44 protein-coding genes and 2 tRNA genes (2 of these 46 running past the window's edge) are annotated in these 57,671 nt (G+C 71.0%); 14 read left to right on the top strand and 32 right to left on the bottom strand.

What is annotated here, in order from left to right; translation table 11 throughout:
• The 8 genes from mrdA to KUM03_RS26090 form a co-directional block, all read right to left on the bottom strand.
• A protein-coding gene (gene mrdA / locus KUM03_RS26125; RefSeq protein ID WP_217251840.1) for a penicillin-binding protein 2 crosses the window boundary here: on the bottom strand, window positions 1–1,868 show its 5' portion. 442 nt of this gene lie to the left of the window's left edge; only the first 1,868 of its 2,310 coding nucleotides appear in the window; its start codon is at window positions 1,866–1,868; its stop codon lies off the left edge, out of view.
• Between the two features lie 52 nt (window positions 1,869–1,920).
• A complete protein-coding gene (gene mreD / locus KUM03_RS26120) occupies window positions 1,921–2,592 on the bottom strand; it encodes a rod shape-determining protein MreD (protein ID WP_217251838.1) in 672 nt (223 codons plus the stop codon).
• A gap of 13 nt (window positions 2,593–2,605) precedes the next feature.
• Window positions 2,606–3,631, bottom strand: a complete 1,026-nt coding sequence (mreC, locus tag KUM03_RS26115) for a rod shape-determining protein MreC (protein ID WP_217251836.1) — start codon at window positions 3,629–3,631, stop codon at window positions 2,606–2,608.
• 166 nt (window positions 3,632–3,797) lie between these two features.
• Complete coding sequence (locus KUM03_RS26110) at window positions 3,798–4,817, bottom strand: rod shape-determining protein (RefSeq protein WP_007449816.1); 1,020 nt, start codon at window positions 4,815–4,817, stop codon at window positions 3,798–3,800.
• A gap of 328 nt (window positions 4,818–5,145) precedes the next feature.
• A complete protein-coding gene (gene ndk, locus KUM03_RS26105; protein WP_217251834.1) occupies window positions 5,146–5,559 on the bottom strand; it encodes a nucleoside-diphosphate kinase in 414 nt (137 codons plus the stop codon).
• Window positions 5,560–5,678: 119 nt separating this feature from the next.
• On the bottom strand, window positions 5,679–6,014 hold the full coding sequence (locus KUM03_RS26100; protein WP_217251831.1) for a DUF4233 domain-containing protein: 336 nt from the start codon (window positions 6,012–6,014) through the stop codon (window positions 5,679–5,681).
• Between the two features lie 9 nt (window positions 6,015–6,023).
• The gene (locus KUM03_RS26095; protein ID WP_217251829.1) at window positions 6,024–7,547 is read right to left on the bottom strand and encodes a folylpolyglutamate synthase/dihydrofolate synthase family protein; all 1,524 of its coding nucleotides are present in this window, start codon (window positions 7,545–7,547) and stop codon (window positions 6,024–6,026) included.
• 176 nt (window positions 7,548–7,723) lie between these two features.
• Window positions 7,724–10,348: a valine--tRNA ligase gene (locus tag KUM03_RS26090; RefSeq protein ID WP_217251826.1), complete on the bottom strand. Its 2,625-nt coding sequence runs from the start codon at window positions 10,346–10,348 to the stop codon at window positions 7,724–7,726.
• Window positions 10,349–10,485: 137 nt separating this feature from the next.
• On the opposite strand from KUM03_RS26090, the gene KUM03_RS26085 reads away from it, so the two are divergent.
• Entirely contained in the window at window positions 10,486–11,454 is a 969-nt protein-coding gene (locus KUM03_RS26085) for a hypothetical protein (protein ID WP_217251824.1), read from the top strand.
• 64 nt (window positions 11,455–11,518) lie between these two features.
• Here the strand turns inward: KUM03_RS26085 and clpX are convergent, their stop codons facing one another.
• From clpX to KUM03_RS26060, 5 genes are all read right to left on the bottom strand, one after another.
• Window positions 11,519–12,805, bottom strand: coding sequence for an ATP-dependent Clp protease ATP-binding subunit ClpX (gene clpX / locus KUM03_RS26080; protein ID WP_073723047.1), 1,287 nt, complete (start codon window positions 12,803–12,805; stop codon window positions 11,519–11,521).
• Window positions 12,806–12,997: 192 nt separating this feature from the next.
• A complete protein-coding gene (locus KUM03_RS26075) occupies window positions 12,998–13,678 on the bottom strand; it encodes an ATP-dependent Clp protease proteolytic subunit (protein ID WP_308406418.1) in 681 nt (226 codons plus the stop codon).
• Window positions 13,679–13,761: 83 nt separating this feature from the next.
• Window positions 13,762–14,367: an ATP-dependent Clp protease proteolytic subunit gene (locus tag KUM03_RS26070; RefSeq protein WP_051005918.1), complete on the bottom strand. Its 606-nt coding sequence runs from the start codon at window positions 14,365–14,367 to the stop codon at window positions 13,762–13,764.
• A gap of 329 nt (window positions 14,368–14,696) precedes the next feature.
• Window positions 14,697–16,103 carry a trigger factor gene (gene tig, locus KUM03_RS26065; RefSeq protein ID WP_217251821.1) on the bottom strand — a complete coding sequence of 469 codons (1,407 nt, stop codon included), beginning with the start codon at window positions 16,101–16,103 and terminating at the stop codon, window positions 14,697–14,699.
• 168 nt (window positions 16,104–16,271) lie between these two features.
• Window positions 16,272–16,348, bottom strand: a tRNA-Pro gene (locus KUM03_RS26060).
• 173 nt (window positions 16,349–16,521) lie between these two features.
• On the opposite strand from KUM03_RS26060, the gene KUM03_RS26055 reads away from it, so the two are divergent.
• Window positions 16,522–16,595: transfer RNA gene (locus KUM03_RS26055), tRNA-Gly, on the top strand.
• Window positions 16,596–16,704: 109 nt separating this feature from the next.
• On the opposite strand, the gene KUM03_RS26050 is transcribed toward KUM03_RS26055, so the two are convergent.
• A complete protein-coding gene (locus tag KUM03_RS26050; RefSeq protein WP_217251819.1) occupies window positions 16,705–16,899 on the bottom strand; it encodes a hypothetical protein in 195 nt (64 codons plus the stop codon).
• Between the two features lie 665 nt (window positions 16,900–17,564).
• Between KUM03_RS26050 and KUM03_RS26045 the strand changes: the two genes are divergently transcribed.
• Window positions 17,565–18,740 (top strand): acyltransferase family protein, encoded by a 1,176-nt coding sequence (locus KUM03_RS26045; RefSeq protein WP_217251816.1) that lies wholly within the window; start codon window positions 17,565–17,567, stop codon window positions 18,738–18,740.
• 34 nt (window positions 18,741–18,774) lie between these two features.
• On the opposite strand, the gene KUM03_RS26040 is transcribed toward KUM03_RS26045, so the two are convergent.
• Together KUM03_RS26040 and KUM03_RS26035 are read right to left on the bottom strand one after the other, a co-directional pair.
• Window positions 18,775–19,203 (bottom strand): HD domain-containing protein, encoded by a 429-nt coding sequence (locus tag KUM03_RS26040; RefSeq protein ID WP_217252996.1) that lies wholly within the window; start codon window positions 19,201–19,203, stop codon window positions 18,775–18,777.
• A 90-nt stretch (window positions 19,204–19,293) separates the two neighbouring features.
• On the bottom strand, window positions 19,294–20,556 hold the full coding sequence (locus tag KUM03_RS26035; RefSeq protein WP_217251814.1) for a PP2C family protein-serine/threonine phosphatase: 1,263 nt from the start codon (window positions 20,554–20,556) through the stop codon (window positions 19,294–19,296).
• A gap of 161 nt (window positions 20,557–20,717) precedes the next feature.
• On the opposite strand from KUM03_RS26035, the gene KUM03_RS26030 reads away from it, so the two are divergent.
• Window positions 20,718–21,971, top strand: a complete 1,254-nt coding sequence (locus tag KUM03_RS26030; RefSeq protein WP_217251812.1) for a GNAT family N-acetyltransferase — start codon at window positions 20,718–20,720, stop codon at window positions 21,969–21,971.
• A gap of 30 nt (window positions 21,972–22,001) precedes the next feature.
• On the opposite strand, the gene KUM03_RS26025 is transcribed toward KUM03_RS26030, so the two are convergent.
• Window positions 22,002–22,820 carry an Fpg/Nei family DNA glycosylase gene (locus tag KUM03_RS26025; RefSeq protein ID WP_217251810.1) on the bottom strand — a complete coding sequence of 273 codons (819 nt, stop codon included), beginning with the start codon at window positions 22,818–22,820 and terminating at the stop codon, window positions 22,002–22,004.
• Between the two features lie 446 nt (window positions 22,821–23,266).
• Window positions 23,267–23,752: a ribose-5-phosphate isomerase gene (locus tag KUM03_RS26020; RefSeq protein WP_217251808.1), complete on the bottom strand. Its 486-nt coding sequence runs from the start codon at window positions 23,750–23,752 to the stop codon at window positions 23,267–23,269.
• A gap of 207 nt (window positions 23,753–23,959) precedes the next feature.
• Between KUM03_RS26020 and KUM03_RS26015 the strand changes: the two genes are divergently transcribed.
• Window positions 23,960–25,417 (top strand): amino acid permease, encoded by a 1,458-nt coding sequence (locus KUM03_RS26015; protein ID WP_217251806.1) that lies wholly within the window; start codon window positions 23,960–23,962, stop codon window positions 25,415–25,417.
• Between the two features lie 82 nt (window positions 25,418–25,499).
• Here the strand turns inward: KUM03_RS26015 and KUM03_RS26010 are convergent, their stop codons facing one another.
• Window positions 25,500–26,081, bottom strand: coding sequence for a biotin transporter BioY (locus KUM03_RS26010; protein ID WP_217251804.1), 582 nt, complete (start codon window positions 26,079–26,081; stop codon window positions 25,500–25,502).
• A gap of 342 nt (window positions 26,082–26,423) precedes the next feature.
• On the opposite strand from KUM03_RS26010, the gene KUM03_RS26005 reads away from it, so the two are divergent.
• Window positions 26,424–27,809 carry an amino acid permease gene (locus KUM03_RS26005; RefSeq protein ID WP_217251801.1) on the top strand — a complete coding sequence of 462 codons (1,386 nt, stop codon included), beginning with the start codon at window positions 26,424–26,426 and terminating at the stop codon, window positions 27,807–27,809.
• Window positions 27,810–27,992: 183 nt separating this feature from the next.
• On the opposite strand, the gene KUM03_RS26000 is transcribed toward KUM03_RS26005, so the two are convergent.
• The 4 genes from KUM03_RS26000 to KUM03_RS25985 all read right to left on the bottom strand — a co-directional run bounded on the left by KUM03_RS26000 (window position 27,993) and on the right by KUM03_RS25985 (window position 34,823).
• Window positions 27,993–30,200 (bottom strand): trypsin-like serine protease, encoded by a 2,208-nt coding sequence (locus tag KUM03_RS26000; RefSeq protein ID WP_217251799.1) that lies wholly within the window; start codon window positions 30,198–30,200, stop codon window positions 27,993–27,995.
• A gap of 34 nt (window positions 30,201–30,234) precedes the next feature.
• Window positions 30,235–30,738, bottom strand: a complete 504-nt coding sequence (locus KUM03_RS25995; RefSeq protein ID WP_217251796.1) for a hypothetical protein — start codon at window positions 30,736–30,738, stop codon at window positions 30,235–30,237.
• 270 nt (window positions 30,739–31,008) lie between these two features.
• Entirely contained in the window at window positions 31,009–31,395 is a 387-nt protein-coding gene (locus tag KUM03_RS25990) for a hypothetical protein (protein WP_217252994.1), read from the bottom strand.
• On the bottom strand, window positions 31,395–34,823 hold the full coding sequence (locus KUM03_RS25985) for an ALF repeat-containing protein (protein WP_308406417.1): 3,429 nt from the start codon (window positions 34,821–34,823) through the stop codon (window positions 31,395–31,397). Before KUM03_RS25985 ends, KUM03_RS25990 begins: the two co-directional genes overlap by 1 nt.
• Before the next feature lie 389 nt (window positions 34,824–35,212).
• Here KUM03_RS25985 and KUM03_RS25980 point away from each other — a divergent pair, with 389 nt between their 5' ends.
• Window positions 35,213–35,854, top strand: coding sequence for a superoxide dismutase (locus KUM03_RS25980; protein WP_217251793.1), 642 nt, complete (start codon window positions 35,213–35,215; stop codon window positions 35,852–35,854).
• Window positions 35,855–35,976: 122 nt separating this feature from the next.
• On the opposite strand, the gene KUM03_RS25975 is transcribed toward KUM03_RS25980, so the two are convergent.
• Both KUM03_RS25975 and KUM03_RS25970 read right to left on the bottom strand, forming a co-directional pair.
• On the bottom strand, window positions 35,977–36,762 hold the full coding sequence (locus tag KUM03_RS25975) for an SAM-dependent methyltransferase (protein ID WP_217251790.1): 786 nt from the start codon (window positions 36,760–36,762) through the stop codon (window positions 35,977–35,979).
• A 112-nt stretch (window positions 36,763–36,874) separates the two neighbouring features.
• Window positions 36,875–37,513: a DsbA family protein gene (locus KUM03_RS25970; protein WP_217251788.1), complete on the bottom strand. Its 639-nt coding sequence runs from the start codon at window positions 37,511–37,513 to the stop codon at window positions 36,875–36,877.
• Between the two features lie 145 nt (window positions 37,514–37,658).
• On the opposite strand from KUM03_RS25970, the gene pepN (KUM03_RS25965) reads away from it, so the two are divergent.
• Together pepN (KUM03_RS25965) and KUM03_RS25960 are read left to right on the top strand one after the other, a co-directional pair.
• Entirely contained in the window at window positions 37,659–40,241 is a 2,583-nt protein-coding gene (pepN, locus tag KUM03_RS25965) for an aminopeptidase N (protein WP_217251786.1), read from the top strand.
• Between the two features lie 206 nt (window positions 40,242–40,447).
• Window positions 40,448–41,512 carry a hypothetical protein gene (locus KUM03_RS25960; RefSeq protein ID WP_217251783.1) on the top strand — a complete coding sequence of 355 codons (1,065 nt, stop codon included), beginning with the start codon at window positions 40,448–40,450 and terminating at the stop codon, window positions 41,510–41,512.
• An 80-nt stretch (window positions 41,513–41,592) separates the two neighbouring features.
• Here KUM03_RS25960 and KUM03_RS25955 read toward each other — a convergent pair whose 3' ends face one another.
• The gene (locus tag KUM03_RS25955) at window positions 41,593–42,744 is read right to left on the bottom strand and encodes a serine hydrolase (RefSeq protein ID WP_217251781.1); all 1,152 of its coding nucleotides are present in this window, start codon (window positions 42,742–42,744) and stop codon (window positions 41,593–41,595) included.
• A 111-nt stretch (window positions 42,745–42,855) separates the two neighbouring features.
• A complete protein-coding gene (locus tag KUM03_RS25950) occupies window positions 42,856–43,341 on the bottom strand; it encodes an NUDIX hydrolase (RefSeq protein WP_308406416.1) in 486 nt (161 codons plus the stop codon).
• A 249-nt stretch (window positions 43,342–43,590) separates the two neighbouring features.
• Here KUM03_RS25950 and KUM03_RS25945 point away from each other — a divergent pair, with 249 nt between their 5' ends.
• Window positions 43,591–46,887 carry a S8 family serine peptidase gene (locus KUM03_RS25945; protein WP_217251779.1) on the top strand — a complete coding sequence of 1,099 codons (3,297 nt, stop codon included), beginning with the start codon at window positions 43,591–43,593 and terminating at the stop codon, window positions 46,885–46,887.
• A gap of 69 nt (window positions 46,888–46,956) precedes the next feature.
• Here KUM03_RS25945 and KUM03_RS25940 read toward each other — a convergent pair whose 3' ends face one another.
• Window positions 46,957–47,724: a hypothetical protein gene (locus KUM03_RS25940; protein WP_217251776.1), complete on the bottom strand. Its 768-nt coding sequence runs from the start codon at window positions 47,722–47,724 to the stop codon at window positions 46,957–46,959.
• 1 nt (window position 47,725) lies between these two features.
• Window positions 47,726–48,262 carry an RNA polymerase sigma factor gene (locus KUM03_RS25935; protein WP_217251774.1) on the bottom strand — a complete coding sequence of 179 codons (537 nt, stop codon included), beginning with the start codon at window positions 48,260–48,262 and terminating at the stop codon, window positions 47,726–47,728.
• 349 nt (window positions 48,263–48,611) lie between these two features.
• Here KUM03_RS25935 and KUM03_RS25930 point away from each other — a divergent pair, with 349 nt between their 5' ends.
• A complete protein-coding gene (locus KUM03_RS25930) occupies window positions 48,612–49,628 on the top strand; it encodes an aspartate-semialdehyde dehydrogenase (RefSeq protein WP_217251771.1) in 1,017 nt (338 codons plus the stop codon).
• Window positions 49,629–49,653: 25 nt separating this feature from the next.
• Here the strand turns inward: KUM03_RS25930 and KUM03_RS25925 are convergent, their stop codons facing one another.
• Entirely contained in the window at window positions 49,654–50,130 is a 477-nt protein-coding gene (locus KUM03_RS25925) for a DUF1203 domain-containing protein (protein ID WP_217251768.1), read from the bottom strand.
• A 112-nt stretch (window positions 50,131–50,242) separates the two neighbouring features.
• Here KUM03_RS25925 and pepN (KUM03_RS25920) point away from each other — a divergent pair, with 112 nt between their 5' ends.
• From pepN (KUM03_RS25920) to KUM03_RS25910, 3 genes are all read left to right on the top strand, one after another.
• Window positions 50,243–52,813: an aminopeptidase N gene (pepN, locus tag KUM03_RS25920; protein WP_217251765.1), complete on the top strand. Its 2,571-nt coding sequence runs from the start codon at window positions 50,243–50,245 to the stop codon at window positions 52,811–52,813.
• A 325-nt stretch (window positions 52,814–53,138) separates the two neighbouring features.
• Window positions 53,139–54,671, top strand: coding sequence for an FG-GAP-like repeat-containing protein (locus KUM03_RS25915; RefSeq protein ID WP_254399879.1), 1,533 nt, complete (start codon window positions 53,139–53,141; stop codon window positions 54,669–54,671).
• A 171-nt stretch (window positions 54,672–54,842) separates the two neighbouring features.
• Entirely contained in the window at window positions 54,843–56,183 is a 1,341-nt protein-coding gene (locus KUM03_RS25910; protein ID WP_217251763.1) for a hypothetical protein, read from the top strand.
• A gap of 45 nt (window positions 56,184–56,228) precedes the next feature.
• Here the strand turns inward: KUM03_RS25910 and KUM03_RS25905 are convergent, their stop codons facing one another.
• Together KUM03_RS25905 and KUM03_RS25900 are read right to left on the bottom strand one after the other, a co-directional pair.
• Window positions 56,229–57,146, bottom strand: coding sequence for a LysR family transcriptional regulator (locus KUM03_RS25905; protein WP_217251760.1), 918 nt, complete (start codon window positions 57,144–57,146; stop codon window positions 56,229–56,231).
• A 29-nt stretch (window positions 57,147–57,175) separates the two neighbouring features.
• Window positions 57,176–57,671: the 3' portion of a DMT family transporter gene (locus KUM03_RS25900; RefSeq protein ID WP_217251757.1), read on the bottom strand. 428 nt of this gene lie beyond the right edge of the window; 496 of the gene's 924 nt are visible here — the last part of the coding sequence; its start codon lies off the right edge, out of view; its stop codon occupies window positions 57,176–57,178.

Genomic DNA, 57,671 nt, shown 5'->3' with positions numbered 1-57,671 from the left:
GTCTGCTTGCCGTGGACCTCGGCGGTACCGGTCTTGGCGTGCATCGGGATCTTGTCCTGGGGCCAGCCGACCTGGGCGAACCGCCAGGCGGCGGTGCCGCGCGTGGCGACGCCCGCGAGGGCCTCGTCCATCTGGGCGAGCGTGGTCTTGCTTATGGGCAGCTTGCCGTGCGACTCGGGTTCGATCTCGCGGACCTCCTGGCCGTCGGGGCTGATGATCGCCTTGCCGATGGAGGGGTCGTAGAGGGTGCCGCCGTTGGAGATGGCCGCGTAGATGGTGGCCATCTGGATGGGGGTGACGAGGGTGTCGCCCTGGCCGATGGAGTAGTTGATGGCGTCACCGGCGCGCATCTTGTTGCCCTCGAGGCAGCCCTCGTACGCGAGCCGTTCGACGTAGGAGCCGTCCTTCTTGCCGGACTTGCACCAGGCGTCCTTGTTGGCCTCCCAGTAGTCCTGCTTCCACTGGCGGTCGGGGACGCGGCCGCTGACCTCGTTGGGGAGGTCGATGCCGGTCTTCTTGCCGAGGCCGAACTCGTGGGCGGCCTTGTAGAAGTAGTCGTTGGGGTTCTTGGGGTTGTTGCCGCCGTCCCTCTTCCACTCCTGGTGGGCGAGGCGGTAGTAGACGGTGTCGCAGGAGAGTTCCAGGGCGCGGCCGAGGTCGATCGAGCCGTAGCTGGCGGACTCGTAGTTCTTGAAGACCTGGCCGCCGACGGAGTAGGAGCTGGAGCAGTTGTAGCTGCCGTTGAAGTCGTAGCCGGCCTTGACGGCGGCGGCGGTCGAGATCACCTTGAAGATGGAGCCGGGCGCCGCCTGGCCCTGGGTGGCCCGGTTGAGGAGCGGGTAGTTGGATTCCTTGCCGGTGAGCCTCTTGTAGTCCTTGGCGGAGATGCCGCCGACCCAGGCGTTGGGGTCGTACGTCGGGTTGGAGGCCATGGCGACGATGCGGCCGGTCTTGGCCTCCATCACGACGACGGCGCCGGCGTCGGCCTTGTAGTTCTCGCCGGTGTTGTCGTCGTAGACCTTGCGGGCTTCCTTCATCGCCTCGTTCAGCTCGTACTCGGCGACCCGCTGGACGCGGGCGTCGAGGCTGGTGACGAGGTTGGAGCCGGGCACGCCGGGGTCGGACTCGGCCTCTCCGATGACGCGGCCGAGGTTGTCGACCTCGTAGCGGGTGACGCCGGCCTTGCCGCGCAGCGCCTTGTCGTACTGGCGCTCCAGGCCGGAGCGGCCGACCTGGTCGGAGCGCAGGAACGGCGAGTCGGTGTCCTCGGCCTTCTTGATCTCCTCGTCGGTGACCGGGGAGAGGTAGCCGAGGACCTGGCCGGTGTTGGCCTTGCCGGGGGCGGCATAGCGGCGTACGGCCATGGGTTCGGCGGTGATGCCGGGGAAGTCCTCGGCGCGCTCGCGGATCTGGAGGGCCTGCTTGGGGGTGGCCTCGTCGGTGACGGGGATCGGCTGGTAGGGCGAGCCGTTCCAGCAGGGCTGGGGGGTCTCGGCGTCGCAGAGCCGGACCTTGTCCATGACTTCCCGCGGCTCCATGCCGAGGACGCCGGCGAGCTTGGTGAGGACGGCCTTGCCGTCGTCCTTCATCTTCAGCAGGTCGGTGCGGGAGGCGGAGACGACCAGGCGTGCCTCGTTGTCGGCGAGGGCGACGCCGCGGGCGTCCAGGATCGAGCCGCGGGGTGCGGGTTGGACGACCTGCTGGACGTGGTTGCCGGACGCCTCCGCGGCGTACTCGTCGCCCTGGCGGATCTGGAGGTACCAGAGCCGGCCGCCGAGGGTGGCGAGGAGGGAGAGGACGAGGACCTGGATGACGACGAGCCGGGTCTGGACGCGTGTGCTGCGGCCGGTCTCGGGGATGTTGGTCACCGCGGCTGCCTCCCCCTGGTGAAGTGCGTGCTCCTTGTGTGCTGCCGCGTGGTCACAGCCGCTTGACCCCCTTGATGCGTCCGGCCCGGGCCACCCGTGCCCGCGCCGCCTTCACCCGCAGTCCGTTGCGCTGGCCGCCGATGCGCAGGCCGGTGCCGCCGGAGAGCCAGCCGGTGGAGATGTCGGGTTTCTGGCCGGCGGCGTTGGTGTCGGCGAGCGGGTCGTTCTCCGCGCGTCTGGCCAGCGCCATGATGCCGGGGACGACGAAGGGCGCGAGCAGCAGGTCGTAGAGGGCGGCCGTGAACAGCAGGCCGGGCAGGCCGACATGTCGGGCGGCGGTGTCGCCGACGAGGGCGCCGACGCCGGCGTAGAGCAGGGTGGTGCCGAGGGCGGCGACGACCACGACGGCCATGGGGCCGGTGGCCGACCTGAGCCTGCCGTTCTCCGGTTTGGCGAGTCCGGCGAGGTAGCCGATGACGCAGAGCACCAGGGCGTAGCGGCCGGCGGCGTGGTCGGCGGGCGGGGCGAGGTCGGCGAGGAGTCCGGCGCCGAAGCCGACGAGGGCGCCGCCGACGTGGCCGTAGACCAGGGCGAGGCCGAGGACGGTGAGCAGCAGCAGGTCGGGGACGGCGCCGGGCAGGTGGAGGCGGGCGAGGACGCTCACCTGGATGACCAGGGCGACGACGACGAGGGAGGCGGAGAGCAGGATCCGGTTGACGCGCATGGGGTGAAAGCTCCTACTGCTCGTTCTGCTCGGACTGCTGGTTCTGCCCGGTCCCGCCGTCCTCGGCCTGACCGTCCTGGGCCTGACCGTCCTGGGTCTGGCCGCCGTCCTGGGTCTGGCCGTCGGGGTCGGCTCCGGGGGTCACGGTCACCGTGACGGTCGGCGTGGGCTTGGGCTGCTCCTTCTCCGGGAGCACCGTGTCGCGCGGGTCCTTCTGCGGGCCCTGGACGACGACGCCGACGATGTCGAGCTTGGTGAAGCTGACGAACGGCGTGACCTCGAGCGTGCGGGTCAGGTCGCCGCCGGAGGGGTCGACGCGGGAGACGGTGCCGACGGGCACGCCGGGGACGAACGGCTTGTCGGCCTGGGAGCCGAAGGTGACCAGGCGGTCGCCCTTCTTGACCTGGGCCTTGCCGTTGAGCAGCTCGACGCGCAGGGGGCGGCCGCCCTGGCCGGAGGCGAAGCCGAGTTCGTCGCTGCCCTCCATCCGGGTGCCCACGGTGAAGTCGGGGTCGTTGGCGAGCAGCACCGTGGCGGTGTTCGGGCCGACGGTGGTGACGCGGCCGACGAGGCCGTCGCCGTTGAGGACCGTCATGTCGCGCTCGATGCCATCGTTGGCGCCGGCGTCGATGGTGATGGTCCAGGAGAAGCCCTGCGCGGCTCCTATGGCGATGACCTGGGCGCCCTTGATGCCGTACTGGCCGGCGCCGGCCAGCCCGAGCATCTTGTCGAACTGCTTCAGGCGGCTGCGGCCGCGCTCGTCGCTGCCGAGCTTCGCCTTCAGGGCCGCGTTCTCCGTCTCCAGTGCGGCGAGCCGGTCGTGGCGGTCGCCGGAGTCGCGGACGGCGGAGATCGCGTTGCCGATCGGGTCGACCGCGGACGACACCCCGTTCTCGATCGGACCGAAGACGCCGGCCGCGGCCTGCCGGGCACCGTCGACCGGTGAGTCCTCCCCGCCGCGGATGTCCACCGTGATCAGCGCGAACGCGATGGCGATCAGCAGCACCAGAAGCAGCCGGCTCTCTTTCGTGTCCCTCACGTGCGGCGGCCGTGCCTTCCTCGTCGAATTCGACAATTACGTGGCGGTGTTCAGGAATTCAGGGGATTCGGTACCCGCGGTGCGAAACGCGCGGTACCAAGCCTCTATATCAACGATCCGCCGCACGAGAGGAGATCGTCTCGTACGGCGGAACCGAAGTGTTACGTCATCTGCGGGGCGAGGCGTCCAGCACCTGCTGGAGCGCCTCGAACTCCTCGACGCACTTGCCGGAGCCGAGCGCCACGCTGTCCAGCGGGTCCTCGGCGATGTGGATCGGCATCCCGGTCTCCCGGCGCAGCCGCTCGTCGAGCCCGCGCAGCAGCGCGCCGCCGCCGGTCAGGACGATGCCCCGGTCCATGATGTCGCCGGACAGCTCCGGCGGACACTTGTCGAGGGTCGTCTTGACGGCGTCGACGATCGCGTTGACCGGCTCCTCGATCGCCTTGCGCACTTCGGCGGCGGAGATGACGACGGTCTTGGGCAGGCCGGAGACGAGGTCCCGGCCGCGGATTTCGGTGTGCTCGTCGGAGTCGAGGTCGTACGCCGAACCGATCGTGATCTTGATCTGCTCGGCCGTGCGCTCACCCAGGAGAAGGCTGTACTCCTTCTTCACGTGCTGGATGATCGCGTTGTCCAGCTCGTCACCCGCGACGCGGATGGACTGGGCGGTGACGATGCCGCCGAGCGAGATGACCGCGACCTCCGTGGTGCCGCCGCCGATGTCGACCACCATGTTGCCCGTGGCCTCGTGGACCGGCAGGCCGGAACCGATGGCCGCGGCCATGGGCTCCTCGATGATGTGCACCTGACGGGCGCCGGCCTGGGACGACGCCTCGATGACGGCGCGGCGCTCGACGCCGGTGATGCCCGAGGGCACACAGACGACGACCCGCGGACGAGCCAGATACCGCCGCTTGTGGATCTTCAGGATGAAGTAGCGGAGCATCCGCTCGGTGATCTCGAAGTCGGCGATGACGCCGTCCTTCAGCGGGCGCACGGCAACGATGTTGCCGGGCGTGCGCCCGATCATCTTCTTCGCTTCGGCGCCGACCGCGAGGATGCCACCGGTGTTGGTGTTGATCGCGACGACGGACGGCTCGTTGAGTACGATCCCGCGACCCCTGACGTACACCAGCGTGTTGGCGGTCCCGAGGTCGACAGCCATGTCACGGCCGATGAACGACATTGAGTTCCCCATCAGGATTCGACTGGCCTTCCCAGGAGCTTTTGAGGGCTTTTCAGGTAGGCGAAGTGGGTGCAGTGACGCGTGGAGGCTTCCATCGTAGACGCGCTTTCGCGAACACTGCGCGAGGGTCTTCGCCATTGTCAGCAGATGGCGCATCGCCTCGCTTGTGGAGACGGGCCAACGGAGGCATCCGTTCCCCCGAACAGGCGCGCATATGCCACAGGGCGGTCGCTTTTACGCGACCGCCCTGGTCCGCGGCGGGCCTGTCCGGCTGACGTCGCGTCAGAAAAAAGTTGTGCTCGGCGTGTCCGACGAGAGCCGGGAAGGCTCAGGCCCGGCCGGGGAAGAAGATCTTCAGCTCGCGCTCGGCGGACTCCTCGGAGTCGGAGGCGTGGATCAGGTTCTCCCGGACGATGACGCCGAAGTCCCCGCGGATGGAGCCGGGGGCGGCGGCGATCGGGTCGGTCGGGCCGGCCAGCGCGCGCACGCCCTCGATGACCCGCTCGCCCTCGACGACCATGGCGACGACCGGGCCGGACGCCATGAACTCGACCAGCGGCTCGTAGAAGGGCCGACCGACGTGCTCGGCGTAGTGCTGTTCGAGAATGGCACGGTCCAGGGACCGCTGCTCCAACGCGGTGATCTGCCAGCCGGCCTTGCGCTCGATACGGCTGATGATCTCGCCGACCAGTGAGCGGCGGACGGCGTCCGGCTTCAGGAGGACGAGCGTGCGCTGGGTCATGATGTGCGGCTCCTTGCAGGCCAGAAAATCGAATGGCCTGAGGCTACCGGGTCGGTCACCGCGACTGGCACCCGGACCGCTCCCGAAAGCGCCGCTGCCCCGGCACCGACAGCGCCCCGCTACGCCTCCTGCGCCGCGAACCTCGCCTTCGCCTCGTCGATCTTCCGCCCGTAGTGCACGGACGCCCACCACAGGGCGGCGAAGACCGCGCCCAGGAAGAACATGGTCGGCACCACGAAACCGGACGCGATCAGCGCGATCTGCAGGGCCCAGCCGAAGGCGACGCCGCCCGGCCGGGTCACCGCGCCGCACAGCGCCACGCACAGGAACATCGCGATGCCGCTGACCGTCCACACCGTCCCCATGGACAGGTCGGGGTCCTTCATGGCGACCAGTCCGGCGAAGCCGATGACGAAGAACTCGCCGATCAAGGTCGAAGCACAGAGCGTACGCACGTGGAATCCTCAGCCCTTCCCCAGCAGCAGCCGGGCCTCGCCGACGGTGATGACGGAACCGGTGACGAGCACACCGCCGCCCGCGAACTCGCCCTCCTCCTCGGCCAGCGTGATCGCGGCCTCCAGGGCGTCCGGCAGCCGCGGCTCGACCTGGACGCGGTCCTCGCCGAAGACCTCGACGGCGATCCCGGCCAGTTCGTCGGCGTCCATCGCGCGGTGGCTGGAGTTCTGGGTGACGACGACCTCGGCGAAGACCGGCTCGAACGCCTCCAGCAGCCCCCGCACGTTCTTGTCGCCGCTCGCGCCGACCACGCCGATGAGCCGGCTGAACTGGAACGCCTCCCCCACCGCCTCGGCGGTCACCCGGGCGCCGGCCGGATTGTGCGCGGCGTCCAGCACCACGGTCGGCGAACGCCGGACCACCTCCATCCGTCCCGGCGAGGCGACGGCGGCGAAGGCCTTGCGCACGGTGTCGATGTCCAGCGGCTCGGGGCGCTGCGAGCCGACGCCGAAGAACGCCTCGACGGCGGCGAGCGCGACGGCCGCGTTGTGCGCCTGGTGGGCGCCGTGCAGCGGCAGGTACACCTCGTCGTACTCGCCGCCCAGCCCGCGCAGCGTCACCAGCTGTCCGCCGACGGCGACCTGCCGGGCGACGACCCCGAACTCCAGCCCCTCGCGCGCGACGGTCGCGTTGACGTCCACGGCCTTCTTCAGCATGACCTGCGCGGCGTCCACCGGCTGCTGGGCCAGGATCACGGTGGCGTCCTGCTTGACGATCCCGGCCTTCTCGGTCGCGATCTCACCGGGCGTCTCGCCGAGCCGGTCGGTGTGGTCCAGGTCGATGGGGGTGACGACGGCGACGTCCCCGTCGATGACGTTGGTCGCGTCCCAGGAGCCGCCCATCCCGACCTCGACGACGGCCACGTCCACGGGCGCGTCGGCGAAGGCCGCGTACGCCATGCCGGTCAGCACCTCGAAGAACGACAGCCGGTACTCCTGCTGCGCGTCGACCATCTCGACGTACGGCTTGACGTCCTGGTACGTCTCGATGAACCGCTCGGCGGAGATCGCGGCGCCGTCCAGGCTGATCCGCTCGGTGATCGACTGCACGTGCGGCGAGGTGTACCGGCCGGTGCGCAGCTCGAAGGCGCCGAGCAGGGCCTCGATCATGCGGGCGGTGGAGGTCTTGCCGTTCGTCCCCGTGATGTGGATGGAGGGGTACGACCGCTGCGGCTCCCCCAGCACGTCCATCAGCGCGGCGATGCGGGTGACGGACGGCTCCAGCTTGGTCTCGCCCCAGCGGGTGGCGAGCTCCGCCTCGACCTCGCGCAGGGCGGCGTCCACCTCGGGATCCGCGGGGCGCGTCGGCACGTCGGCCTCCGGCGGACCGCCCTGGGTGCGCAGGGTGCGGCTGCCGGCCTCGATGACGGCGAGGTCGGGGTCGCGGGTGGTCTCCGCCGCGATGATCTCGTCGAAGTCGCTGGCGGGGTCGGAGGGGTCGGGCTGGTCGTTCTGGCCGGGGATGTCGCTCACGGGGACCAGTCTACGGAGGTCGGCCGACGGGGCGCCCAGGGAGTGGGGTGGCTGATGTTCCGGGGCGAGTGCACGCGCGTTGTGGCTGGTCGCGCAGTTCCCCGCGCCCCTGAAGGGACGTGAAGGCTCCCGGCGCCTGCAAAGGCACCGGGAGCCTTCATTCACGTACCGGCGGGCTACGCCTCCGGCAGCTTCTCCAGCTGGGTCTGGATGCGGGCGATGTCCTCGTCCGCCTTGGCGAGGCGGCCGCGGATCTTGTCCACGACGTGGTCCGGCGCCTTCGCGAGGAACGCCTCGTTGCCGAGCTTGGCGTTCGCCTGGGCCTTCTCCTTCTCGGCGGCGGCAAGGTCCTTCGCCAGCCGCTTGCGCTCCGCGGCGAAGTCGATGACACCGGAGAGGTCGAGGGCGACCTCCACGCCCGCCACCGGCAGCGTCGCCGTCGCCGTGAAGGCGTCGCCCTCCGGCTGGAGCCGCAGCAGCTGCCGGACGGCCGCCTCGTGCGCCGCGAGCGCGCTGCCCGCCAGGGTCAGCCGGGCCGGCACCCGCTGGCCGGGCTGGAGCCCCTGGTCGGCGCGGAAGCGGCGGACCTCGGTGATGACGGACTGGAGCGTCTCGATCTCCCGCTCGGCGTCGGCGTCCCGGAAGCCGGAGTCCGACGGCCACTCGGCGATGACGACCGACTCACCACCCGTGAGCGTCGTCCACAGCGTCTCGGTGACGAAGGGGACGACCGGGTGGAGGAGGCGCAGCGTGACGTCCAGGACCTCACCGAGGACCCGCTTGGAGACCTCGGCGGCCTCGCCGCCCGCCTGGAAGGTGGTCTTGGACAGCTCGACGTACCAGTCGAAGACCTCGTCCCAGGCGAAGTGGAACAGGGCGTCGGACAGCTTCGCGAACTGGTAGTCCTCGTAGTACGCGTCGACCTCGGCGACGACCGAGTTGAGCCGGGACAGGATCCAGCGGTCGGTCGAGGACATCTTCGACGCGTCCGGCAGCGGGCCCTCGACCGTCGCGCCGTTCATCAGCGCGAAGCGAGTGGCGTTCCAGATCTTGTTGGCGAAGTTCCGGGAGCCCTGGACCCAGTCCTCGCCGATCGGGACGTCGACGCCCGGGTTGGCGCCGCGCGCGAGCGTGAACCGGAGCGCGTCGGAGCCGTACTTGTCCATCCAGTCCAGCGGGTTGACCACGTTCCCGAAGGACTTGGACATCTTCTTGCCGTTCTGGTCACGGACCATGCCGTGCAGGGCGATGGTGTGGAACGGCGGGGTGCCGTCCATCGCGTAGAGGCCGAACATCATCATCCGGGCGACCCAGAAGAAGAGGATGTCGTAGCCGGTGACCAGGACGGAGTTCGGGTAGAACTTCGCGAGCGAGTCGGTCTGCTCGGGCCAGCCCAGCGTGGAGAACGGCCACAGGCCGGACGAGAACCAGGTGTCCAGGACGTCGGAGTCCTGGTACCAGCCCTCACCGGTCGGCGGTTCCTCGTCGGGCCCGACGCAGACGACCTCACCCTCCGGGCCGTACCAGACCGGGATGCGGTGACCCCACCACAGCTGGCGCGAGATGCACCAGTCGTGGAGGTTGTCGACCCAGTCGAAGTACCGCTTCTCCATATCCTGCGGGTGGATCTTGACCTTGCCGTCGCGGACGGCGTCACCGGCCGCCTTGGCGAGCGGGCCGACCTTGACCCACCACTGCATGGACAGGCGCGGCTCGATGGTGGTCTTGCAGCGCGAGCAGTGGCCGACGGAGTGGACGTAGGGCCGCTTCTCGGCGACGATCCGGCCCTCGGCGCGCAGCGCGGCGACGATGGCGGAACGGGCCTCCAGGCGGTCCAGGCCCTGGAAGGGACCGTGGGCGGTGATGATCGCGTGCTCGTCCATCACGGCGATGGCGGGCAGGTCGTGGCGCTGGCCGATCTCGAAGTCGTTCGGGTCGTGGGCGGGCGTCACCTTGACGGCGCCGGTGCCGAACTCCGGGTCGACGTGCTCGTCGGCGACGACGGGGATGGAGCGGTCGGTCAGCGGCAGCTTGATGAGCTTGCCGACGAGGTGCTTGTACCGCTCGTCCTCCGGGTGGACGGCGACGGCGGTGTCACCGAGCATCGTCTCGGCACGCGTGGTGGCGACGACGATCGTCTCGTCCCCGTCCCCGTACTTCATGGAGACCAGCTCGCCGTCGTCGTCCTGGTACTCGACCTCGATGTCCGAGATGGCCGTCAGGCAGCGGGGGCACCAGTTGATGATGCGCTCGGCGCGGTAGATCAGCTCGTCGTCGTAGAGCCGCTTGAAGATGGTCTGGACGGCCTGGGAGAGGCCCTCGTCCATGGTGAAGCGCTCACGCGACCAGGCGACACCGTCACCGAGGCGGCGCATCTGGCCGCTGATCTGGCCGCCGGACTCGCCCTTCCACTGCCAGACGCGCTCGACGAACGCCTCCCGGCCGAGGTCGTGCCGGGACTTGCCCTCCTTGGCCAGTTCCCGCTCGACGACGTTCTGCGTGGCGATGCCGGCGTGGTCCATGCCGGGCTGCCACAGCGTCTCGAAGCCCTGCATGCGCTTGCGGCGGGTCAGGGCGTCGATGAGCGTGTGCTCGAAGGCGTGCCCGAGGTGCAGGCTGCCCGTGACGTTCGGCGGCGGGATGACGACGGTGTACGGCGGCTTGTCGCTGTCCGCGTCGGCCTCGAAGTAACCCCGTTCTACCCAGCGCTCGTACAGCTTCCCCTCTACCTCGGCCGGCGTGTACTGGGTCGGCAGTTCGGTGGTGGGTGCGGGCTGCGGCTGCTGAGAGTTCTCGGTCACGGGGGTCAGTTTACGGGCGTCACGACCGTGTCCCGAAACGCGTTTCCTCTGTAACGGTGTGGCCCCCGGTGACCTGCGCACGCCATGCCTGCGTCAGGATGTCAGCACCACGTAAGCATCTGGAGGGGAACCCAGAAATGAGTCACAACCAGCCGGGCCCGTACGGCGGGCAGCCCCAGCAGCCCGGGCCGTACGGCCAGCCGGGACCGTACGGCCAGCAGCCGCCGCAGGCCCCCCAGCCCGGCTATGGCTACCCCCAGCAGACGCCTCCCCCGCAGCCGGGCTACGGCTACCCTCAGCAGCCCCAGCAGGGCGGCGTCCCGCCGCAGCAGCCGCCGTACGGCCAGCAGGCCCCGTACGGCCAGCAGCCGCCCTACGGCCAGCAGCAGCCGTACGGCATGCCCCAGCCCCCGGCGCCGGGCGGCGGCAAGAAGAAGACGGGCCTGATCATCGGCGCGGTCGCCGTCGTGGCGGCGATCGGCGTGGGGGCGTACTTCGTGTTCGGCGGGGGCGGTGGCGGCGGCGCGGACATCGCGGACGACGGGCCGCACAAGCTGACGACTCCGGCGACGGTGCTCGGGGAGTACGAGAAGAGCGAGGGCGACAGCGGCTCCATGGACGCTGCCGACCTGAAGGACGCCGAATCGTGGGGGGTCAAGGACCCCAAGGACGTGAGTGCCTCCTACACGGCGAAGAACGAGGAGAACCCGCTCGCCAGCAAGCAGCTCATGTTCGGCGGCGTGTACGGCACGATCGACGACCCGGAGAAGGCCGTCGACGCGTTTTTCGCCAACATGAAGAAGCAGAGCCAGGAGGGCGGCAGTGACGAGGACGTCACGCTGCAGGGCGACCCGAAGGAGTACAAGCCCGAGTCCCTCGACGGTGCCATCCTCAAGTGCCAGGAGGCCAAGGTCGACAACTCGGACGGCGGTCCCAACGAGCCGAAGTCGATGACCGTGACGTACTGCGTCTGGGGCGACCACAGCACGCTCGGCTTCGCCATGCCTATGAGCATCCTGGACATCGCGGCCGGCAAGAAGCCCGACCCGGCTGAGGCGGCCGACATCACCGCCAAGCTCCGCAAGGAAGTCCGCGTCAAGCTCTGACACGAGGCGCGGACTGCGGAAGGGGCCCGGTCGGTCGACCGGGCCCCTTCCGCATGACTGTCGGCTACGCCGTCTTCTGCTCCCCCGAACCCCGCCCCCGCGAATCCCGCGGAATGAGCGTCGGGTTGACGTTGGAGAGGACCACGTCCGCCGTGATGACGACGCGGGCGACGTCCTTGCGGGACGGGACCTCGTACATCACGCCCTGGAGGACCTCCTCCATGATGGCCCGCAGGCCACGCGCGCCGGTCTGGCGGAGGATGGCCTGGTCGGCGATGGCCTCCAAGGCCTCGCGCTCGAAGTCCAGCTCCACGCCGTCGAGTTCGAAGAGGCGCTCGTACTGCTTGACGAGGGCGTTGCGCGGCTCGACGAGGATCTGGAGGAGCGCCTCGCGGTCGAGGTTGTGGACCGAGGTGATGACCGGGAGGCGGCCGATGAACTCGGGGATCATCCCGAACTTGACCAGGTCCTCCGGCATGACCTGCTCGAACTGGTCCTTGGACTCGGTCTCCCGCTTGGAGCGGATCTGCGCGCCGAAGCCGATGCCCTTGGCGCCGGCCCGGCCCTCGATGATCTTCTCCAGGCCCGCGAAGGCGCCGCCCACGATGAACAGGACGTTCGTCGTGTCGATCTGGATGAACTCCTGGTGCGGGTGCTTGCGGCCGCCCTGGGGCGGGACCGAGGCGGTGGTGCCCTCCAGGATCTTCAGCAGGGCCTGCTGGACGCCCTCGCCGCTGACGTCACGCGTGATCGACGGGTTCTCGCTCTTGCGCGCGACCTTGTCGATCTCGTCGATGTAGATGATCCCGGTCTCGGCCTTCTTGACGTCGTAGTCGGCGGCCTGGATCAGCTTGAGCAGGATGTTCTCGACGTCCTCGCCGACGTAACCCGCCTCGGTGAGCGCCGTGGCGTCGGCGATCGCGAAGGGCACGTTGAGCATGCGGGCGAGGGTCTGGGCGAGGAGGGTCTTGCCGGAGCCCGTGGGGCCCAGCAGGAGGATGTTGGACTTCGCCAACTCGATGGCGTCGTCGCGGCCTTGGGCGCCGCCGTTCTCGCCGGCCTGGACCCGCTTGTAGTGGTTGTACACCGCGACGGACAGGGCCTTCTTGGCGGCTTCCTGGCCGACCACGTAGCCCTCGAGGAACTCGTAGATCTCGCGGGGCTTCGGGAGCTCCTCCCAGCGGACCTCGCTGGTCTCCGCCAGCTCTTCCTCGATGATCTCGTTGCAGAGGTCGATGCACTCGTCGCAGATGTACACACCGGGCCCTGCGATGAGCTTCTTGACCTGCTTCTGGCTCTTGCCGCAGAACGAGCACTTGAGCAGATCGCCGCCGTCACCGATGCGTGCCACGGTGTGCTTCCCCTTCGCCTGGGAGACGCCTGGCCGCCGACGTGACGTCAACGGCCGGCGGACTCCTGGTGCTGCCTTATGTCCGACGGTACCTTGCCGGGCCCCCCGTCCGGGCCCCCCTTGGCACGGTTCCCTTTGACGTGAACCGCGTCAAACCGTGCCAAGGAGCGGCAGACGATACAGCCTCCCGCCTCAGCGGAGGGAGGAGTTGTCCATCTTCCGGGTGGTGATGATCTGGTCGATCAGGCCGTAGCTCAGCGAGTCCTCGGCCGTGAGGATCTTGTCGCGCTCGATGTCCTCGCGGATCTTCTCGACCGGCGTGGTGGAGTGCTTGGCCAGCATCTCCTCCAGCTGCGAGCGCATCCGCAGGATCTCGTTGGCGGCGATCTCCAGGTCGGAGACCTGGCCGCGGCCGGTCTCGCTGTACGGCTGGTGGATCAGGACGCGGGCGTTCGGCAGCGCCATGCGCTTGCCCGGCGTACCGGCGGCCAGCAGGACGGCGGCGGCGGAGGCGGCCTGCCCCATGCAGACCGTCTGGATGTCCGGCTTCACGTACTGCATCGTGTCGTAGATCGCCGTGAGCGCCGTGAAGGAGCCGCCGGGGCTGTTGATGTAGACCGAGATGTCCCGGTCGGGGTCCATCGACTCCAGGCACAGCAGCTGCGCCATGACGTCGTTGGCGGAGGCGTCGTCGATCTGGACGCCGAGGAAGATCACGCGCTCCTCGAAGAGCTTCGCGTACGGGTCGTACTCGCGCACGCCCTGCGAGGTGCGCTCGACGAAGCGCGGGATCACGTAGCGGGACTCGGCGGTCGGGCCGGTGTACTCGGCGCGCGTGCGGTCGTACAGGCCGCTGCCGGGGAAGTCGTTCACTGTGTCTCCTGGGAAGGGGCTGAGGCGTCGGCTGGGGGCGGGCTGGGGCGCGCTCCTGGGGCCCGCTGGGGCCCGCGGAGGGCTCAGGCCCCGGTGCCGCCGCCGCCCGGCATACCGGCGGCCGTGGGGATGACGTCGTCGATGAGGCCGTACTCCTTGGCCTCGAAGGCGTCGAACCAGCGGTCGCGGTCCGAGTCGCGGGTGATCTGCTCGACCGTCTGGCCGGTGTGCTGCGAGGTGAGCTCGGCCATGCGCTTCTTGGTGTGCAGCAGCCGCTCGGCGTGGATCTTGATGTCCGAGGCCGAGCCGGCCAGGCCGGCCGAGGGCTGGTGGATCAGGATCTCGGCGTTCGGCAGCGCGAAGCGCTTGCCCGGGGTGCCCGCGCTGAGCAGGAACTGCCCCATGGAGGCCGCGAGACCCATGGCGATCGTCACCACGTCGTTCTTGATGAACTGCATGGTGTCGTAGATCGCCATGCCCGCCGTGATCGAACCGCCCGGGCTGTTGATGTACAGGAAGATGTCCTTGTCCGGGTCGGCGGCAAGGAGCAGCAGCTGTGCGGTGATCTTGTTGGCAATGTCGTCGTCGACCGGCTGGCCGAGGAAGATGATCCGCTCGCCGAGCAGCCGGTTGTAGACCTGGTCGCCGAGGCCACCACCGATGGAGGGCTCGCCGGCGGCGGAGGGCATCAGATTCGTCACGTAATCCACCTGCTCGTCTTACGACGGCGCCGGGCCGTCTCACGTTTCCCTGCGGGGCTGGAGCCGCTTTCGGGGACTCCCCTGCCCTCGTATTCATGGACCCTAACGCGCAGGGCCTGCGGCGCCATCCCGGTTCCGCGAGTGTTCGCCGGGGGCGTAGCGCCGTGGCAGAGCCGGTCACCGCCAGGTGCGGGCCCGTCGTGGTTGCTCGCGCAGTTCCCCGCGCCCCTGGCGGGGCTGTCCAGTCGTACACGAAAGGGCCCCGGCGTTGGTCGTCCGGGGCCCTTCCACGTCCGTCTGCGGAGGCGCGAGGGGGATCAGCCCTCGGTCTTCTCCTCGGCCTTGTCGTCAGCCTTGTCGGTGTCGGACTCGGTGGACTCGGCGGCGGCCTCGGGGGCCTCCTCCGCCTCCTCCTCGTCGTCCAGGTCGACGACCTCGCCGTTGGTGTCCTTGACCGTGGCCTTCTCGACCACGACGGCCAGGGCCTTGCCGCGGGCGACCTCGCCGACGAGGAGCGGGACCTGGCCCTGCTCGACGACGGCCTGGGCGAACTGGTCGGGGGACATGCCGGAGGAGGAGGCGCGGCGCATGAGGTGCTCGGTGAGCTCCTCCTGGCTGACGTTGAGCTTCTCCTGCTTGACCAGCTCGTCGAGGACGAACTGGGTCTTGATGCCCTTGACCGCGGCCTCGCGGGTCTCGGTGTCGAACTCCTCGGCGGTCTTGCCCTGGAGCTCGAGGTACTTCTCGAGGTCGAGGCCCATCTGGCCGAGCTGGTGGTGCTCGAGGTTGTGCTTACGGGTGTTGATCTCGTCCTCGAGGAGCTTCTCGGGGACCGGGACCTCGACCAGCTCGAGCAGCTTGTCCAGGACGCGCTCCTGGGCCTGCGTGGCCTGGTCGTACTGCTTCATGTTGGCGAGGCGCTTGCGGCTGTCGGCGCGCAGCTCCTCCAGGGTGTCGAACTCCGACGCGAGCTGCGCGAAGTCGTCGTCCAGCTCGGGCAGCTCGCGCGCGGCGACCTGGGTGACCTTGACGGTGACCTCGGCCTCCTTGCCGGCCGCCGAGCCGCCCTTGAGCTCGGAGGTGAAGGTGGCCTCGCCACCGGCCTCCAGGCCCTTCACGGCGTCGTCGATGCCCTCCAGCAGCTCACCGGAGCCGATGGTGTAGGAGACGCCGTCGGCGACGCCGTCCTCGAGGACCTCGCCGTCGACCTTGGCCTGCAGGTCGATGGTGATCACGTCGCCGTCCTCGGCGGCACGCTCGACCGGGGAGGTGGAGGCGAAGCGCTCGCGCAGCTGCTCGACCGACTTCTCCACGTCCTCGTCGGTGACCTCGACGGCGTCGACCTCGACCTCGATGCCGGAGTAGTCCGGGATCTCGACGGTCGGGCGGACGTCGACCTCGGCGGTGAAGTTCAGCGTCTCGCCGTCCTTCAGCTCGGTGATGTCGACCTCGGGCTGACCCAGCGGGTTCAGGTCGGCCTCGTTGACCGCGTCGGTGTAGAACTTCGGGAGCGCGTCGTTGACGGCCTCCTCCAGGACGGCGCCACGACCGAACCGCTGGTCGATGACCCGGGCGGGGATCTTGCCCTTGCGGAAGCCCTTCACCGTGACCTGCTGGTTGATCTTCTTGTACGCCGCGTCGAGGCTGTCCTTGAGCTCCTCGAAGGGCACCTCGACAGTGAGCCGAACCCGGGTCGGGTTCAGGGTCTCCACGGCGCTCTTCACGGTTCGGTCTCCTTGGTGGCTGACTTCTTGGGTTCTGCCGGGGCCAGCGGGGCGTCCGGCGGATTCGCCGCCCGGAGACTTCAGACTCTGAGACACACGGGCGTGCAGCTTGCATAGTAACGGCAGCGACTACACCGCCCAAAAGGCGATCACCCGGTGATCGGTCGGTGGTCGGGGTGGCGGGATTTGAACCCACGGCCTTCCGCTCCCAAAGCGGACGCGCTACCAAGCTGCGCCACACCCCGTCTGGTGCGACACGTAGGGTACATGCCGCCAGGCACCGGGCACGCGCGGTTTCCCGGGTGCCCGCGCACGTGCCCGTGGACTCCGGCGCGGACCGGAAGGGGTGTGCGGGACAGGGGTGCGACCCGCTACGATGCCTCCAGTGCCGCGGTCACCGACCTGCGGCGCGCGCTGTGCGGGCGTAGCTCAATGGTAGAGCCCTAGTCTTCCAAACTAGCTACGCGGGTTCGATTCCCGTCGCCCGCTCCAAGAGGCCTCCGGCCCGGTTCCTTCAGGGGATCGGGCCGGAGGCCTTTGTGCCGTCGGCCCGCCGTGGGCCGCCGGCCGCGGTGGCCGTCGGCCCGCCGGACGCTCCGGGTCAGAACTGGATCGAGTTGAGCGTGTCCGCTATCGAGTCCAGGAACCGCTGGATGTCGTCGGCCATGCCCGTCGAGGCCAGGAAGAAGCCGAAGAGGACCGCGACGATCGCCGGGCCCGCCTTGATGGAGCCTCCTCGCAGCAGCACCACCAGGATGATCGCCAACAGCAGCACCACTGACAGTGAAATGGCCACAACTGATCACACCCTCGATCGGTCCGCTCTCCCGGCCCGGAGGTGCGGCCGCGCACACCCCCGCCAGGACCATCGTGCCACCAACCGGGCTCCGTCATGCGGCAGGTGACGCATCGTCGGCCGGTTCCTGGGGTCCGGCAGTGCCCAGCACACGCGGACCCACCCCACGATCCCATCCCGCACATGAATTCGACAGGACACCCGTGCGGGGAATTCCGGCCGCTTCGTTTCGATGTCCACACAACGCGTTCGCAGATATTTCGAATTGCCTCGGGAAGCACACAGACAGGCACATCACAGGGAGATCACAGGCTCCCGCGGAGGTCCCGTCCGGCCCATTGAAGCGGACATTCCAGGGAAGTCACCCTCCGGTCTTATGCGCTGTTTAGTCATGACGTGTCATGACAAGTGGGGTGCTCTGGACGCCCCTTAGGTCCCCGGCGGCTTTCCGCGCTGTGGCGGAGGTCATGGCGCCGCCCGGGACAAGTTCCCCGAATTACGGGGTACTCGCCAGGCACTCGGGATCCGAATGCAGGAATGACGTCGAAGGTTTTACGGAATCCCACGGAGAACGCTAGGGTGCCTCAGATGTTCTACGCTGCCTCGTCCCCCACCAGAGCAGCGAGGTCCTGTGACAACTCGCCGATTTTCCGGCGGGGGGTTGCATGACGAGCTCGCTGCGACCGCACGGCGACCGGAAGACGCCGTCCCCACCGGATCAGCAGACACAACCGAGCCGACAGCGCGACGCGTTCTTCGACAACGCCAAGTACCTGGCGATCGTGCTGGTCGGCGTCGGCCACGCCTGGGGTCAGCTCCTGGACGGGAACCGGACGGTGGAGGCCCTCTACCGGGCCCTGTACACGTTCCACATGCCGGCGTTCATCATCATCTCCGGCTACTTCTCGCGAACTTTCGACCTGAGCCCCAAGCGCGTGAAGCGCCTGATCACCGGCGTCGCCGTCCCCTACCTCGTCTTCGAGATCGGCTACGCGCTGCACCGCCGCGTCAGCGAGGACCCGTCCAACGACATCAGCCTGCTGGACCCCACGTACCTCCTGTGGTTCCTGTGCGCGCTGTTCATCTGGCGGCTGACCACCCCGATCTGGCAGACGGTCCGCTGGCCGCTGCCGATCGCCCTGGTGATCGCGGCGCTGGCCTCCGTGACACCCAGCATCGGCAACGACCTGAACATGCAGCGGGTGCTGCAGTTCCTGCCGTGCTTCGTGCTGGGCCTGGTGCTGCGCCCCGAGCACTTCCAGCTGGTCCGGCGCCGCTCGGCGCGGATCATGGCCGTGCCGGTGGCCGCTGTGGCGGTGGCCGTCGCCTGGTGGTCGGTGCCGCGCATGGAGACCGGCTGGTTCTACCGCAACGCCGCCGTGCAGTCCACGGACGCCCCCTGGTGGTCCGGGCCCGTCCTGACGCTCGCGCTCTTCGGCTGCTCGGTCGTACTGACCGCCTGCTTCTTCGCCTGGGTGCCGGGCCGGCGCATGTGGTTCACGGCGCTCGGCGCGGGCACGATCTACGGCTACCTGCTGCACGGCTTCGTCGTGAAGGAGGGCACCTTCGCGGGCTGGTTCCACGATCCCGCGTGGGACACCCCGCTGGGCGAGATCGGGATCACCGTCCTGGGAGCCACCCTCATCACTCTGCTGTGCACCAAGCCCGTCCAGCGGGTCCTGCGGTGCGTGGTGGAACCGAAGATGGAGTGGGCCTTCAAGCGGGACGCCGGTGAGGCGGCCCGGGGCCGTGAGAAGCGGGAGCGGAAGGGGGAGGGACGCGAGACGGGTGCCGACGCGGCGCGCGCGTCCAGCGAGGCCGGCGAGAAGGTGTCCGTCTGACGTCCGTCCCCTGAGGTTCTGGGGCTCTGGAGTCCTAGCGTCCGTCCGGCAGACCGAGGAGTGCGCGCATCCGCGTGTACTTCTCGGTCAGTCGTGTGCGCGTGGCCGCGTCGAGGGCCGCGAGCCGTGCCGGGTCGGCGTTGTGTGCCAGGTCCGCCTCCTTGACCAGCGGTGCGCCGGGCGTGGCGAGGATGCGCGCCGCGTACGCCTCGGGCGGCTCCCCGGCCCGTTTGGTGAGGGCCAGGACGATGTCCTTGGTACGGCGGCTCAGCGCGGCCTCGCGCAGCCAGCCCTCGGACAGCGCGTCGTCCTCGACGGCGTCGTGCAGCCAGGCCGCCGCGATCTGCTCGTCGTCCCCGCCACGCAGCCGGACGCCCTCGGCGACGGCCCACAGGTGCTCGGCGTAGGGCCGTCCCGCCTTGTCGGTCTGCCCGGCGTGGGCGGCGCGGGCGACGGCCTCCACCTCGGCCACGGAGAGCCGGGCGGGGGGTGTGGGCGGCGTGGCGGGTGCGGGTGTGGGTGCGGGTGTGGTGTCGGACACCGGGCCAGTGTGTCAGTCCGCCGTCGCGGAGGGGCCGGTGGCCGTGATCCGGGCCGTGGCGGTCTGGGCGGTCGAGGACTGGGCCGTGGCGGTCTGGGCCGTGGCGGTCTGGGCCGTCGGGCCCTCCCGGCAGATCAGCAGCAGGGCCCGGTCGTCGTTGACGTCCTTGGCCACCGCTTCGATCAGGTGCCAGGCGGCGCCGTGGAAGCCGCCCGCGACGTAGCGGTCGGCTTCGCCGGTGAGGCGGTCGATGCCCTCGGCGATGTCCCGGTCCGAGGTCTCCACCAGTCCGTCCGTGAACAGCATCAACACGTCTCCGGGACGCAGCGATCCCTTCACGGAGTCGAACTGCGCACCGTCGTACACGCCCAGCAGCGGCCCCTCGGCCGACTTCTCCTCCCAGCGGCCGGTGCCGGCGCTGAGCTGGAGGCCCGGCGGATGTCCGGCCGAGTACAGCTCGTAGTCGCCGGAGTCGAGGTCCAGGACGAGGTGGATGGAGGTGGCGAAGCCCTCGTCCCAGTCCTGGCGGAGCAGATAGCCGTTGGCGGCGGGCAGGAAGGCGTGCGGCGGCAGGCTGCCGAGCAGTCCGCCGAAGGCGCCCGACAGCAGCAGGGCGCGCGAGCCCGCGTCCATGCCCTTGCCGGAGACGTCGGTGAGGACCACCTCCAGCGTCCGGCCGCCGCCCGTGCGGGCCGCGACCACGAAGTCGCCGGAGAAGGACTGGCCGCCGGCCGGGCGCAGCGCCATCTCGCGGTGCCAGCCCGGCGGCAGCCCCGGCAGCTTGCTCTGGACCCGGATGCGTTCGCGCAGGTCGAAGAGCATGGTGCCGCCGCGCCGCCAGGGCACGCCGACCCGGCTGCGGAACTGTGCGACCAGTAGCCCGAAGAAGCCGCAGGCCGCGACGACCAGGACCACGCCGGGGGTGACCCGCGAGGGGCCCTCGGTGTACGGGCCGAGCTGCACCGACTCCACGATCAGTGCCGTGGCCGCCGCCGCGTACAGGCCGAGCAGGCTCGCCGGGCGCAGCAGCAGGCCGCCCGCGACGATGGGCAGGACCAGTGCGGAGGGTGCGCACCACACCGAGTTCATCATCGTGGTGGCCGCGATGACGGGGATCGTCAGCAGCAGTCCGGCCAGCGCGATCCAGTCCGAGCCGTCGCCGCGGAAGTAGTCGACGGCGGATCTGCGCATGCCGACGCGGGCCCGGTGCCACTGCTTCTTCCACCGGGCCGTGAACGTGTCGGCTTCCGCGCGCCGCTGTCGTCCTGCTGCCATTAGTTCGGGACCCTATCCATCGGACCGGGCACTTGGCACGGGAGGTCCTGCTTGTCCCCCGTCCGGGGCCCGACTCACAGTGAACTTCACGAACGGCCCTCGCGCGGCAACCTGGCGGAAATTCCCTCGCCCGTCCTTCGCGCCCCTGGTACGCATGGCCCATGAGCGATGACAGCGGCGACCTGACCCGGACCGGCCTGCGGACACTGCGGCGCGGCGAGTGGGACACGTGGTACGGGACACTGATCCGTGCCTTCGGCGGGGTCCCGGAGTCGGCCGAGGAACTGGAACTGTTCAACTCCCTGACCGAGACCGACCGCTCGCTCGGCGTCTGGGACGGCGACGAGTGCGTCGGTACGGCGGGGTCGTTCAGCTTCCGGATGACGGTGCCCGGCGGTGCCGTGGTGCCCGTGGCGGGCGTCACGATGGTGGGCGTGGCCGCCACGCACCGGCGCCGGGGCGTGCTGACGTCGATGATGCGGCGGCAGCTGGACGACGTACGGTCCCTGGGCGAGCCGCTGGCCGTGCTGACGGCCTCCGAACCGGCGATCTACGGCCGGTTCGGGTACGGCGCCGCGACCTTCCAGGTCAACGCGGAGATCGACACGGACCGGGTCCGGTTGTCGGTGCCGGACGGCACGGATGACGTACGGCTGCGGTACGCGGCGCCCGGTGACGTGCTCGACGCGTGCGAGGCGGTCTACGCGCGGCTGGTGCCGGAGCGGCCGGGCATGCTGGCCCGCCGGCCCGGCTGGGAGCGGCTCGGGCTGCTGGACCCGGAGAGCGAGCGGGAGGGGGCGTCGCCGCTGCAGTGCGTCCTCGCCCGGCGGGGCGGGGAGGTGACCGGGTTCGCACGGTTCCAGGTGCGGCCGGCCTGGCGGAACGAGGGGCCCAGCGGCACGGTGGTCCTCAAGGACCTGGCCGGGCTGGACCCGGCGACCGAGGCGGCGCTGTGGCGCTTCCTGTTCGGCATCGACCTGACGTCGACGCTGGCGGTGCGGGCGCGGCCGGTCGACGAGGCGTGGCAGCACCAGGTGTCGGACCTGCGGCGGTGCGGGCCGGTGCTGCGGGACGGGCTGTACGTGCGGCTGGTGGACGTGGGAGCGGCGCTCGCGGCGCGCACGTACCAGGCGCCGGTGGACGTCGTGTTCGAGGTCGAGGACGCGTTCTGCCCCTGGAACGCGGGGCGTTGGCGGCTGAGCGGGGACACGAAGGGGGCGTCCTGCGAGCGTACGTCCGACGCTGCGGACCTGCTGCTGTCGGTACGGGAGTTGGGCGCGGCGTATCTCGGGGGCGTGAGCCTGGCGTCGCTGGGCGCGGCCGGGCGGGTGCGGGAGGTGCGGCCCGGGGCGCTGGCTCAGGCGTCGGTGGGATTCGGGTCGGACGTCGCGCCGTGGTTGCCGCACGGGTTCTGACGGTCTTGTGACGGTCGTGGCGCGGTTCGCCTAGTCCTGCTTACGCTGGCAGGTCGGGCACCAGAAGAGGTTGCGGGCGGCCAGGTCCGCGGTGCGGATCGGGTCGCCGCAGAAGTGGCAGGGCTGGTTCGCGCGGCGGTAGACGTAGACCTCGCCGCCGTGGTCGTCGACGCGGGGCGGGCGGCCCATGGCCTCGGGGGTGTGCTCGGGGCGGACGGTGTCGATGCGGTTGTTCTTCACGCCCTCGCGCATGAGGGCGGTGAGGTCGTGCCAGATCGCGTCCCACTCGGCGGGGGTGAGGGACTTGCCGGGGCGGTACGGGTCGATGCCGTGGCGGAAGAGGACCTCGGCGCGGTAGACGTTGCCGACGCCGGCGATGACCTTCTGGTCCATGAGCAGGGCGGCGATGGTGGTGCGGCTGCGGGAGACGCGGCGGTAGGCCGCCTGCGGGTCGGCGTCCGGGCGCAGGGGATCGGGGCCGAGGCGGTCGTGTATCGCCTGCTTCTCCGGGTCCGTGATCAGGGCGCAGGTGGTGGGGCCGCGGAGGTCGACGTAGGCGGTGTCGTTCGCCAGGCGGAGCCGGACGGTGTCCGTGGGGGGCGGGGCCGGGGCCAGTCCGAAGGTGACCTTGCCGAAGAGGCCGAGGTGGATGTGGACCCAGTCGGCTGCGCCGAAGCCGAGGAAGAGGTGCTTGCCGTGGGCCTCGGTACGGGTGAGCCGGGTGCCGGTGAGGAGGGCGGCGGCGTCGGAGAACTTGCCCTGGGGGCTGGTGACGTGCGGTGCCGTGCCGTCGGTGAAGGCGGCGGCGTAGTCCTTGGCCAGCCGGTGGATGGTGTGCCCCTCTGGCACGGGGGGTGTCCTTTCGTTTCCTTTGCCCACCCGCCCACCCGACTCGGTGGGTCGAGAGGCTCGACTCGTCCCGGGGCCCCGCCCCGGACCCGGCGGGGACTCCGCCCCCTGCGCCCCTGGGCGATTCCGCTCCGTACCGCTCCGACAGATGCCGGCCCCGCACCGCTCTGCCGGACTTCGGGGCCCCACGCCACGCCACGCGACGGACGCCGGGCCCGCGCCGCGCCACCGATGCCGGCCCCGTGCCACGAGACGGACGCCTGCGCCGTACCGCGTGGCCGATGCCGGCCCCGCACCGCTCTGCCGGACTTCGGCCCCGTGCCGCTGCGAGGTGTTCCGCCCCGGCCCTGCGCCGTCCTGATGTCGCCGTCCGTCGGCGGCCCTCGGTGTTCCCGGCCCGCCCCTCCCCCGGTGCCCACGCACCGGGAGAGGGCGCCGGTGGGCTGCTACTGCTGCGGGTGGTGGGCGGGGACGGGTGGGAGGTCGCCCGTGGTCTCGTAGGAGGTGAGCATGTCGATGCGGCGGACGTGGCGTTCGTCGCCGGAGAACGGGGTGGCGAGGAAGGTCTCGACGAACTTCGTCGCCTCCTCCTGCGTGTGCATGCGGGCGCCGACCGCCACGACGTTGGCATTGTTGTGCTGGCGGCCCAGCGACGCCGTCTCCTCGCTCCAGGCCAGCGCCGCGCGCACGCCCTTCACCTTGTTCGCCGCGATCTGCTCGCCGTTGCCGGAGCCGCCGATCACGATGCCGAGGGCGCCCTGGTCGGCGGCCGTGCGCTCTGCGGCGCGCAGGCAGAAGGGCGGGTAGTCGTCCTGGGCGTCGAAGATGTGCGGGCCGCAGTCGACGGGCTCGTGCCCCGCCGCCTTGAGCCATTCGACGAGGTGGTTCTTGAGTTCGTAGCCCGCATGGTCCGAGCCGAGATACACGCGCATGCGTCGAGTGTGACACGGGGGCGGTGAGGCGGCCGCGCCGGGTACGGGGTGTGAAAACACTGAGTGAAACTATGGAACCTCAGGAAAAGCTCAAGTAACGATCCGAAATCAAAGGTTCCTGTATTCGTTCACCTCCGTTTCACTGGTCCGGCTCGTACACCGCTCGTACGAGGAAGTGCACGACCGGCGCAAAGGAAAACACCCCCCATGACTTCGCAGCCGACTCTGACCAAGGCCGTGGACGGCCCCGGGAAGCCCGGCGAACCCGGGTCCGGGCTCCAGGCCGGGCTCAAGAACCGCCACCTGTCGATGATCGCGATCGGTGGCGTGATCGGGGCCGGACTGTTCGTGGGCTCCAGCTCCGGCATCGCCACCGCCGGCCCCGGCATCCTGCTGTCGTACGCCCTCGTCGGCACGCTCGTGGTGCTGGTGATGCGGATGCTCGGCGAGATGTCCGCCGCCAACCCGACCTCGGGTTCCTTCTCCGCGCACGCCGACCGGGCGCTCGGACCCTGGGCCGGGTTCTCCATCGGCTGGCTGTACTGGTTCTTCTGGGTCGTCGTGCTCGCCGTGGAGGCGACGGCCGGGGCGAAGATCCTGGAGGGCTGGATACCCGCCGTGCCGCAGTGGGGGTGGGCGCTGATCGTGATGGTCGTGCTGACCGCCACCAACCTCGCCTCGGTGGGGTCCTACGGCGAGTTCGAGTTCTGGTTCGCCGGGATCAAGGTCGTCGCGATCGCCGCGTTCATCGTCGTCGGCGGACTGGCCGTCTTCGGGCTGCTGCCGGGTGTGGACAGCGAGCAGGCGGGGCTGGCCAATCTGACGGAGCACGGCGGTTTCCTGCCGAACGGGGCGGGAGCGATCCTGACCGGTGTACTGCTCGTCGTCTTCTCCTTCATGGGCAGCGAGATCCCCGCCCTGGCCGCCGGTGAGTCCGAGGACCCGCAGCGGGCCGTCACCAAGGCGACCAACAGCATCATCTGGCGTATCGCCGTCTTCTACCTGGGCTCCATCTTCGTCGTGATCGCGCTGCTGCCCTGGGACTCGCAGTCGATCATCGACAAGGGGTCGTACGTCGCCGCGCTGGACTCCCTCGGGATCGCCAACGCCGGTCAGATCATGAACTTCATCGTGCTGACCTCCGTGCTGTCCTGCCTGAACTCCGGGCTCTACACGGCCTCCCGCATGGCCTTCTCGCTCGGTCAGCGCGGTGACGCGCCGGGGGCGTTCGCCCGGACCACCGCGCGGGGCGTGCCGCGGACGGCGATCCTCGTGTCCGTGGTGTTCGGTTTCGTCGCCGTGTTCTTCAACTACGAGTTCCCGGACTCCGTCTTCCTCTTCCTCGTCAACTCCTCCGGCGCCGTGGCCCTCTTCGTGTGGCTGGTGATCTGCTTCTCGCAGCTGCGGATGCGGAAGATCATCCAGGCCGAGGCGCCGGAGAAGCTGGTGGTGCGGATGTGGCTGTTCCCGTACCTGACCTGGGCGGCCGCCGCCGTGATCGTCTTCGTGCTCGGCTACATGCTGACCGACACGGAGCACAACGGGCGTACGACCGTGCTGCTGTCGCTCCTCGTCGCGGCGCTGGTGCTCGTCGTCGCGTTCGTCAAGCAGAGGGTCACCGTGCGGAAGGCCACCGAGCGGGAGGCCCTCGCCGGCGAGGACTGACCGCCGGGATCGGCGCACGAGAAGGGGCCGGCCCGGTCGCGGAAGCGATCGGGCCGGCCCCTTTCGGTGTCCGTGCGGCCGTCTACTTCTTGTCGGCCAGCTTCCAGGCGGTGGGCAGCACGCCCATCGCCAGCGCCGCCTTCAGCGCGTCGCCGATCAGGAACGGCGTCAGGCCGGCCGCGATCGCGGCGGTGAGGGACATGTCGGCGGCGAGGGCCAGGTACGGGACGCCGACGGCGTAGATGACGGCCTCGCCGAGCAGCATGGTGCCGGCCATGCGCAGCATCGAGCGGTCGGCGCCGCGGCGGGCCAGGGCGCCCACGACGGTGGCGGCGAGCAGCATGCCGAAGACGTAGCCGAGGGACGGGGCGCCGACGCCGGAGCCGCCCTCCGCGAACCACGGCACGCCCGCCATGCCGACCAGGGCGTACAGCGCGAGCGAGAGCAGGCCGCGCCCGGCGCCGAGGGAGGTGCCGACGAGCAGCGCGGCGAAGGTCTGGCCGGTCACCGGGACCGGGGAGCCGGGGACGGGCACCGCGATCTGGGCCGCGACGCCGGTGAGCACGGCACCGCCGGCGACCAGCGCGACATCCCGGACCCGGGAGGAGGGGATGAGGTCGGCGAGGACCTGGCCGGAGCGGGTGGGAAGGGCAGCGGTGCTCATGGGGACTCCGCGGGTGGTGTGGACATGTCGGGACAGCGCGACGCTATCCCAGCGTGCCGGACCCGATCACCAGCAGCGCTCGACAAAGGGTCGATCGGCGCCTTGGTGGGCTCCCGACAAAGACGCGGCATACACGTGGTTGCGGGTGATATCGGTCACCGTGGCGGGGAGGTGAGCGTCACCCGAGCATCACCTGGAAGCGGAATCCCGTATTCGGATGATCACGTTCCGTATCGGCGGCGTCCATATCGTGGGCAACCGCTGTCGCCGACGGGCGCCACCCCGGAGACTGTGGGCGTTTTTGCCCCGCCCCCGCCCCCCACGCATTGGACGAGCCGCCCCATGTCCAACAGCACCACCACCAAGGCGCCGCCCGAGTCGCACGACGACGCCTCCCTCTCCCACGGCCTCAAGCAGCGCCACCTGTCGATGATCGCCCTCGGCGGCGTGATCGGCGCCGGGCTGTTCGTCGGCTCCGGGGCCGGCATCGCCGCCGCCGGGCCCTCGATCGTCGTCGCCTACACCCTCTCCGGCCTCCTCGTGATGCTGGTGATGCGGATGCTGGGCGAGATGTCGGCCGCGTACCCGTCGTCGGGTTCCTTCTCTGCGCACGCCGAGCGGGCGATCGGGCCCTGGGCCGGCTTCACCGCGGGCTGGGCGTTCTGGGTGCTGCTGTGCACCGCCGTCGGCCTGGAGGGCATCGGCGCCGCGGCGATCGTCCACGGCTGGCTGCCGGGCACGCCCGAGTGGGTGTGGGTGGCGCTGTTCATGGTGGTGTTCTGCGGGACGAACCTGGCCGCCGTGAAGAACTTCGGCGAGTTCGAGTTCTGGTTCGCCGCGCTCAAGGTCGGCGCGATCACCCTGTTCCTGGTGCTGGGCGTGCTGGCGATCGCCGGTGTCCTGCCCGGCACCGACTCCCCCGGCACCTCCCACCTGAGCGACTTCCTGCCCAACGGCGGCAACGGCCTGATCATCGGCCTGCTCGCCTCGGTCTTCGCCTACGGCGGCCTGGAGACGGTGACCATCGCGGCGGCCGAGTCGGAGAACCCGGTCAAGGGCGTGGCGAGCGCCGTGCGGACGGCGATGTGGCGGATCGCGCTGTTCTACATCGGCTCCATGGCGGTCATCGTGACCCTGGTCCCCTGGGACTCCCCCGAGGTCGTCGAGAAGGGCCCCTACGTCGCGGCCCTCGACGAGTTGGGCATCCCCGGCGCCGGTGAACTGATGAACGTCGTCGTGCTGGTCGCGCTGCTGAGCGCGATGAACGCCAACATCTACGGCGCCTCCCGCATCGGCTACTCGCTGGTCGAGCGCGGGCAGGGCCCGAAGGCGCTGGGCCGGGTGTCGGGCGGGGTGCCGCGGATCGCGGTGCTGGTCTCGTCCCTCTTCGGCTTCGGCTGCGTGCTGCTCAGCTACTGGCGGCCGGACGACGTCTTCGCCTGGCTGCTGAACATGATCGGCGCGGTCATCCTGGTCGTCTGGATCTTCATCGCCGTCTCCCAGCTGCGGCTGCGGCGCCGTCTGGAGCGGGAGGCGCCCGGGAAGCTGGTGGTGCGCATGTGGGCGTACCCGTGGCTGACGTGGGTGGCGCTGGCGGCCATGGCCGCGGTGTTCGTGCTGATGGCCCGCGAGCCCGACACACGGGTGCAGCTGTACTCGACGGGCGGCATGACGCTGGCCCTGGCGGCCACCGGCTACGTCTGGCAGCGGCGGCGGGCGCGCGGCTAGCCGCCGCGGGCCTTCGGGGCCCGGCGTGACGCCGGTCCGGGTGCCGGCGCCGAGCAGGGCGACGGCACCCGGAAATCGGCCTCCGGCGCGCACCCGCACCGGCCGCTTCGCAGCACTCGGCCCCGCCGGGCGCGAGCCCGGCGGGGCCGAGAGGAGTCTCCCCGCTATGACGGGGGGCGGCCGTTACGCCGCCGAGTACCCGAAGTAGTTGCCGTTGGCCGGGAGTCCGCCCTGGCCCGGCTGATACGTGGTCGCGGGCCTGCTCGTGCCGCCCGCCACGACGTTCGGGAACGGCAGGACGTGCAGGGCTCCGGTGGCGGTGGGCCCGTAGGGCATACCGGCGTAGAGGTTGCGCGGGGTGAAGTGGATGCTGGTGCCCAGCTTGTCGCCCTCACCCGGGGAACCGGGGATGCCGTCGCCGTCGCCGGCCTCGACCCACAGGTCGTTGGCGCCGACCCCGCCCATCAGCGAGAAGGTGTGGATGGCACCGGCGTCGGCGACGCCCGCGAGATCCTCACCGGGGACGCCCACGGCGACCTTCAGGGTGGCGGCGGAACCGACCTCCCGGGGCGCGGTGTTGACCGCGCTCAGGGCCGAACCCACGCCGTCACCGGCCTCGATCGTGCCGGAGCGGTCGTCGGTGCTCGTGCCCTGGTTGAGCGCGTGCATGTAGTCCCAGGTGCCGTCGGCCTCGATGTGCACGAGCATCACGTTGCCCGCGCCGGCCCGCTGCGCGCCGCCGGTCTCGGCGGCCAGGGCCTCGCCGGGCGAGCCGATCGCGAGGATCGAGTCGGTGGCCGTGGCCGCGCCGGACGGGCGGTAGGCGACCAGCGCGAGGGCCTGGGCGAACTTGTCACCGGCCTCGGCGCCGCCGCTGATCTTCTCGTTGTCCTGGTCCATGCCCGTGACCACGGTGGGCCGGCCGTCGGCGTCCAGCTTGTGGCTGAGCACGGCCAGGTTTCCGGCGTTCGCGTCGCCGCCGATGGCGTCACCGGGAGCGCCGATGGCGATGAAGTTGGCGTCACCCGTGACGGACGTGCCGAAGGCGTCGCCGGCCTCGGACGCGCCGGGGACGTCCGCGGTGTCCTGGTTGATGTCGATGTTGGTGTCACCGTGCACGTAGTAGGCGCCACCCGCCTTGGCGAGCGAGCCGAGCGCCTCGCCCGGCGTGCCGATCAGGATCCACGGCTTGCCCTCGGCGGTGGTGCCCGCGGCGAGGGAGACGCCCATCCGGTCGCCGCTCTCGGGCGTGGAGGAGCCTATGGCGCCGTTGCCGGAGCCCTGCTCGAAGTGGCGGGCGGCCGGGCCGCTGCCGAGGCCGTTCTCGCCCCCGAACAGGATGTCGACGAAGCCGGCGTCGACCGCGCTGCCGACGTTCTCCTCGGAGGCGGTGACGACGAGGTCGGTGTAACCGTCCTCGTTGTAGTCGACGGTCGCGAGGTGGCCGCCGAAGTGGTCCCCGGCCTCGGCGCCGCCGGGCACCCAGTCGAGGTCCTGGGTGATCTCGGCGGTGCCCTTGCCGCCGCCGTGGACGACACGGACGAGACCGGCGGTGGTGTCGCCGCCGACCGTGGCCATGGGGTCGCCGATGGCGATGTCCTCGACGGCGTCGCCGTTGAAGTCGGCGATGCGGGTGGCGCCGACCTTGGCGTCGATCCAGGAGGCGAGGTCGTCGACGCGCGCGATGACGCCCGCGGTGGAGGTCTGGGTCTCGTCGGTGCCGAGGCAGCCGCCCTGGAAGGACTGGCTGTTGAGGCCGACGAGCTTGCCGCCGGAGACGACCGGACCGCCGGTGTCGCCCATGCAGGCGGCCGCGCCGTCCTTGCCGGTGACGCCCGCGGAGGTGGCCGCGGTGGAGTCGACGGTGTAGGTGCCGGTGTGCAGCTTCAGCGGCGCCCATACGGTCTTCGTACGGCCGTATCCGGCGAAGGTCAGCTCCGCGCCGGCCGCGGGCGCGGTGGTGGCGAGCTGGACCGGGGTCACGTTGGTGACGGGCCGGTTGAGGCGGGCCAGGACCACGTCGCGGTCCGTGCGCGGCACGATCTCGACGACGCGGCGCTCGGCGCCCTGCGTGCCGGAGAGGTCGGAGCGGCCGATGACGGCGGTGGTCGCCTTGGCGGGGACGCCGGCCGGGACGGCGAGCGAGGCGGCCGGGTTCTCGGCGAAGCAGCTGGCCGCCGTGAGCAGCCATTCGGCGTCGACGAGGACGGCGGAGCAGCCGCGGTCGTGGGCGCCGACGGTGATCTGCGCGGTGTAGGCGTGAGTGGTGTCCGAGTCGGCGACCGGCGTGCCGCCGGTGACGGCGACGGCGGGTGCCGCGGTCAGCGCGAGCGACCCGGCGGCCAGGACCGCGCCGAGCGCGGCCAGCCGGGGACGTCTTATGGAAGACATACGAGTGGTTTCCCCAATCACAGGGTGACGTCGGTCAGTTGGTGACGCGGATCTCGACCAGGACGTGGTCCCGGCCGTCGACGGACTCGCCGACGCCCGCCCACGTGTCCGCCGGGATGTCGTACTCGACCTGGTCGCCCTCGGCGGTCATCTCCAGGTGAGTGTTGGCGGAGTCGTCCGTCTTGACTCCGTGCACCGCGGGGAGTTCGAGGGTCAGCCAGCCCTCGTCGGCGGTGACCTTGAAGCAGACGTCGTCGTGGTCGCGCGCGAGGAACTGCAGGAGGTCGCCCCCGGCGGCGCAGTCGGCGAGCACGATGTGGCCGTCGCCGCGCTTGAGGACGATGTTCTGCTCGGCCAGGATCTTGTCGGCGTTCGGGTAGTTGTAGTCCTCGACGGCGTAGCCGGGCGCGGCCTCGGCGACGGTCTCGGTGGAGGGCACGGCGGCACCCGCGCCGCCCTGGGCGAGCACGGCCCAGGTCAGGGCGCCGGCGGTGGCCGCGGCGCCCAGAATGCGCACGAGCGTGTTGCGTGACTTCATCTCAGTCCTAGAAATTCGACAGCTCTTCGGGTTCAAGCCCCTTATCGAAGCGGGCACTTGGCGAATACGTCCAATTCCTAAAACGGACAGAAATCGGGCAACCGGCGAGTTCGGGCCGTGATCCGCGTCACGCCAGGAAAGGGTTGTAGTGATCTTGACAACGACTTCGTAACGGCTCGCGGGGCAAGCCGTCGAGAGGCGCCCGGGAAAGCGGAAGGGCCGCGGAGAAAACCCCGCGACCCTACCGTCCTACGCCATCAGGGCGATCGATCAGCTCGCCCTGTCGAATTTCTGGGTGATCGGACCGTCCGGATCGAAGTGGAAGAACAGCGTGTCCTGATCGTCCACGTAGAGCTGGATTCCGCCGGTCTTGCCGAGCCCGCCGTCCTCGATCCCCAAGTACACGAAGTCGTTCATGGTGGCCGAGTCCTCGAACTCCCAGTTGCCGTGGAAGTCGACCGGATCCGCGCCCTCGCTCAACGTCACGCCGGCGGCCGAGAACGTGCCCTCCGCCGACAACTCGATCTTCCCGCCGTCGTCGCCGCGGTACACACCGGGCAGCTTCTCCGGGTCGACCGCCGCCGAGCACCCCGAGACGAGCACCGCGGAAGCGGCGAGCGCGGCGAAGAGCCACCGCCCGCCCGCACCCTCACGCATCACGGCCCCAGCGTCACGTTGAACTCGATCACCTGGGTCGTGCGCGACAGCGGCCCGTCGTCACCGACGACCTTGTCGACGAACGCGCCGACCGTGCTGCTCCACAGGTCCGTGTACCCGATGACCGGCGGGTGCGTCGCCGACTCGATGTCCGATTCGTTGTACGCGGTGTAGCGCCAGACGACCGACCCGTCCGGGTTCTCCCGGATGGGGGTCATACGGATGTCGTGCGAGCCCATGTACGTGTACACGAGGTTGCCGGTGTGCCCGGCCGTGGTGAGCGTCCCGAGGTCCCTGATGTACTTGCCGACGCCCTCCCACTGACCGAGTGAGTAGTCGTTGTAGTAGGTGTGGCCCAGTTCGTAGTTCCCGTTCTGCTGCCTCTCGAGGAAGAAGTCGAGTACCTCCTGGACCTTCGGGTGCTCGCGGTAGGTCTGGGTGAACTCGTCGTCCGGGCCGAAACACATCGACCTGGGGCCGTCACCGGTCAGCCAGCTCCACCCCAGCTCCCACGGGTTCGTGTTGTTCCGGTGCGTGATCGGGTCGCCGAACGGCGTCAGGCAGCTCTCCGCGCCCGGCGGCAGGCCGTTCGTGTCGTTGATCGGCACCTTCGAGTTGTCGATCGCGTCCTGGAACGCCTGCTGGATGGCGGCCTTGATGTACAGGTTCTTCGCCTCGGTCGCGGCGATGGCGGCCTCGTCGCGGGACTTGCCCGCCGCGAGCGCCGCCTGCCGTGCGGCCGTCGCCGACGCCTGCGCGTCCGCGGCGTAGCCCGCGGCGACCACGCCGGAGCGCGCGGCCCGGCCCGCCGCGTTCCGCGCCACCCTGCTCGCCTCGCGGGCCACGGCGGCGGCGTTGGCCGCGGTCTGCGCGGACTTCGCGGCGGACGCCGCGGAGGCTTCGGCGGCCGTCGCGTTCTGCCGGGCCTCCTCGGCGGAGGCCTTGGCGTCGGCCGCCCAGCCCTCGGCCTTGTCGGCCCAGTCGGACGCCTTCTGCGCCTCCGAGCGGGCGAGGGCGGCCGCCTCGGAGGCCCGTGCCGCGTCCTCGAGCGCGTTCTGCGCGACCTTGGCCGCCTGCGCGATCGCGGCACGGATCGCGCTGATGTGCGTGGCGTGGTCGTGGTCGATCCGCGCGAACTCGTGCTGCGTGGTGCCGATGAACTGGCGCAGCATGTGCGAATCGCCCTCGAGCGCGACCTTCGCCGCGGCCTGCACGTACGGGCCGCCGGTCGTCAGGAGCGTGGTGGCCGCCACCTCGTCGTCCTCGTGGACGGCCGCGGGGAGCTCCACGTGCAGGAAGTGGTGCAGCGCCTCGGCGGTGCCCTTCTCGAGTGCCGCCTCGCCCGCCTGCCGTACCGCCCTGCCGGTGGCGTCGTCGGCGAGGAGCGTGGTCACCTCGACCTCGTTGTCGTCCCTGGCCGCCTCGACCGCACCGGTCTCCAGGAACGCCTTGATGGCTGCGGCGTCCTCGGTCTGCAGCGCCGCCGCGGCCGCGGCGGCCACGTGCTGCGTCGAGATCGCGGCGACGGCCGCGACGTTCTCCGCGTTGTCCTGCTGCAGGGCGAGGACGCGGTCGGCCTCGATCCACCGCAGTACGTCTTCGTCCGACCCGGCGAGGGCGTACTGGGCCGCCCCCCGGGTCCACGTACCCGGCCCCTCGAGCAGCTGGACGGCGGCCTGCCGCCCCTTGTCCACGGCCTCACCGGTCCGGCCTCCTGCGAGTGCCGCCTCCATCGCGGTGATCAGCGTGACGAGTTCCTCGGACAGGCGTGCTTCCTGGGTGCGCTCCCGGTTGGCGCGCGCCAGCTCGTCGCTCTCGGTGACCGCCTGCTGCTTGGCGACCTCCATCGCCTCCGCGGCCTCCTCGTTCAGCCGCTCGATCTCGGCTGCCCGGGCCTCCTGCTCGACCGCACGCGCCTCGGTGACCGCCTCGTACGCCTTGTTCGCGGCGTCCACGGCGGCGTTGGCGGCGGCCGTGGAGCGGTTGGCGTAGTCCACGGCTTCGCCGGCGTGCTCGGCCGCTTCCTCGGCGGCCGCGGCGGCCTTCTCGGCGTGGTCGGCGGCGCTGTTGGCCGCGGCGGACGCGGTACGCGCGGCGGCGGCCGACCGCGCCGAGAGGGTCGAGGCCCGGCTCGCGGCCGCGGTGGCGCGGCTCGCGGCGGCCTCCGCGATGGCGGCCTGGCGCTGTGCCTCGGCGGCCTCGGACTGCGCGGCACCGGAGGCGACGGCCGCGTCTGCCGAGGCGCGCGCGGCGGCGGCCGAGTTGATCGCGGCGCCGGCGGCGGCGTTGCCCGCGTCCCTGGCCGCTTCGGAGGCGTACGAGGCGAGCAGTGCCTTCGCGGCCACGCTGCGCACCCAGCTGACCATCTTCCGCGCGGCCTGCGCCGCCTGGTTGGCGGCCTCCGCCATGTTCGCGTTCTTGGAGGCGCTGATCGCGGCATGGTACGCGCGTGACGCGGCGCGCCCCGCCGCCGCGGCGGCCGCCGCGGCCGCGTTCGCCGCGGCCACCGAACGCCGGGCCGCGGCCTGCGCCGTACGCGAGGCGGACACCGCGGTGGTCGCGGCCGCCGCGGCGCCCTGGGCCGCGCGCGCGGCCTTGTTCGCCGCCCGGGCGGAACGCTGCACGTCCTGTTCGGCCGCCTGCGCCTCGGCCTTCGCCTCCAGCGCGGCCGCCTTGGCCTTGGCGGCGGCCTGGACCGCCTGCTCGGAGAGTTCGACCGCCTCGTCGGTCTTGCGCTCGGCGCGCCGTCCCTCCGACTCCACGATCTTGACCAGCTGCTGGATCTCGGCCGACTCCTCGTCCCGCGCCCGGGCGATGTACTGCCCCGTCGTCAGGAACCACTGGATCGCCCGCGGCGATCCGTCGTCGAGCGCCCGCTCCGCGTACTCCCGCACCTGCGGCGAGGCGGTCACGAGGATGGAGGTCACCTGGACGCGCTGGTCCTCGTCGTGTGCGTCGTACTGCCCGCTGCTGAGGAAGTCCCGCAGCGCGAAGTCCGTACCGGCCTCGATCGCCTCGGCGGCATCGCGCTTGACGGCCCTGCCGCCGTGCGCGTTGACCGTGGTCACGGCCACTTGGAGGTCCTCGGACACGGCCGTCGCGAAGCCGCCCTCCAGATAGGCCGCGACCGCCGCGTCGCCGCCGGACAGCGCCTGCCCGATCCCGGCGCGCGTGGCCTTGCCCGCGGTGACCAGGGCCTTGCTGAGCGTGAACCGGTTGTCCTCGGCCGTGGCCGCCGGCAGCCTCTCGGCGAGGAACGTGGTCACGGCGTCCGCGTTGCCCACGAGCGCCGCCGCCGCGGCCGTACGCACCGCACGGCCGCCGGTCTTGTACGCGTGCACCACCTTGCCGCGGTCGGTGTCGGGCAGCCGTGTACCGCCGTCGGCCGCCGCCGTGTCAGCCGCGTACGCGGGCCGGGGCCCGAACACCCCGAGAGGCAGTGCGGTACCTGCCGCGATCCCCCCGAAAATGGCCAGTGACTGGCGTCTGCTGAATATCTGTCGTGATTGTGACATCACGACTCCCTTCTCGATTACGAGGGGAAATCTCGCCGCCCCCCTGCGGTACAAGTCCCTTATCGAAGCCGGGGCTTGGTGGACTCGTCCAATGCAGAAACCGGGCAGAGATCAGGTAACCGTCGAATATCCATCGTGATGTACATCACAGGCCGAAAAGGTTGTAGCGATCGCGATAAAGAATTGATAGAGACCCCCGGCGGCGACACGCCCGGCCACCCCCTCGGACGACCCCGAGCCCGCTCCTGCTGCTAGCGTGCACTTGCAAGTCCTTTGCAATAAGAGGTCGGAGGGGATCCGCCATGCCCGTCTACACGCTTCCTGAACTGCCGTACGACTACTCCGCGCTGGCGCCCGTGATCAGCCCCGAGATCATCGAGCTGCACCACGACAAGCACCACGCGGCCTACGTGAAGGGCGCCAACGACACCCTGGAGCAGCTCGCCGAGGCGCGCGACAAGGAGTCCTGGGGCGCGATCAACGGCCTGGAGAAGAACCTGGCCTTCCACCTGTCCGGGCACATCCTGCACTCGATCTACTGGCACAACATGACCGGTGACGGCGGCGGCGAGCCGCTGGCCGCCGACGGTGTGGGGGGCCTCGCCGACGCGATCGCCGAGTCCTTCGGCTCCTTCGCGGGTTTCAAGGCGCAGCTCACCAAGGCCGCCGCGACCACGCAGGGCTCCGGCTGGGGCGTGCTGGCGTACGAGCCGCTCAGCGGCCGGCTGATCGTCGAGCAGGTCTACGACCACCAGGGCAACGTCGGCCAGGGCGCCACCCCGGTCCTGGTCTTCGACGCCTGGGAGCACGCCTTCTACCTCCAGTACAAGAACCAGAAGGTCGACTTCATCGACGCCATGTGGGCCGTCGTCAACTGGCAGGACGTGGCCAGGCGCTACGAGGCCGCGAAGTCCCGTACGAACACGCTGCTGCTGGCGCCGTGACCGGCTGAGTTCCCCAGTCGTCCTGCCTCGTGATCGTCTTCTCACCCTTCACGGCGGCAGGCGGAATGAGGGAAGCCCCCGCGAGGACGTGACTCGCGGGGGCTTTCTGTGTGACCGGCAGGTCAGGGTTTGCGGGCGAGGCCGCCGTGCTGGCCGATCGGCTGTGGGGCGGTGCCGTCCGGGGAGGGGTCCGGGCGCCACAGCGGGACGGAGACCACGCCGGGCTCGACCAGTTCCAGGCCGTCGAAGTACGCCTCGATCTGCTCCACGGGCCGCAGGAAGTAGGGGATCGCGCCGGTCTCGTTGTAGCCGTCCTGGGCCGCCTCGTAGGCCGGGTCGGTGCCGCGCGAGCCGTCGTTGACGCAGAGGTGACTGCCGGAGGGCAGGCCGGCCATCAGGCGACGGACCAGGTCCCGGGCCCGGTCGTGATCGGCGACGTGGCCGAGGATGCCGCTGAGGATGAGGGCGGTGGGACGGGTCAGGTCGAGGGTGCGGGCGGCGGCCTGAAGGATCTTCTCCGGCTCGAGGAGGCTCATGTCCTCGTAGGCGGTGACGCCCTCGGGGGTGGAGGTGAGCAGGGCGCGGGCGTGGGCGAGGACCAGCGGGTCGTTGTCGACGTAGACGATCCGGGACTCGGGGGCGTGCCGCTGAGCGACCTCGTGGGTGTTGTCGACGGTCGGCAGTCCGGTGCCGACGTCCAGGAACTGGCGCACTCCCGCCTCCAGCGCCACGTACCGGATGGCCCGGCCGAGGAAGGCGCGGCTGCTGCGGGCGATGGTGACGATGCCGGGGAAGACGGCGGTGTAGGCGTCGCCGGCCGCCTCGTCCACGGGGTAGTTGTCCTTGCCGCCCAGCCAGTAGTTCCAGATCCGGGCCGAGTGCGGCACCGAGGTGTCGATCTCCGTCATGGGGTGGGACTCGCCTCCAGGGTCGGTGTCCGGCCCATGGTGCTACGTCCGGGCGGGCCCGCGTGGCACAACCGCCGCGACGGACCCGCCCGTGGTGCCGGGCGGTGCGGCCCTACAGGTTGCTGAAGTCCGGGCCCTTGGTGCGGGTGCGCTTGATCTCGTAGAAGCCGGGGACGGAGGCGACCGCGAGGGTGCCGTCCCAGAGCTTGGCGGCGTCCTCGCCCTTGGGGGCGGGGGTGACGACCGGGCCGAAGAAGGCGAGCTGCTCGCCGTCGGCGCCGGGGACGGCGATGACCGGGGTGCCGACCTCCTGGCCGACCTTGTCGATGCCCTCCTTGTGGGAGGCGCGCAGCTGGGGCTCGTACGGGGTGTCGTCCCAGTGGTCCATGAGGGACTCGGGCAGGCCGACGTCCTTCAGGGCGGCGGCCACCGTCTCCTTCCCCGGGCCCTCGCCCTGGTTGTGGAAGCGGGTGCCGAGCGCCGTGTAGAGGTCGCCGAGCACCTCGGCGCCGTGCTCCTCCTGGGCCGCGATGACGACGCGGACCGGGCCCCAGGCCTTGGTCTCCAGCAGCTCGCGGTACTCCTCGGGCAGCTCGTCCAGCTTGTCCTCGTTGAGGACTGCGAGGCTCATCAGGTGCCAGTGGACCTCGATGTCCCGGACCTTCTCCACCTCCAGGACCCAGCGGGAGGTCATCCACGCCCACGGGCACAGCGGGTCGAACCAGAAGTCGACGGGGGTCTTCTCCGACATGTCTCTCCTCAAGAGGCAACAGGGCCGAGCATTTCTCCTGGCAACCGGCCGGACGCCGTGGCCATTCCCGGCTGCCGCCCGTCAGGGGCGCATGGCAGGATCGGTGCTGTCCGCATACTGAACACCACCCGAGGGAGTGCCGCCCGTGCCCGGTGAGAATCTGTCCCGCGACGAGGCCCGGGAGCGGGCCGCCCTGCTGTCCGTCGACGGGTACGAGGTGTCCCTCGACGTGCGCTCGGCCACCGGTGAGGCTCAGGGCGAGGGTCCGCGCACCTTCCGCTCCGTGACCACGATCCGCTTCCGCTGCAACGAGCCCGGCGCGAGCAGCTTCGCCGACCTGATCGCGCCGAGCGTGACCGCCGTGTCCCTCAACGGCCGCGACCTCGACCCGAGCGAGGTCTTCGACGGCGCCCGCATCGCCCTGGAGGACCTGGCCGCCGACAACGAGCTGGTCGTCGACGCCCAGTGCGCCTACTCGCGCACCGGTGAGGGCCTGCACCGCTTCGTCGACCCCGAGGACGGCGAGGTGTACCTGTACACCCAGTACGAGCCGGCCGACTCCCGCCGGGTCTTCGCCAACTTCGAGCAGCCGAACCTGAAGGCGCCCTTCCGCTTCGAGGTGCGGGCGCCGGAGGAGTGGACGGTCTGGTCCAACGGCGCCGGGGAGCGCGTCGACGGGGTGTGGCGGTTCGCGGAGACTAAGCCCATCTCGACGTACATCACGTGTGTGGTCGCGGGGCCGTACCACTACGTGACCGACTCCTACGAGCGCGAGTTCGAGGACGGGACGCGGCTGGAGATCCCGCTCGGCGCCATGTGCCGCAAGGGTCTCGCGCCGCACTTCGACGCCGACGACGTCTTCCTGATCACCAAGCAGGGCCTGGACTTCTTCCACGACCGCTTCGACTTCCCCTACCCCTTCGGGAAGTACGACCAGGCGTTCGTGCCCGAGTACAACCTCGGCGCGATGGAGAACCCGGGGATGGTGACCTTCCGCGAGGAGTACATCTTCCGGGGCAAGGTGACGCAGGCGTCGTACGAGGGCCGCGCCAACACCATCCTGCACGAGATGGCGCACATGTGGTTCGGCGACCTGGTCACCATGGAGTGGTGGGACGACCTGTGGCTGAAGGAGTCCTTCGCCGACTTCATGGGCGCCTTCGCCAACGTCGGCGCCACCCGCTTCGAGGACGCCTGGATCACCTTCGCCAACCGCCGCAAGGCGTGGGCCTACCGCGCCGACCAGCTCCCCTCCACCCACCCGGTCACCGCCGACATCCGCGACCTTGAGGACGCCAAGCTCAACTTCGACGGCATCACGTACGCCAAGGGCGCCTCGGTGCTCAAGCAGCTGGTGGCGTACGTCGGCCAGGACGCGTTCCTGGAGGGCGCGCGGCGCTACTTCAAGCGGCACGCCTACGGCAACACGCGCCTCGGTGACCTGCTGTCGGTACTGGAGGAGACCAGCGGCCGGGACATGGCCTCCTGGGCCCGGTCCTGGCTCCAGACGGCCGGCGTCAACTCGCTGACCCCGCAGGTGCTGCTGAGCGAGTCGGGCACGGTCGACGAGCTGGCCGTGGTGCAGGAGGCCGCCGAGTCGCACCCCGAACTGCGTCCGCACCGGGTGGCCGTGGGCCTGTACCGGCGTACGCCCGAGGGCGCGCTGGAGCGGTACGCGCGCGCCGAGGTGGACGTCGACGGGCCGCGCACGGTCGTGGCGGAGCTGGCCGGTGCCGAGGCGCCCGAGCTGGTCCTCGTCAACGACGACGACCTGACGTACTGCAAGACCCGCTTCGACGAGACCTCGCTGGCGACGCTGCGCGAGCACCTGGGTGCGCTGACCGACCCGCTGGCCCGTGCCCTGTGCTGGTCGGCGCTGTGGAACATGACCCGGGACGCGCTGCTGCCGGCGCGGGACTTCGTCGGCCTGGTGCTGCGGTTCGCGGGGCGCGAGTCGTCCATCGGGGTGCTCCAGATGCTGCACGCCTGGGCGAACTCGGCGCTGGTGCACTACGTCGCCCCCGACGGGCGCGAGGCCTGCGGCCGGCTGCTGGGCGAGGGTGCGCTGCGGGAGCTGCGGGACGCGGCGCCGGGCAGCGAGCAGCAGCTGGCGTGGGCACGGTTCTTCGCTTCGGTGGCCTCGGGGGAGCCCGAACTGCGGCTGCTGCGCGGGCTGCTGGAGGGCGCGGAGAAGATCGACGGCCTGGACGTGGACCAGGAGCTGCGCTGGGCGTTCCTGGAGCCGCTCGCCGCGCACGGCGAGGCCGACGAGAAGGTGCTCGCCGCTGAGCTGGCGCGTGACGACACGGCCTCCGGCAAGCGCCACCAGGTGCGCTGCCTGGCGGCCCGTCCGTCGGCGGCGGTGAAGGCGCAGGCCTGGGCGCAGGTCGTGGAGTCGGACGCGCTGTCGAACGCCCTGGTGGAGGCGACCATCGCGGGCTTCGCGCAGCCCTCGCAGCGGGAACTGGTCGCGCCGTACGCCGAGAAGTACTTCGCGGCGATCGAGCGGGTGTGGGACGAGCGGTCGATCCAGATCGGGATGGACGTGGTGCGGGGCCTGTTCCCGTCGCTGCGGGACTCCCGGGACACGCTGGAGGCGACGGACGCGTGGCTGTCCGCCCACGAGGACGCGGCGCCGGCGCTGCGGCGGCTGGTGCTGGAGGCGCGGGACGACCTGGCGCGGGCGTTGCGGGGACAGGCGTGCGACGCGGCGGCGGCAAGCCGCTGAAGCACCCTTAGCTTTGGCCAATGATTGGGCGCTCCGTCATCGTTACGGAATCCGGTCAACGGCAGCCGTAACCCCTGGTCCGCACCTTTGCCGACCAGGGGTTTTCGGCATCCGAACACCCGTCCTTTAGTGCGGCCTTGTCCGGATTCGTCGATGGACTCGTAACAGCGGTTAAGGGGCCGATCGGGCGCGGGAAATTGCCGGTCATGACGCACAACACCCCGCTCTCCCCGCGCCCCCTGCACCAGCTCGCCGACGACCGGCGCCGGCTGATGACCACCGCTCAGCTGCGGGCGCACGGTGTCTCCGCCGCCGAGACCAGCGAGCAGTGCCGGCCGGGCGGCCCCTGGCAGCAGCTGCTCCCGAACGTCGTCCTGCTCCACCCGGGCCCGCCCACCAGCGACGAGCGCCTGCACGCGGTACTGCTGTACGCGGCGCGGGAGCGGTCCGGCGGACCGGGCCCCGGCGTCGCCGCGTCCGTGCCGCTCCAGCCGGGCGGGGAGGACACACCCGCGGCTCCCTACGCCGAGGCGATGGTCACGGGACTGGCCGCGCTGACGCTGCACGGCTTCTCCACCGCTCCCCCGCTGCCTTCCCTGGAGGTCATCGACGTCCTGGTGCCGAGACTGCGCCGGCTGCGCACGACGGGCTGCGCGCGCATCGTCCGCACGACCGCGCTGCCCACCGCCGAGTTGGTCACCGGGGTCCCGGTGGCGCCGGTGGCGCGGGCGCTGGCGGACGCGGTGGCGGAGCTGACGGACGCGGGCGTGGTTCGCCGGCTGCTGACGGAGGCGGTGCGCGGCGGGCACTGCGAACCGGCGGCGGTGGTACGGGAGCTGAACCGGGCCCGGCTGCTCAGCCGCCCGCACGTGGTGGACGCCGTGGACTCGCTGGTCGCCGAGGGGCGGGCGCTGGCCGAGCAGCGCCTGTACCGGATGGTGCGCGAACACGGTCTGCCGGAGCCGCTGTGGAACGTCGACCTGCGCCTGCCCGGCGGCCCGCACCTCGGCGGCGTGGACGCCTTCTGGCCCGAGCACGCGGTGGCGCTGGAGCTGGACACCCGCGCCCACCGGCAGCAGGAGGACGACGCGGTGTGGGCGGAACACGTGCGCAAGCGCGAGCACCTGGAGCGGCTGGGTGTCACGGTCGTGCACCTCACGCCGCGCAAGCTGCGGGACTCCCCGGAACACCAGGCGGCCGTCGTCCGGACGGCGTTGATGGCGGCCGGGGACCGGGAACCCGCCGCGTACGTCGTGGTACTGCCCCGGTAGTACCAGGACGGCAGGAGGGGAGGGGAGGGGCCGCCGGGCACGACCGCCCGGCGGCCCCTCCTCACGTCCCACCCCTCCCGTCACTTGTCGCAGAACTCCGCCTCGATCACCGCACCGCTGTCCCCCGACCAGTCGCCGTTGAAGTTGAAGGCGAGGGCGTGCCGGCCGTCCCGCGTCGTCACCGCCTCCGACGAGGAGCCGTGGATGCCGCCGCCGTGGCCCCAGACGGTCACCCCGCAGTCGAGCTGCCGTTTCATCAGGCCGAGGCCGTAACCGGCGCCCTTCTCCACCTCGTCCAACGGGACCGTGGTCGTCATCTCGGCCAGCTGCTCGGCGGGCAGCAGCCGGCCCCGCAGGAGGGCGGTGTAGAAGCGGTTCAGGTCGGCGGAGCTGGAGACCATCTCGCCCGCCGCCCCGGCGATGGACGGGTTGAGCCGCGTGACGTCGTACGTCGGGTCCGTCGCCGTCCCGCCCAGCTTGGAGTAGGCGCGGCTGCTGGGCCGCGGCAGCCAGGCCCGGGTGCCGGGGACCGAGGTGGCGCGCAGCTTCAGCGGCTCGACGATGCGGCGGCGCACCTCCTCGCCGTACGGGCGTCCGGTGACCTCCTCGATCACCATGCCGGCCAGGACGTAGTTGGTGTTGGAGTAGCTCCAGTCGGTGCCCGGTGCGAAGTCCGGCTTGTGGGTCATGGCGACGGCGACCAGTTCCGGCGGCGTCACCGTGTCGTAGCGGTGCTCGAAGAAGCCGTCCTTGAGGAAGTGGGTGCGGACGAAGTCGTCGTCGCTCGTGTAGTCGTAGACGCCGCTGGTGTGGTTGAGGAGTTGGCGCAAAGTGATGCGGCCGCCGTCGTGGCCGTTGCCCTCCACCACGCCCGGCAGCCAGTCGTCCACCGTGTCGTCCAGCGAGAGCCGGCCCTCGGCCTCCAGCTGGAGCAGGACGGTGGCGACGAAGGTCTTGGTGATGCTGCCGACCCGGTAGCGGTCCCGCTCCGAACGCGGCTCGCCGGTCCGCAGGTCTCCCACCCCGGCCGTCTGGGCCCATGTGCGGTGGCCCTCGCGAGCGGCCGCGGTCACGCCGGGCACTCCGTCGGCGACCGCGGCCTCCATGGCACGGCGGGTCGCGTCGTGGCCGTGGCCGCCGGTGGCGGGTGCCGCCACGGCAGGAGCGGCCAGCGCCGCCGACAGTGCCACGGCGGTGGCCGCCACCAGGGTGGCCCGTACGCGTGCGCTCATGTCTTCCCCCATCGTCTGGTGTCGTACTGCGTGCTCGGTGTCGCTCGGTCGGCGGGAAGGACCGGGTGGCCGGCGTGAAGGTTGAGGCGTCCGATGGTGGTTGGGCCTGTTTCAGCCGTCTTCCGGCCCGGGGCGCCCGGCCCGCCCCGCCGGCGGCCGCTCCCGCCACAGCCGCAGTCCCGCGTCGACCAGCGGCACCCGGGTCAGGCCGGGCACGGCGTCCAGGTCCTGCCAGGCCGCCAGGTCGGTGGAGCCGCCGACCTCGAACCGCAGGTCGCCGCCGGTGACCCGGGCCTCGTAGACGAGCCGTACGCCGTGGTGGTCCACGGTCCGCCGCAGGAGGCGCCCCGGGCCGACGCGGCTCGGGCGGGTCAGACGGTTGGAGTCGACGCCGAGCAGGGCGGTGGGCTCGACGCGGTAGCCGGTCTCCTCCTCGACCTCGCGGACGACGGTGTCGTGGGGGTCCTCGCCGTGTTCCGTCCCGCCGCCCGGCAGCACCCACTCGGGGACTCCGCCGGGGCCCGGCGACCGGGCGAGCAGCACCTGTCCGTCGCGGACGCATATGGCGTAGGCCGCCACCCTGAGTTTGCGCAGCACTCCGGGACGTTAACCCGCCCGGCCACGACCCGGACGGGGCTCACAGGAATGTCACAGGCCGTCCCTTGTGTCCCCGGTGGCGTATGGCGGAAGTACGCCATGACTCCATCCCGCCCCGGACAACTCTCCCCAAACAATGATCCCTTGGGTAAAGCTGAGCGGTCGTCCGGGATCGGATTCCGGACGACCGCGGCCAGGATCGATCGGTCCCGGTCGCACCTCACGTTCCTTTACCAACAAGGGATGCCGATGACCCACACCCCCCAGCGCGAACCGATACCGGGCGCCAGACGCGCGGCCCGCGTCGCCGTGGCCACGGGCCTCGCCGCCGCGCTCTGCGCCGTCGGGCCGATACCCATGGCGTTCGCCGCCGACGGCCCCCAGGTCGTGCCGCCCGCCGACGCTTCCGTGAAGTCCGCGCACGACAAGCTCGGTTCGCACGACGCGGACCTGCTCGCCGAGGCGAAGACCGACGGCACGAAGAACGTCACGATGATGGTCGCCACCGCCCCCGGCAAGACCGAGCAGGTGGCGAAGGAACTAGACGCGGTCGGCGGCGGCAGCGTCGGCCGGACCTACGACGAACTCGGCTACGTCCGCGCCACCGTCCCCACCGGCAAGGCGGACTCGGCCATCGCCGCCGCCGCCAAGCTCTCCTCCGTGCACGGCATCGACCTGCGCGACGAGATCCCGCTGGACGACCCGACGCCGAGCGCGGACCGCGCGAAGGGCGGCGCACACCACAAGGGCCGCACCTACCCGGGACCCGACCGCCGCACCCCCGCCGAGAACCCGTACAACCCGTCCTTCGAGACGGGCGCCGTCGACTTCGTGAAGAAGCACCCGAAGGCGGACGGCCGCGGCATCACCATCGGCATCCTCGACTCGGGCGTCGACCTCGCCCACCCGGCGCTTCAGAAGACCACCACCGGCGAACGCAAGATCGTCGACTGGGTCACCGCGACCGACCCGGTCGTCGACGGCGACCGCACCTGGCGCCCGATGACCACCTCCGTCTCCGGGCCGACCTTCACCTACGGCGGCGAGACGTGGACGGCGCCCGCCGGCTCGTACCGGGTGAGCACCTTCCTGGAGTCGTACACCACCGGTGGTGACGCGGGCGGCGACGCCAACCGGGACGGCGACACCACCGACTCCTGGGGCGTCCTCTACGACGCTCAGGCCGGCACGGTCCGCGTCGACCTGAACGACAACCACGACTTCGCCGACGACACCCCGATGAAGCCCTACAAGGACGGCTTCCAGATCGGGTACTTCGGCACCGACGACCCGAAGACGGACGTGGCCGAGCGCCAGCCGTTCGTCGTCGAGATCCGCGAGGACGTCGTCTACAACGGAGCCGGCGCCAAGGCCGACTTCGTCAACATCGGCGTCATCGAGGGCTCGCACGGCTCGCACGTGGCCGGACTCGCCGCCGCCAACGGCCTGTTCGGCGGCCGGATGGACGGTGCCGCCCCGGGCGCGAAGATCGTCTCGTCCCGCGCCTGCACGTGGAGCGGCGGCTGCACCAACGTCGCGCTCACCGAGGGCATGATCGACCTCGTCGTCAACCGCGGCGTCGACATCGTCAACATGTCGATCGGCGGCCTGCCCGCGCTCAACGACGGCAACAACGCGCGCGCCGAGCTGTACACGCGCCTCATCGACACCTACGGCGTCCAGCTCGTCATCTCCGCGGGCAACTCCGGACCCGGCGCCAACACCATCGGCGACCCGTCGCTGGCGGACAAGGTGATCTCGGTCGGCGCCTCCATCTCGCGCGAGACCTGGGCCGCCAACTACGGCTCCGCGGTGCGGAAGAAGTACCAGATGATGCCGTTCTCCTCGCGCGGCCCGCGTGAGGACGGCGGCTTCACCCCGACGCTGACCGCGCCCGGCGCGGCGGTCAACACCATCCAGACCTGGGCGCCCGGCGCCCCGGTCCCCGAGGCGGGCTACGACCTCCCCGCCGGCTACGGCATGCTCCAGGGCACCTCGATGGCCTCCCCGCAGGCAGCCGGCGCCTCGGCGCTGCTGCTGTCGGCCGCGAAGCAGGCGGACATCGACCTCACCCCCGCCAAGCTGCGGACGGCGCTGACCTCGACCGCCGACCACATCAGGGGCGTGCAGGCGTACGAGGAGGGCGCGGGCCTGATCAACATCCCCGACGCCTGGCGCGCGATCCGCAAGGGCGCCACCGCCCACGAGTACACGGTCAAGGCGCCGGTCGACACCGCGATCGACCAGTTCCTGAAGACCCCGGGCTACGGCACCGGCCTCTACGACCGTGAGGGCGGCCTGGAGGCGGGCGAGCGCAAGACGTACGAGATCACGCTCACCCGCACCACCGGCGCCGACCGGGCGATCCGGCACGAGCTGCACTTCGAGAACAACACCGACCGCACCTTCCGCATCGTCGGCTCCGACGAGGTGAGGCTGCCGCTGAACGAGCCGGTCACCGTCAAGGTGCAGGCCAAGCCGCGCTCGGAGGGCATCAAGAGCGCGATCCTCGAGGTCGACGACCCGCGCACCGAGGGCACCGACAAGCTGGTCCTGACCACGGTCGTGGCCTCGGCCCCGCTGGAGTACGACTTCTCCGCGAAGGACTCCGTGCAGCGCAACAGCACCGAGTCGTACTTCGTGACCGTCCCCGAGGGCGCGAAGACGCTCGAGGTGGCGATGAGCGGGCTGCGCGGCGAGAGCCAGACCCGGTTCATCGCCATCCACCCGTACGGCGTACCGGTCGACAACACCTCCACGCCGTACTGCTACAACAACTACCTCGACGGCAACGGCTGCCGGCCCGACGTGCGCGCGTACGCCGACCCGCAGCCCGGCGTCTGGGAGATCGAGGTCGAGTCGCGGCGCACCTCGCCGCTGCTGAACAACCCGTACAAGCTGGACGTCACCGTCCTCGGCGCGGTGTTCGACCCGGAGGTCGTGACGGTGCCCGAGGCGAAGGTCGGCACTCCGGCCGACGCCTCCTGGGAGGTGACGAACCGGTACGGCCCGATCGACGGCAAGCTGGTCGGCGGCCCGCTCGGCTCGGCCGAGACGTCCCGCCCGTCGATCGCGCAGGGTGAGACGAAGCGGTCCACGGTGGAGGTGCCCGAGGGCGCCGAGTCGCTGGACGTGGCCATCGGCGGCGTCTCCGACGCGGCCGCCGACCTGGACCTGACGGTCTACGACAAGGACGGCAACGTCGTCGGCCAGTCCGCCGACGGCGACTCGGAGGAGTCGGTCTCCGTGCCGAAGCCGGCCGCCGGCGCCTACACCGTCGAGGTCGTCGGCTACGCGGTGCCGTCGGGCAGCACGGAGTACGACTACCGGGACGTGTACTTCGCGGCCACCCTCGGCTCGGTCACCGTGGACGGCTCGGCGCCGGTGAAGCTCGGCACGGGCGAGACGGCGACGGTCTCCGGCAGCGTCACGGCGCTGGCCGCCGCGCCGGAGGGCCGTGAGTTCTTCGGCCAGGTCCGGCTGGTGAACGCCCACGGCACGACCGCGGGCTTCGGCAGCGTGCGGATCGGCACGGTCGTGCCGTAGTCCGGTGCGGTGCGTGGGAGGGGCGGGTGCTCTTGCGGGCGCCCGCCCCTTCGGCCTGCTCCGGGGAGGTCAGTCGCAGGTGAGGGTGCGGGACTCGGGCAGGGCGGCGGTGATCCGGGCGCGGGCGGTGGCGATGTCCCGCTCGCCGGTGATCACGGCGTCCGCGCCGGCCCCGTCCCGCGCGACGCCGACCAGCACCCGGTCGCCGGGGCGGAGCCGGGCGGTGGCGTCGTCCTGGAGGAAGGTCACCGATTCGGCGCTCGCCCGCGGCCCGGGGCCGGACTCGGGCCCGGTGCTCGCCCCCGGGACGTACGAGCGGGTCACCCGGAGTGTGATCCGGTGCCGGGCCTCCCCCGGGACCGGTTCGGCGCGGGTCACCGTGCCCTCGGCGACCAGGTGGGCGCAGGCGAGGTAGCGGGGGGTGCCGAAGACGAGTCCGGCCTCCTGGCCGGGGGCGGGACCGTCCTGCTGGGCCGACGCGGCGCTGCCGCTCGCCGCGTCGTCCGTGCCGCCGCCGGTCTGCACCACGAGCCACCCCAGGCCCGTGACGACGACACTCGCGCAGGCGGCCGCGAGGACGCCCAGGGCGAGGCGGAAGGACCGGTGCCGGGGGCGGCTCACGGGCGTTCCCCGTGCCGGCGCGGCGGCCCGCGGTTCGGGAACCGGTTCGCTCAGGGCGCGCCCGAGGACGTCCAGCTGCTCCCGCAGCAGCGCCACGTCGGCCGCCGCCGACCGGTACTCGCCGTGGGCGTCCGCGCCCGCCCCGGGCGGCAGCGGCTCGCCCGTGATCGCGGCCATCAGCGCGTCGTGCCCGGCGGGGTTCTGTTCGGCGGCCATCTCACACCACCTCGTCCTCGTGCAGCCGGGCCCGCAGCGCCCGTACCGCCGTGTGCAGCCTGCTCTTGACCGTGCCCTCGGGGATGCCCAGCTCCTCGGCGATGCCGCGCACCGGCAGGTCGGCGTAGAAGCGCAGGACGACGACCTGCCGCAGGATGTCGGGCAGCTCGTCCAGGCCCTGCGCGACGGCGAGGGAGAGCAGGCTCGCCTCCTCGCCGGAGGGCTGGTCGGTCTGGCGCAGGGCGGCCAGGCGCTCGCCCAGCCGGGCCTGGCGGTGCCTGGCCCGGTGCCAGTCCATGGCCAGGTTGGAGGCGACGACCGCCGCCCACGCGGACACGTCGCGCGGTGCCTCCCGTCCGCTCGCCGTCTGCTCCAGCAGCCTGAGGCGGACCTGCTGCACCCCGTCCGGCAGGTCCGCCTGCGGCACGCCACCGAGCGCGAGCACCGCCCGCACCCGCCGTTCCTGAGCCGCGTCCAGGGGATCGTCCGGTACGGCGTCCCCCTGGCCGCGGCGGGCCCTTCCGCGCAGCACGGCCACCCCTCCCCTCGCCGTGTTTCCCCTATGACGTCCCGGGGGCCCGAAACGTTCGCCGGACCGCGCCCGTCCCGGCACGAGGTATACGTCACATCGTCGTGTGGGGTGGGAAGGGATGGGCAGGGGCGGAACAGCACAGCTTGCGGCGCGGGGGCCGGTCGGCGGAATTTCTGCAGCTCAGCCGGGGTTTTCGCGCAAGGACCGTACCCGCCGCCCGAGCCGCCGCGTCCCACGGTGCGGGCACACCGCGCAAAGAATTGGACAGGCGGGCCGGGCCGCGCCGCATGATGGAAAAGTCTCGGCCGAGCAAAGCGCGCGTGAAGACACGCGCACAAACGGAGAAGGAGTCACCGTGAGGGTCGGAATCGTCGGAGCCACCGGTCAGGTCGGCACGGTCATGCGCAGGATCCTCACGGAACGGAACTTTCCGGTCACCGAGCTGAGGCTGTTCGCCTCCGCCCGCAGCGCCGGCAAGGACCTGGACGGCGTGACGGTGGAGGACGCGGCCACCGCCGACTACTCCGGCCTGGACATCGTGCTGTTCTCCGCGGGCGGCGCCACCTCCAAGGCGCTGGCCGAGAAGGTCGCCGCACAGGGCCCGGTCGTGATCGACAACTCCTCCGCCTGGCGCCGCCACCCCGAGGTCCCGCTGGTCGTGTCCGAGGTCAACCCGCACGCGATCGCCGACCGCCCCAAGGGCATCATCGCCAACCCGAACTGCACGACGATGGCCGCGATGCCGGTCCTGCGTCCGCTGCACGCCGAGGCGGGCCTCGAAGCCGTGGTCGTCGCCACCTACCAGGCGGTGTCCGGTTCCGGGCTGGCCGGTGTGGACGAGCTGTTCGAGCAGGTGAAGAAGGTCGGCGACGACGCCCCGAAGCTCACCCACGACGGCTCGGCGGTGGAGTTCCCGAAGCCGGACAAGTACGTGGCGCCGATCGCGTACAACGTGCTGCCGCTGGCCGGTTCCATCGTGGACGACGGCCTGCACGAGACGGACGAGGAGCAGAAGCTCCGCCACGAGTCCCGCAAGATCCTGGAGATCCCCGAGCTGAAGGTCTCCGGCACCTGTGTGCGCGTGCCCGTCTTCAGCGGCCACTCCCTCCAGATCAACGCCCGCTTCGCCCGCCCGATCAGCGTGGAGCGCGCCAAGGAGCTGCTGGCCGGCGCCCCCGGCGTCGCGCTCACCGAGGTGCCGACCCCGCTCGAGGCGGCCGGTCAGGACCCGTCGTACGTGGGCCGCATCCGCCAGGACGAGACCGTGGACAACGGCCTCGCCCTGTTCGTCTCCAACGACAACCTGCGCAAGGGCGCGGCCCTGAACGCGGTGCAGATCGCGGAGCTGGTGGCGGCGGAGCTGAAGGGCTAGGACCCCGGGGCCCGGCCCCTGGGGGCTAGCCCCGCCTCACCTCGTAGAGGAAACAGCCGTACTCGACGGCCCGGACGTGGACGAACGCCACGGCCGGGTCGTCGAACGCTTCCCGGAGGGCGTACGCGAAAGCGCCGGGGTCCCCGATCAGGCGCCCGCCCAGGATGCGCCCGTCGGCGCAGTAGCGGCGCAGGACGCGGTGGGAGTCGGTGAAGGCCAGGCCGCCCGTCTCCGGCCCCGCGCACTCCTCGGCGTGGACGAAGACCGGTCCCTGCTCGTCGTAGGCGCCCGGGTCGGCGCCCGTCGCCGCGGCCCAGCGCCGCAGCGGGGCGTACGAGACGAGGGCGATCGTCTCCCCCGGGCGGCTGCGGCGCAGGCAGCAGCGGAGCGGGGCGCCGCCCTCGTCGTCGGTCAGCGGGGCGGGAGCCCGGCCCGCGTCGTCGGTGGTGCGCAGTTCCTTCAGGGCGGCGGGCGGGATCGGCCGTGCGGTGTAGTGCTGCATGGTCCCAGGCTCGCGCGCGCCCGGTCCGCGCACCGGCGGGAAATGGACATCGCGTTCCGTCCCGGCCACGTGGAAGGATGGCGCAACCCACACATAACGAGGAGATGACCGCGTGCCTGGCACAAACCTGACTCGCGAAGAGGCGCAGCAGCGGGCGAAGCTGCTGACCGTTGACTCGTACGAGATCGATCTCGACCTCACCGGCGCGCAGGAGGGCGGCACCTACCGGTCCGTGACCACGGTGCGCTTCGATGTCGCGGAGGGCGGCGGCGAGTCCTTCATCGACCTGGTCGCGCCGACGGTCCACGAGGTGACGCTGAACGGCGACGCCCTCGACGCCGCCGAGGTGTTCCAGGACTCCCGCATCGCCCTGCCGGGGCTGCTGCCGGGGCGCAACATCCTGCGGGTGGCCGCCGACTGCGCGTACACCAACACCGGCGAGGGCCTGCACCGCTTCGTCGACCCGGTCGACGACCAGGCGTACCTGTACACGCAGTTCGAGGTGCCGGACGCGCGCCGCGTCTTCGCGAGCTTCGAGCAGCCGGACCTGAAGGCGACCTTCCAGTTCACCGTGAAGGCGCCCGAGGGCTGGACGGTCATCTCCAACTCGCCCACCCCGGAGCCCCAGGACAACGTCTGGGTCTTCGAGCCGACCCCGCGCATCTCGTCGTACATCACGGCGCTGATCGTCGGCCCGTACCACGCCGTGCACAGCGTGTACGAGAAGGACGGCCAGTCCGTCCCGCTCGGCATCTACTGCCGCCCCTCGCTCGCCGAGCACCTCGACGCGGACGCGATCTTCGACGTCACCCGGCAGGGCTTCGAGTGGTTCCAGGAGAAGTTCGACTACCGGTACCCGTTCCAGAAGTACGACCAGCTCTTCGTGCCGGAGTTCAACGCGGGCGCGATGGAGAACGCGGGCGCGGTGACCATCCGCGACCAGTACGTGTTCCGTTCGAAGGTGACGGACGCCGCGTACGAGGTGCGGGCGGCGACGATCCTGCACGAGCTGGCGCACATGTGGTTCGGCGACCTGGTCACCATGGAGTGGTGGAACGACCTGTGGCTGAACGAGTCGTTCGCCACCTACGCCGAGGCCGCCTGCCAGGCCGACGCGCCCGGCTCGAAGTGGCCGCACTCGTGGACGACGTTCGCCAACCAGATGAAGACCTGGGCGTACCGGCAGGACCAGCTGCCGTCCACGCACCCGATCATGGCGGACATCAGCGACCTGGACGACGTGCTCGTCAACTTCGACGGCATCACGTACGCCAAGGGCGCGAGCGTGCTCAAGCAGCTCGTCGCGTACGTCGGTGAAGAGGCGTTCTTCAAGGGCGTGCAGGCGTACTTCAAGCGGCACGCGTTCGGCAACACACGCCTGTCCGACCTGCTGGGCGCGCTGGAGGAGACCTCCGGCCGCGACCTGAAGACCTGGTCGAAGGCGTGGCTGGAGACGGCCGGCATCAACGTCCTGCGCCCGGAGATCGAGACGGACGCGGACGGGGTCATCACGTCCTTCGCCATCCGCCAGGAGGCCCCGGCCCTGCCCGCCGGCGCCAAGGGTGAGCCGACGCTCCGCCCGCACCGCATCGCGATCGGCGCCTACGACCTCGACGCCGGCGGCAAGCTGGTGCGCGGCGAGCGCGTCGAGCTGGACGTGGACGGCGAGCTGACGGCCGTACCGCAGCTGGTCGGCAAGCGCCGTCCGGCGGTGGTGCTGCTGAACGACGACGACCTGTCGTACGCGAAGGTCCGCCTGGACGAGCAGTCGCTCGCCGTGGTCACCAAGCACCTCGGCGACTTCACCGAGTCGCTGCCGCGCGCCCTGTGCTGGGCGTCGGCCTGGGACATGACCCGGGACGCGGAACTCGCCACCCGCGACTACCTCTCCCTGGTGCTGTCCGGCATCGGCAAGGAGACCGACATCGGCGTGGTGCAGTCGCTGCACCGGCAGGTGAAGCTGGCCATCGATCAGTACGCCGACCCGAACGCCCGCGAGGCGCTGCTCACCCGCTGGACGGAGGCCACGCTGGCGCACCTGCGGGCCGCCGAGGCGGGCAGCGACCACCAGCTGGCGTGGGCGCGGGCGTTCGCGGCGACGGCCAGGACGCCGGAGCAGCTGGACCTGCTGGACGCGCTGCTGGACGGCACGACGACGATCGAGGGCCTGGCCGTCGACACCGAGCTGCGGTGGGCGTTCGTGCAGCGGCTGGCGGCGGTGGGCCGGTTCGGCGGCTCGGAGATCGCCTCGGAGTACGAGCGGGACAAGACGGCCGCCGGTGAGCGCCACGCGGCCACCGCGCGTGCCGCCCGTCCGACCGAGGCGGCCAAGGCGGAGGCCTGGGAGTCGGTCGTGGAGTCCGACAAGCTGCCGAACGCCGTGCAGGAGGCGGTCATCGCCGGCTTCGTCCAGACCGACCAGCGCGAGCTGCTGGCGCCGTACACGGAGCGGTACTTCGAGGCGCTGAAGGACGTCTGGGAGTCCCGTTCGCACGAGATGGCCCAGCAGATCGCGGTCGGCCTGTACCCGGCGGTGCAGGTGTCGCGGGAGACCCTGGACCGCACGGACGCCTGGCTGTCCTCCGCCGAGCCGAACGCGGCCCTGCGGCGGCTGGTCTCGGAGTCCCGTTCGGGCGTCGAGCGCGCGCTGAAGGCCCAGGCCGCGGACGCGGCGGCGAAGTAGGCGGTACGACCTCGCGGGGCGCCCGGTGATGTACCGGGCGCCCCGTTGCCGCTTACGCGCCCGACCGGGCGGGGTCGGTGATTCTTTGCCTGCCTCAGTACAACCTTTTCGCGTGTGACGCAGGTCATGATCATTAACCGCCGATTGTTCGCTTTCACCCGGTTCCCGCAGTAGACGTCCCAGCTGGGGCCCGGCTTCGATTGGTGACTTAGCCCTGATCGGAATCCGGCCTCCAAGCAGTCCGTTGCACGCACTGGTTGAGGCCCTGGGGGCTCGGCCGCTGACAGGACGTCCTGTCAGCCGTGCAGCCCAGGAAGGAAGTACGTTGTTCAACAGAGGAATCCGCACCAGACGGGCTCGCGGCGCCCTGACCGCCGGCATAGGCCTGGCGGCCGCCGCCGGCCTGCTCACGGCGGCACCGGCCGCGCAGGCCGTCTCCGGCGAGCCCGCGGCCGCGGGGGACCACGCTTTCACCGCCCGGCTCGTCATCGGTGAGGGCGAGGCCATGCGTGGCTGCTCCGCCGCGCTGGTGCACCAGCAGTGGCTGCTGACCGCCACGAGCTGTTTCGCCACCACCCCGGGCGGCGAGGTCGAGTCGGGCAAGCCCGCGCTGAAGTCCACGGCGATCCTGGGCGGTGAGAGCCTCGACATCGTCGAGGTGGTCCCGCGCGACGACCGGGACGTGGCCATGGTCCGGCTCGCCCAGCCCGTCACCGCCGTCAAGCCAGTGAAACTGGCCGCCGACGCCCCCGTGGCGGGGGAGACCCTGACCGGTGCCGGATTCGGGCGGACCCGCACCGAGTGGGTCCCGAACCAGGTGCACACCGGTGAGTTCCTGGTGGACTCCGCCACCGACACCACTGTGGCCCTGACCGGTCAGGACGGGGTCTCCGTCTGCATGGGCGACACCGGCGGTCCGGCCCTGCGCAGCACGGGTGGCGGGGTCGAGCTGACCGCCATCCACAGCCGCTCCTGGCAGGGCGGGTGCTTCGGCTCGACGGAGACGAGGACCGGCGCGGTGGACGCCAGGGTCGACGGCCTGGCGGGCTGGGTGACGGACGTCCGTAACCGCGACCGGAGCTACTCGGCCGACATCGACGGCGACGGCAAGGACGACCTGGTCGTCCTCCGCTCGAACGGCTACGTCGTCGTCTACCGCAACCAGGGTGACACCTTCGCCCCGGGCCGGGTCATGTCCGGCGGCTGGGACCTCTTCGTCACCTGGAAGGACCTGGGCCGCCTCTACTTCGCCGACGTCAACGGCGACGGCAAGGACGACATGATCGTCCACACCAACGACGGCAACATCGAGGTCCGCTTCAACCACGGCGGCACCTACTTCGACCACGGCACCCACTGGTCCGGCGGCTGGGACCTCTTCCTCGACGGCAGTGAGCTGGGCCGGCTGTACTTCGCCGACGTCAACGGCGACCGCAAGGCCGACATGATCGTCCACACCAACGACGGCAACATCGAGGTCCGCACCAACCGCGGCACCTACTGGGACCAGGGCACCCACTGGTCCGGCGGCTGGGACCTCTTCCTGACCTGGAAGGACCTGGGCCGACTGTACTTCGCCGACGTCAACGGCGACCGCAAGGCCGACATGCTCGTCCACACCAACGACGGCAACATCGCCGTCCGCACCAACCGCGGCACCTACTGGGACCAGGGCACCCACTGGTCCGGCGGCTGGGACCTCTTCATCGACGGCTCCAAGCTGGGGACCCTCAAGTTCGGTGACGCCACCGGTGACGGCAAGGCCGACATGTTCGTCCACACCAAGGACGGCAGGGTCGCGGTCCGCACCAACCGCGGCACCTACTGGGACAGCGGCAAGGTCATGATCACTCTCTGAAGCCGCGGCTCCGCGCCCTTCTGATACCCGGCCGTTCGTGAACAGGCTGTTCGCGAACGGCCGGTTCGCATGGCCCCGAGGTGCTGGTGGACTGCCGCCAGTTGATGAAATCACGGATTCGAGAGCGGGCACCGTCGGCGACGGCGGTACGCCGGGAGGCAGGGCAGGAGAATGACAGGGATCAGCCGACGGGGGCTGCTGCGCGGCGGCATGGTGGCCGGGGCGGTCGCGGTCGTGGGGGGCACGGCATCAGCGGCCCGGGCCGACGCCGCGGGCATCAATCCGTCCGTCACGGGCGAGGCAGCACACGTCCGTGCACTGCGCAAGGCATTGGACGACGCGGCGGCCGGCGTCGTAGGCCCTCACGGCGTCGACGACAAGGGCCGGATCATCGTCAAGGCCGGGTATGCGGGTGTCCCCACCTACACACTGCTCAACACTCTGATCATCGGCGGCAACACGGTCCTGGACGCCACCGGTGCGCGGTTCGTCGCCAAATTCGGCACCGTCACGCGGAAGTACACGCTGGACCGGACGAATCAGCACTCACCGAGTCCCGAGTACGCCACGGACAGCCAGGGGACGTTCAGCGCGCCCGCGGTCAGCGGTGCCAAAGCCGCCACCATGTTGCTCAACCATGTCCCTCCGGCCACGGCGGGCTACTCGGCCCCGGGCAACATCATGGTCAAGGGCGGCGAATGGGACCCCATCTCCGCGTGGGTGTGGAACGACTCGGGTCCCGCACGGGCACGCGCCGACAAGGCTCCGCCGATGAACGTGCTGACCTTCACCCACACGCAGGACGTGGAGGTCGAAGGGGTGACGGTCTGGAACGTCAAGTGGTGGCACGCGGTCGAACTCAACGCCGTACGCCGGGGCGCGGTCCGGGACTGCTTCTTCAAGGGCTGGGTCGAGAATCCGACGTGGGGCCTGTGGCAGGGCGAGGCCGTCCAGCTCGACCTGCCCCTCTCCGGCAACACATGGGCCGGGGCCAGCGATGGCACCCCGACCGTGGATGTACAGGTCCAGCGCAACTACGCGGGTGCGTCCGGGTCCCAGCCGTCCTGGGCAAAGCTGGTCGGATCGCACACCGGCGGCGAGAAGGTCGGTCAGGTGCACGCGCGTGTGCTGATCGAGGACAACGTCGTGGACGACGCCAAGTGGGACGCCATCGGCGCGATGAACACCACAGACATCGTCATCCGCGGCAACACGATCAACAACAGCGTCGGTGGGGTCTACGTCAGTTCCATGTCGGCGAGGAGGTTCACGCAACCGCCGGTCCAGGTGGGTCCGAATCCCGTCTCCGGGGTCGACATCGTCGACAACCACGTGACCGTGGCGGCAGGCGCTTCGGGGGCCTCGCGCAACGCGGTCCGCGTGAGCGCGGACACGGTCGGGTTCGTCTCGCCGGTCAGCGACGTCGCGGTCACCGGCAACCGGGTCAGCGGCGGAGGTTTCTACTACACCCCGTACGTGACGTTCCGGCCCGGCACCACACCACAGCGCTGAGTGCCCTCCCCGGGGTGAGGGGTGCGTCTGTGCCGGGGCAGGGGCTCAGCGGTCGGCCGTGCCGAGGCGCGCTCGTGCCGCCGTGCGCAGGGCCGTCAGCACGGTGCCGACGGCCGCGCCCTCACCGGCGCCCCTGCGCACTGCGGCGACAACGTGCCGGACGGGACGGTCCGCGTGCAGCTCGCGCATCACCGCACCGTCTCGCGGCACGACCGCCATGCGCGGGACCAGGGCCACGCCCATGCCCGCCCCGACCATCGCGAGGATCGCCGTCCAGCCGGCCGCCGTGTGGGCCTGGTGGGGGCGGAAGCCGGCCGTCTCGCAGGCCGCACGGGTGATGTCGGACCAGGGGCCGCTGCCGCCGAAGATCCACGGTTCGGCGGCGAGGTCGGCCAGGCGGAGCCCGTCCGCGCGGGCCAGCGGGTGGTCTGCGGGCAGCGCCACGTCCAGCGGGTCGGCGAGGAGCGGGACGCGGGTGAAGCGCGGGTCGGCGGCGGTGGGCGCCTGGGCCGCCAGGGACAGGGCGAGGTCCACGTCCCCGGCGGCCAGCAGCTCGTACGCCTCCTGCGCCTCGGCCTCCCGCACCCGCACCGCCACCCCGGGGTGCGTCGCCCGCAGCGCGGTGACGGCCGGTACGACCAGGGCCGGTACGGCGGTGGAGAAGGCGCCGACCCGTACCTCGCCGGCCTCCCCGTGGACGTAGGCGGCCAGCTCGGCGTCGGCCCGTTCCAGCTGCTCGAAGACCGCCTCGGCGTGCCGCAGCACCAGCCGGGCCGCGTCCGTCAGTTCGACCCGTCTGCCCCGGGCCCGGAGCAGGTCCACGCCGAGCTGCCTGGAGAGGTTGGTCAGCTGCTGGGACACGGCGGACGGTGTCATGTTCAGCGCCTCGGCCGTCGCCGTCACCGTGCCCCGCTCCCGCAGCGTGCGCAGAATCTGCAGCTTGCGGATCTCCCAGTCGGCCATGGCGGCAACCTATCCGCGGGGCCCGGTCGCTAGGTGCGCGACCCCGCGCCGAGGACGACCCCGCCGAGGATCAGTGCCATGCAGCCGGCCTGCGCCCAGCCGGTCGGTTCGGCGAGCAGCGCCCAGGACAGCAGGGCGACGCACACCGGCTGGAGGTAGTAGACGATCCCGGCGCGGGTCGGGCCGATGAGGGAGATCGCCTTGTTCCAGGCGAAGAAGGCGACCGCGGAGGAGGCGATGCCGACGTAGAGGAGGGGCAGGACGGTGCCGGGCGTCAGGGAGAAGCCGCCCTGTACGGCGACACTGGCCGCGTGGGCGGGCAGCAGCATGAGGGTGCCGAGGAGGAAGGTCGTGAACAGGAACGCCGCGCCGCCCAGTTCGGCGGGCCTGCGGCGCAGCAGCGCGCTGTACGACCCGAAACAGCAGGCGGCGGCGATCATCCACAGGTCGCCGGCCGAGAAGGCGGCCCCGCCGCCGACCAGCAGCAGCACGCCCGCGCAGGCGATGAGCAGTCCGGCGACCCGG

Origin of the sequence: Streptomyces sp. AC602_WCS936 (assembly GCF_019049125.1) — a bacterium.
Taxonomy (GTDB): Bacteria; Actinomycetota; Actinomycetes; order Streptomycetales; family Streptomycetaceae; genus Streptomyces.
Note: the sequence above shows the minus strand (reverse complement) of the source record. Positions and strands in the feature narration are given on the sequence as shown.

Coding starts and splice junctions, on each gene's coding strand:
- KUM03_RS26045 (WP_217251816.1), top strand. CDS start 17,565: ATGACGAGCTCGCTGCGACCGCACGGCGACCGGAAGACGCCGTCCCCA.
- KUM03_RS26085 (WP_217251824.1), top strand. CDS start 10,486: ATGAGTCACAACCAGCCGGGCCCGTACGGCGGGCAGCCCCAGCAGCCC.
- mreD (WP_217251838.1), bottom strand. CDS start 2,592: ATGCGCGTCAACCGGATCCTGCTCTCCGCCTCCCTCGTCGTCGTCGCC.
- KUM03_RS25995 (WP_217251796.1), bottom strand. CDS start 30,738: ATGAAGTCACGCAACACGCTCGTGCGCATTCTGGGCGCCGCGGCCACC.
- KUM03_RS26030 (WP_217251812.1), top strand. CDS start 20,718: ATGAGCGATGACAGCGGCGACCTGACCCGGACCGGCCTGCGGACACTG.
- KUM03_RS26000 (WP_217251799.1), bottom strand. CDS start 30,200: ATGTCTTCCATAAGACGTCCCCGGCTGGCCGCGCTCGGCGCGGTCCTG.
- KUM03_RS25980 (WP_217251793.1), top strand. CDS start 35,213: ATGCCCGTCTACACGCTTCCTGAACTGCCGTACGACTACTCCGCGCTG.
- KUM03_RS25905 (WP_217251760.1), bottom strand. CDS start 57,146: ATGGCCGACTGGGAGATCCGCAAGCTGCAGATTCTGCGCACGCTGCGG.
- KUM03_RS25910 (WP_217251763.1), top strand. CDS start 54,843: ATGACAGGGATCAGCCGACGGGGGCTGCTGCGCGGCGGCATGGTGGCC.
- KUM03_RS26005 (WP_217251801.1), top strand. CDS start 26,424: ATGTCCAACAGCACCACCACCAAGGCGCCGCCCGAGTCGCACGACGAC.
- KUM03_RS26015 (WP_217251806.1), top strand. CDS start 23,960: ATGACTTCGCAGCCGACTCTGACCAAGGCCGTGGACGGCCCCGGGAAG.
- ndk (WP_217251834.1), bottom strand. CDS start 5,559: ATGACCCAGCGCACGCTCGTCCTCCTGAAGCCGGACGCCGTCCGCCGC.
- KUM03_RS25970 (WP_217251788.1), bottom strand. CDS start 37,513: ATGTCGGAGAAGACCCCCGTCGACTTCTGGTTCGACCCGCTGTGCCCG.
- KUM03_RS26035 (WP_217251814.1), bottom strand. CDS start 20,556: ATGGCAGCAGGACGACAGCGGCGCGCGGAAGCCGACACGTTCACGGCC.
- KUM03_RS25975 (WP_217251790.1), bottom strand. CDS start 36,762: ATGACGGAGATCGACACCTCGGTGCCGCACTCGGCCCGGATCTGGAAC.
- KUM03_RS26020 (WP_217251808.1), bottom strand. CDS start 23,752: ATGCGCGTGTATCTCGGCTCGGACCATGCGGGCTACGAACTCAAGAAC.
- KUM03_RS25925 (WP_217251768.1), bottom strand. CDS start 50,130: ATGCAGCACTACACCGCACGGCCGATCCCGCCCGCCGCCCTGAAGGAA.
- KUM03_RS25945 (WP_217251779.1), top strand. CDS start 43,591: ATGACCCACACCCCCCAGCGCGAACCGATACCGGGCGCCAGACGCGCG.
- KUM03_RS26010 (WP_217251804.1), bottom strand. CDS start 26,081: ATGAGCACCGCTGCCCTTCCCACCCGCTCCGGCCAGGTCCTCGCCGAC.
- KUM03_RS26070 (WP_051005918.1), bottom strand. CDS start 14,367: ATGCCCTCCGCCGCCGGCGAGCCCTCCATCGGTGGTGGCCTCGGCGAC.
- KUM03_RS25955 (WP_217251781.1), bottom strand. CDS start 42,744: ATGAGCGCACGCGTACGGGCCACCCTGGTGGCGGCCACCGCCGTGGCA.
- KUM03_RS26110 (WP_007449816.1), bottom strand. CDS start 4,817: ATGTCGTTCATCGGCCGTGACATGGCTGTCGACCTCGGGACCGCCAAC.
- KUM03_RS25960 (WP_217251783.1), top strand. CDS start 40,448: ATGACGCACAACACCCCGCTCTCCCCGCGCCCCCTGCACCAGCTCGCC.
- KUM03_RS25940 (WP_217251776.1), bottom strand. CDS start 47,724: ATGGCCGCCGAACAGAACCCCGCCGGGCACGACGCGCTGATGGCCGCG.
- KUM03_RS25990 (WP_217252994.1), bottom strand. CDS start 31,395: ATGCGTGAGGGTGCGGGCGGGCGGTGGCTCTTCGCCGCGCTCGCCGCT.